General features: G+C 57.1%; 56 protein-coding genes, 2 pseudogenes and 1 riboswitch (1 of these 59 cut by a window edge). Of the genes and pseudogenes, 25 read left to right on the top strand and 33 right to left on the bottom strand.

The window, feature by feature from the left end:
* Positions 1-40 precede the first annotated feature (40 nt).
* A riboswitch (FMN riboswitch) is annotated at positions 41-211 on the top strand.
* Between the two features lie 102 nt (positions 212-313).
* On the top strand, positions 314-823 hold the full coding sequence (locus tag ACYZTU_RS08380; RefSeq protein WP_007943897.1) for a 6,7-dimethyl-8-ribityllumazine synthase: 510 nt from the start codon (positions 314-316) through the stop codon (positions 821-823).
* 140 nt (positions 824-963) lie between these two features.
* Here ACYZTU_RS08380 and astE read toward each other — a convergent pair whose 3' ends face one another.
* The 7 genes from astE to ACYZTU_RS08345 all read right to left on the bottom strand — a co-directional run bounded on the left by astE (position 964) and on the right by ACYZTU_RS08345 (position 8,795).
* Positions 964-1,974 carry a succinylglutamate desuccinylase gene (gene astE / locus ACYZTU_RS08375; RefSeq protein WP_449643408.1) on the bottom strand — a complete coding sequence of 337 codons (1,011 nt, stop codon included), beginning with the start codon at positions 1,972-1,974 and terminating at the stop codon, positions 964-966.
* Positions 1,975-1,986: 12 nt separating this feature from the next.
* Complete coding sequence (locus ACYZTU_RS08370) at positions 1,987-2,274, bottom strand: hypothetical protein (RefSeq protein WP_033056735.1); 288 nt, start codon at positions 2,272-2,274, stop codon at positions 1,987-1,989.
* Between the two features lie 18 nt (positions 2,275-2,292).
* A complete protein-coding gene (astB, locus tag ACYZTU_RS08365) occupies positions 2,293-3,639 on the bottom strand; it encodes an N-succinylarginine dihydrolase (RefSeq protein ID WP_449643409.1) in 1,347 nt (448 codons plus the stop codon).
* A 139-nt stretch (positions 3,640-3,778) separates the two neighbouring features.
* The gene (astD, locus tag ACYZTU_RS08360; protein WP_461970988.1) at positions 3,779-5,248 is read right to left on the bottom strand and encodes a succinylglutamate-semialdehyde dehydrogenase; all 1,470 of its coding nucleotides are present in this window, start codon (positions 5,246-5,248) and stop codon (positions 3,779-3,781) included.
* Positions 5,245-6,270, bottom strand: a complete 1,026-nt coding sequence (gene astA / locus ACYZTU_RS08355) for an arginine N-succinyltransferase (protein ID WP_461969345.1) — start codon at positions 6,268-6,270, stop codon at positions 5,245-5,247. Before astA ends, astD begins: the two co-directional genes overlap by 4 nt.
* Positions 6,271-6,354: 84 nt before the next feature.
* The gene (gene aruF / locus ACYZTU_RS08350) at positions 6,355-7,374 is read right to left on the bottom strand and encodes an arginine/ornithine succinyltransferase subunit alpha (RefSeq protein ID WP_461969343.1); all 1,020 of its coding nucleotides are present in this window, start codon (positions 7,372-7,374) and stop codon (positions 6,355-6,357) included.
* A gap of 200 nt (positions 7,375-7,574) precedes the next feature.
* The gene (locus tag ACYZTU_RS08345; RefSeq protein WP_449643411.1) at positions 7,575-8,795 is read right to left on the bottom strand and encodes an aspartate aminotransferase family protein; all 1,221 of its coding nucleotides are present in this window, start codon (positions 8,793-8,795) and stop codon (positions 7,575-7,577) included.
* A gap of 285 nt (positions 8,796-9,080) precedes the next feature.
* Here ACYZTU_RS08345 and ACYZTU_RS08340 point away from each other — a divergent pair, with 285 nt between their 5' ends.
* A complete protein-coding gene (locus ACYZTU_RS08340; RefSeq protein ID WP_461969341.1) occupies positions 9,081-13,796 on the top strand; it encodes a dermonecrotic toxin domain-containing protein in 4,716 nt (1,571 codons plus the stop codon).
* Between the two features lie 17 nt (positions 13,797-13,813).
* Here the strand turns inward: ACYZTU_RS08340 and ACYZTU_RS08335 are convergent, their stop codons facing one another.
* The 7 genes from ACYZTU_RS08335 to acs form a co-directional block, all read right to left on the bottom strand.
* Entirely contained in the window at positions 13,814-14,794 is a 981-nt protein-coding gene (locus ACYZTU_RS08335; protein ID WP_449643413.1) for a GlxA family transcriptional regulator, read from the bottom strand.
* Between the two features lie 113 nt (positions 14,795-14,907).
* Positions 14,908-15,672, bottom strand: coding sequence for an ABC transporter ATP-binding protein (locus tag ACYZTU_RS08330; RefSeq protein WP_008154324.1), 765 nt, complete (start codon positions 15,670-15,672; stop codon positions 14,908-14,910).
* Between the two features lie 27 nt (positions 15,673-15,699).
* Positions 15,700-16,812 carry a M14 family metallopeptidase gene (locus ACYZTU_RS08325; RefSeq protein WP_461969339.1) on the bottom strand — a complete coding sequence of 371 codons (1,113 nt, stop codon included), beginning with the start codon at positions 16,810-16,812 and terminating at the stop codon, positions 15,700-15,702.
* A gap of 1 nt (position 16,813) precedes the next feature.
* Positions 16,814-17,512 carry an ABC transporter permease gene (locus ACYZTU_RS08320; protein WP_131059696.1) on the bottom strand — a complete coding sequence of 233 codons (699 nt, stop codon included), beginning with the start codon at positions 17,510-17,512 and terminating at the stop codon, positions 16,814-16,816.
* Positions 17,509-18,198, bottom strand: a complete 690-nt coding sequence (locus tag ACYZTU_RS08315) for an ABC transporter permease (RefSeq protein WP_458511080.1) — start codon at positions 18,196-18,198, stop codon at positions 17,509-17,511. Before ACYZTU_RS08315 ends, ACYZTU_RS08320 begins: the two co-directional genes overlap by 4 nt.
* Positions 18,199-18,289: 91 nt before the next feature.
* Positions 18,290-19,063 (bottom strand): ABC transporter substrate-binding protein, encoded by a 774-nt coding sequence (locus ACYZTU_RS08310; RefSeq protein WP_461969337.1) that lies wholly within the window; start codon positions 19,061-19,063, stop codon positions 18,290-18,292.
* 557 nt (positions 19,064-19,620) lie between these two features.
* On the bottom strand, positions 19,621-21,576 hold the full coding sequence (acs, locus tag ACYZTU_RS08305) for an acetate--CoA ligase (protein WP_461969335.1): 1,956 nt from the start codon (positions 21,574-21,576) through the stop codon (positions 19,621-19,623).
* 472 nt (positions 21,577-22,048) lie between these two features.
* Here acs and ACYZTU_RS08300 point away from each other — a divergent pair, with 472 nt between their 5' ends.
* From ACYZTU_RS08300 to ACYZTU_RS08260, 9 genes are all read left to right on the top strand, one after another.
* Entirely contained in the window at positions 22,049-22,312 is a 264-nt protein-coding gene (locus ACYZTU_RS08300) for a DUF2790 domain-containing protein (protein ID WP_461969333.1), read from the top strand.
* A 189-nt stretch (positions 22,313-22,501) separates the two neighbouring features.
* Entirely contained in the window at positions 22,502-22,738 is a 237-nt protein-coding gene (locus tag ACYZTU_RS08295) for a hypothetical protein (protein WP_461969331.1), read from the top strand.
* Positions 22,739-23,265: 527 nt separating this feature from the next.
* The gene (locus ACYZTU_RS08290; RefSeq protein WP_008034875.1) at positions 23,266-24,516 is read left to right on the top strand and encodes a ribonucleotide-diphosphate reductase subunit beta; all 1,251 of its coding nucleotides are present in this window, start codon (positions 23,266-23,268) and stop codon (positions 24,514-24,516) included.
* Positions 24,517-24,666: 150 nt separating this feature from the next.
* Positions 24,667-25,803 (top strand): DNA cytosine methyltransferase, encoded by a 1,137-nt coding sequence (locus ACYZTU_RS08285; protein WP_461969330.1) that lies wholly within the window; start codon positions 24,667-24,669, stop codon positions 25,801-25,803.
* A 13-nt stretch (positions 25,804-25,816) separates the two neighbouring features.
* Complete coding sequence (locus ACYZTU_RS08280; RefSeq protein WP_461969328.1) at positions 25,817-27,553, top strand: ATP-binding protein; 1,737 nt, start codon at positions 25,817-25,819, stop codon at positions 27,551-27,553.
* Between the two features lie 317 nt (positions 27,554-27,870).
* Positions 27,871-28,404, top strand: coding sequence for a BRO-N domain-containing protein (locus ACYZTU_RS08275; RefSeq protein ID WP_461969326.1), 534 nt, complete (start codon positions 27,871-27,873; stop codon positions 28,402-28,404).
* Positions 28,405-28,524: 120 nt separating this feature from the next.
* Positions 28,525-29,238, top strand: a complete 714-nt coding sequence (locus ACYZTU_RS08270) for an HNH endonuclease (RefSeq protein ID WP_461969324.1) — start codon at positions 28,525-28,527, stop codon at positions 29,236-29,238.
* Between the two features lie 191 nt (positions 29,239-29,429).
* Positions 29,430-30,620 carry an S-type pyocin domain-containing protein gene (locus ACYZTU_RS08265; protein ID WP_461969322.1) on the top strand — a complete coding sequence of 397 codons (1,191 nt, stop codon included), beginning with the start codon at positions 29,430-29,432 and terminating at the stop codon, positions 30,618-30,620.
* 10 nt (positions 30,621-30,630) lie between these two features.
* A complete protein-coding gene (locus ACYZTU_RS08260; RefSeq protein ID WP_461969320.1) occupies positions 30,631-30,882 on the top strand; it encodes a pyocin S6 family toxin immunity protein in 252 nt (83 codons plus the stop codon).
* A gap of 64 nt (positions 30,883-30,946) precedes the next feature.
* On the opposite strand, the gene ACYZTU_RS08255 is transcribed toward ACYZTU_RS08260, so the two are convergent.
* A complete protein-coding gene (locus ACYZTU_RS08255; protein ID WP_461969318.1) occupies positions 30,947-31,318 on the bottom strand; it encodes a type II toxin-antitoxin system VapC family toxin in 372 nt (123 codons plus the stop codon).
* Positions 31,319-31,329: 11 nt separating this feature from the next.
* Entirely contained in the window at positions 31,330-31,575 is a 246-nt protein-coding gene (locus ACYZTU_RS08250) for a type II toxin-antitoxin system Phd/YefM family antitoxin (protein WP_149417353.1), read from the bottom strand.
* Between the two features lie 278 nt (positions 31,576-31,853).
* Between ACYZTU_RS08250 and ACYZTU_RS08245 the strand changes: the two genes are divergently transcribed.
* Positions 31,854-32,846: a hypothetical protein gene (locus ACYZTU_RS08245; RefSeq protein ID WP_461969316.1), complete on the top strand. Its 993-nt coding sequence runs from the start codon at positions 31,854-31,856 to the stop codon at positions 32,844-32,846.
* 14 nt (positions 32,847-32,860) lie between these two features.
* Here the strand turns inward: ACYZTU_RS08245 and ACYZTU_RS08240 are convergent, their stop codons facing one another.
* The 3 genes from ACYZTU_RS08240 to ACYZTU_RS08230 form a co-directional block, all read right to left on the bottom strand.
* Complete coding sequence (locus ACYZTU_RS08240; protein ID WP_461969315.1) at positions 32,861-33,565, bottom strand: DUF6933 domain-containing protein; 705 nt, start codon at positions 33,563-33,565, stop codon at positions 32,861-32,863.
* Positions 33,566-33,599: 34 nt separating this feature from the next.
* Positions 33,600-33,722 carry a hypothetical protein gene (locus tag ACYZTU_RS08235; RefSeq protein WP_461971216.1) on the bottom strand — a complete coding sequence of 41 codons (123 nt, stop codon included), beginning with the start codon at positions 33,720-33,722 and terminating at the stop codon, positions 33,600-33,602.
* Between the two features lie 71 nt (positions 33,723-33,793).
* Complete coding sequence (locus ACYZTU_RS08230; RefSeq protein WP_461969313.1) at positions 33,794-34,609, bottom strand: sulfite exporter TauE/SafE family protein; 816 nt, start codon at positions 34,607-34,609, stop codon at positions 33,794-33,796.
* A gap of 111 nt (positions 34,610-34,720) precedes the next feature.
* Between ACYZTU_RS08230 and ACYZTU_RS08225 the strand changes: the two genes are divergently transcribed.
* The gene (locus tag ACYZTU_RS08225; RefSeq protein WP_461969311.1) at positions 34,721-35,488 is read left to right on the top strand and encodes an AraC family transcriptional regulator; all 768 of its coding nucleotides are present in this window, start codon (positions 34,721-34,723) and stop codon (positions 35,486-35,488) included.
* 110 nt (positions 35,489-35,598) lie between these two features.
* Here the strand turns inward: ACYZTU_RS08225 and bglX are convergent, their stop codons facing one another.
* On the bottom strand, positions 35,599-37,863 hold the full coding sequence (bglX, locus tag ACYZTU_RS08220) for a beta-glucosidase BglX (RefSeq protein ID WP_461969309.1): 2,265 nt from the start codon (positions 37,861-37,863) through the stop codon (positions 35,599-35,601).
* 277 nt (positions 37,864-38,140) lie between these two features.
* On the opposite strand from bglX, the gene ACYZTU_RS08215 reads away from it, so the two are divergent.
* Both ACYZTU_RS08215 and ACYZTU_RS08210 read left to right on the top strand, forming a co-directional pair.
* Positions 38,141-38,458: a helix-turn-helix domain-containing protein gene (locus ACYZTU_RS08215; RefSeq protein ID WP_461969307.1), complete on the top strand. Its 318-nt coding sequence runs from the start codon at positions 38,141-38,143 to the stop codon at positions 38,456-38,458.
* 11 nt (positions 38,459-38,469) lie between these two features.
* Positions 38,470-38,730 (top strand): XRE family transcriptional regulator, encoded by a 261-nt coding sequence (locus ACYZTU_RS08210; RefSeq protein WP_461969305.1) that lies wholly within the window; start codon positions 38,470-38,472, stop codon positions 38,728-38,730.
* A 50-nt stretch (positions 38,731-38,780) separates the two neighbouring features.
* Here the strand turns inward: ACYZTU_RS08210 and ACYZTU_RS08205 are convergent, their stop codons facing one another.
* The gene (locus ACYZTU_RS08205; RefSeq protein WP_461969304.1) at positions 38,781-39,839 is read right to left on the bottom strand and encodes an MBL fold metallo-hydrolase; all 1,059 of its coding nucleotides are present in this window, start codon (positions 39,837-39,839) and stop codon (positions 38,781-38,783) included.
* 212 nt (positions 39,840-40,051) lie between these two features.
* Between ACYZTU_RS08205 and ACYZTU_RS08200 the strand changes: the two genes are divergently transcribed.
* Positions 40,052-40,660, top strand: a complete 609-nt coding sequence (locus tag ACYZTU_RS08200; protein ID WP_461969302.1) for a TetR/AcrR family transcriptional regulator — start codon at positions 40,052-40,054, stop codon at positions 40,658-40,660.
* 97 nt (positions 40,661-40,757) lie between these two features.
* Here ACYZTU_RS08200 and ACYZTU_RS08195 read toward each other — a convergent pair whose 3' ends face one another.
* Positions 40,758-41,699 (bottom strand): LysR family transcriptional regulator, encoded by a 942-nt coding sequence (locus ACYZTU_RS08195; RefSeq protein WP_461970986.1) that lies wholly within the window; start codon positions 41,697-41,699, stop codon positions 40,758-40,760.
* Between the two features lie 15 nt (positions 41,700-41,714).
* Between ACYZTU_RS08195 and ACYZTU_RS08190 the strand changes: the two genes are divergently transcribed.
* Together ACYZTU_RS08190 and ACYZTU_RS08185 are read left to right on the top strand one after the other, a co-directional pair.
* Positions 41,715-42,419, top strand: coding sequence for a CTP synthase C-terminal region-related (seleno)protein (locus tag ACYZTU_RS08190; RefSeq protein WP_461969300.1), 705 nt, complete (start codon positions 41,715-41,717; stop codon positions 42,417-42,419).
* On the top strand, positions 42,419-42,742 hold the full coding sequence (locus ACYZTU_RS08185; RefSeq protein ID WP_461969298.1) for an antibiotic biosynthesis monooxygenase family protein: 324 nt from the start codon (positions 42,419-42,421) through the stop codon (positions 42,740-42,742). The genes ACYZTU_RS08190 and ACYZTU_RS08185 overlap by 1 nt, the downstream gene beginning before the upstream one ends.
* Before the next feature lie 126 nt (positions 42,743-42,868).
* On the opposite strand, the gene ACYZTU_RS08180 is transcribed toward ACYZTU_RS08185, so the two are convergent.
* Positions 42,869-43,195, bottom strand: a complete 327-nt coding sequence (locus ACYZTU_RS08180; RefSeq protein ID WP_449643437.1) for a DUF2025 family protein — start codon at positions 43,193-43,195, stop codon at positions 42,869-42,871.
* 232 nt (positions 43,196-43,427) lie between these two features.
* Here ACYZTU_RS08180 and ACYZTU_RS08175 point away from each other — a divergent pair, with 232 nt between their 5' ends.
* Both ACYZTU_RS08175 and ACYZTU_RS08170 read left to right on the top strand, forming a co-directional pair.
* Positions 43,428-44,555 carry a glycerophosphodiester phosphodiesterase gene (locus tag ACYZTU_RS08175; protein ID WP_461969296.1) on the top strand — a complete coding sequence of 376 codons (1,128 nt, stop codon included), beginning with the start codon at positions 43,428-43,430 and terminating at the stop codon, positions 44,553-44,555.
* Between the two features lie 95 nt (positions 44,556-44,650).
* Positions 44,651-44,956 carry a PepSY domain-containing protein gene (locus tag ACYZTU_RS08170; RefSeq protein WP_010457288.1) on the top strand — a complete coding sequence of 102 codons (306 nt, stop codon included), beginning with the start codon at positions 44,651-44,653 and terminating at the stop codon, positions 44,954-44,956.
* A gap of 108 nt (positions 44,957-45,064) precedes the next feature.
* Here the strand turns inward: ACYZTU_RS08170 and ACYZTU_RS08165 are convergent, their stop codons facing one another.
* On the bottom strand, positions 45,065-46,690 hold the full coding sequence (locus tag ACYZTU_RS08165; protein ID WP_461969294.1) for a methyl-accepting chemotaxis protein: 1,626 nt from the start codon (positions 46,688-46,690) through the stop codon (positions 45,065-45,067).
* A gap of 268 nt (positions 46,691-46,958) precedes the next feature.
* Here ACYZTU_RS08165 and ACYZTU_RS08160 point away from each other — a divergent pair.
* Positions 46,959-47,316, top strand: a pseudogene (locus ACYZTU_RS08160) (magnesium transporter CorA); the annotation flags it as partial.
* A gap of 7 nt (positions 47,317-47,323) precedes the next feature.
* Positions 47,324-47,428, top strand: a pseudogene (locus tag ACYZTU_RS08155) (short-chain dehydrogenase); the annotation flags it as partial.
* Here ACYZTU_RS08155 and ACYZTU_RS08150 read toward each other — a convergent pair.
* Entirely contained in the window at positions 47,385-47,840 is a 456-nt protein-coding gene (locus ACYZTU_RS08150) for a multidrug/biocide efflux PACE transporter (RefSeq protein WP_461969292.1), read from the bottom strand. The pseudogene ACYZTU_RS08155 and the gene ACYZTU_RS08150 overlap by 44 nt on opposite strands.
* A 90-nt stretch (positions 47,841-47,930) precedes the next feature.
* Here ACYZTU_RS08150 and ACYZTU_RS08145 point away from each other — a divergent pair, with 90 nt between their 5' ends.
* Positions 47,931-48,785: a LysR family transcriptional regulator gene (locus ACYZTU_RS08145; RefSeq protein WP_449643441.1), complete on the top strand. Its 855-nt coding sequence runs from the start codon at positions 47,931-47,933 to the stop codon at positions 48,783-48,785.
* A gap of 28 nt (positions 48,786-48,813) precedes the next feature.
* Here the strand turns inward: ACYZTU_RS08145 and ACYZTU_RS08140 are convergent, their stop codons facing one another.
* The 3 genes from ACYZTU_RS08140 to ACYZTU_RS08130 form a co-directional block, all read right to left on the bottom strand.
* The gene (locus ACYZTU_RS08140; RefSeq protein ID WP_461969290.1) at positions 48,814-50,049 is read right to left on the bottom strand and encodes an RNA polymerase sigma factor; all 1,236 of its coding nucleotides are present in this window, start codon (positions 50,047-50,049) and stop codon (positions 48,814-48,816) included.
* Positions 50,049-50,405 carry a YciI family protein gene (locus ACYZTU_RS08135; protein ID WP_449643443.1) on the bottom strand — a complete coding sequence of 119 codons (357 nt, stop codon included), beginning with the start codon at positions 50,403-50,405 and terminating at the stop codon, positions 50,049-50,051. Before ACYZTU_RS08135 ends, ACYZTU_RS08140 begins: the two co-directional genes overlap by 1 nt.
* Before the next feature lie 93 nt (positions 50,406-50,498).
* On the bottom strand, positions 50,499-50,924 hold the full coding sequence (locus ACYZTU_RS08130) for a YybH family protein (RefSeq protein WP_461969288.1): 426 nt from the start codon (positions 50,922-50,924) through the stop codon (positions 50,499-50,501).
* Between the two features lie 141 nt (positions 50,925-51,065).
* Between ACYZTU_RS08130 and ACYZTU_RS08125 the strand changes: the two genes are divergently transcribed.
* Together ACYZTU_RS08125 and ACYZTU_RS08120 are read left to right on the top strand one after the other, a co-directional pair.
* Positions 51,066-51,551, top strand: a complete 486-nt coding sequence (locus ACYZTU_RS08125) for a GNAT family N-acetyltransferase (RefSeq protein WP_461969286.1) — start codon at positions 51,066-51,068, stop codon at positions 51,549-51,551.
* A gap of 7 nt (positions 51,552-51,558) precedes the next feature.
* The gene (locus tag ACYZTU_RS08120) at positions 51,559-52,164 is read left to right on the top strand and encodes a pyridoxamine 5'-phosphate oxidase family protein (RefSeq protein ID WP_461969284.1); all 606 of its coding nucleotides are present in this window, start codon (positions 51,559-51,561) and stop codon (positions 52,162-52,164) included.
* A gap of 54 nt (positions 52,165-52,218) precedes the next feature.
* Here ACYZTU_RS08120 and ACYZTU_RS08115 read toward each other — a convergent pair whose 3' ends face one another.
* From ACYZTU_RS08115 to ACYZTU_RS08095, 5 genes are all read right to left on the bottom strand, one after another.
* The gene (locus ACYZTU_RS08115; RefSeq protein WP_449643447.1) at positions 52,219-52,560 is read right to left on the bottom strand and encodes a type II toxin-antitoxin system RelE/ParE family toxin; all 342 of its coding nucleotides are present in this window, start codon (positions 52,558-52,560) and stop codon (positions 52,219-52,221) included.
* Complete coding sequence (locus tag ACYZTU_RS08110; protein WP_046049521.1) at positions 52,553-52,819, bottom strand: prevent-host-death protein; 267 nt, start codon at positions 52,817-52,819, stop codon at positions 52,553-52,555. Before ACYZTU_RS08110 ends, ACYZTU_RS08115 begins: the two co-directional genes overlap by 8 nt.
* A gap of 78 nt (positions 52,820-52,897) precedes the next feature.
* On the bottom strand, positions 52,898-53,416 hold the full coding sequence (locus ACYZTU_RS08105; RefSeq protein ID WP_461969282.1) for a GNAT family N-acetyltransferase: 519 nt from the start codon (positions 53,414-53,416) through the stop codon (positions 52,898-52,900).
* Between the two features lie 407 nt (positions 53,417-53,823).
* Positions 53,824-54,516, bottom strand: a complete 693-nt coding sequence (locus ACYZTU_RS08100; RefSeq protein WP_282377242.1) for a response regulator — start codon at positions 54,514-54,516, stop codon at positions 53,824-53,826.
* Positions 54,513-55,822, bottom strand: the 3' portion of a protein-coding gene (locus tag ACYZTU_RS08095) for a DUF4118 domain-containing protein (RefSeq protein ID WP_461969280.1). 1,384 nt of this gene lie beyond the right edge of the window; only the last 1,310 of its 2,694 coding nucleotides appear in the window; its start codon lies off the right edge, out of view; its stop codon occupies positions 54,513-54,515. Before ACYZTU_RS08095 ends, ACYZTU_RS08100 begins: the two co-directional genes overlap by 4 nt.

Genomic DNA, 55,822 nt, shown 5'->3' with positions numbered 1-55,822 from the left:
TGTGTTAAAAACGCTTTGCCGCCAGACAGTCTGGCGGCAAAAACGTTCTCAGGGCGGGGTGCAACTCCCCACCGGCGGTAATTGCGCGCAATGCGCATAGCCCGCGAGCGCTTGGCGACAGGCACGGCAATGGCTGTGATGGCGGCAAGGTCAGCAGACCCGGTGTGATCCCGGGGCCGACGGTCATAGTCCGGATGAAGAGAGAACGGGATTGGCGCCAAAGGGCCGTCCGCAGGCATTCGTGCGAGCGTGCGTACCCTTAAATCCCATTCGATTCATTTGCCCTGTTTTTTACATAAACAGGAGTCAGAACATGCAACCCACCGCAATCGATAGCAAAAGCAAAAACCATCAGGGCGAGCGCGTTGCGTTCATCCAGGCCTGCTGGCACAAAGAAATCGTCGATCAGAGCCGTAAGGGCTTTGTGGCCGAAATGATTGCTCAGGGTTATCAGGAGTCAGAGATCGACTTCTTCGAAGTCGGCGGCGCCTTTGAAATTCCGCTGCACGCCAAGCTGCTGGCCAAGTCCGGTCGTTATGCCGGCATCGTCGCGGCAGGCCTGGTGGTCGACGGCGGGATCTATCGCCACGAATTCGTCGCCCAATCGGTGATCAGCGGCCTGATGCAGGTCCAGCTGGAAACCGAAGTGCCGGTGTTCTCGGTGGTTTTGACCCCGCACCACTTCCATGCGGGTGAAGAACATCAGAAGTTCTTCTTTGAGCATTTCGTGCATAAAGGCCAGGAAGCGGCGAAGACGTGCGCGGATACGCTGCATAAGATGCGTGCTTTGCGTCGCAGTGAACCGCGCGCGGTAGCCGTCTAGGTTGATGATCGTTCCCACGCTCTGCGTGGGAATGCAGCCCGGGACGCTCCGCGTCCCCAACAGCGGACGCAGAGCGTCCATTGAGGCATTCCCACGCGGACGGTTCGACGCCTCGACGTGGGAACGATCATTGCGCGAAGTTATGCGAGGTTTTCGTCGGTAGTCGGCACAATCAGGATCCCGGCGCGCAGGCCGTTCTTGACCTTGGGGTTCGGGAAGATGATCCGGGCCCCCTCCTCCTCTATGATCCACCGTGTTTGGGCGATGTCTTCGGCCAGCAAATAGCCCACTTCCAACTCCGAAAAGTTCTCGATGTCTACTGGCAGGTTCAGACGGAAGCTATCGCTGTGCTTGATGATTTCTCGCGCCACGCTAAACAGCTGCAATCCGTCCAGCGCCTCTTCGGTCTGGGCCGGCTCGCTGCCTTCGATAATCTGTTTGAGGCGGGTTTCCAGCAGATCGACGTTGACCCCGTCGTTCTGCCCGAAGGGCCGCGCCTTACCCAGCTCGAGGGTGAAAGACTCCGCACCGAGCTTGTCGTAGGTGTAGGAGCTGAAAACAATGGACGGCTTGTTCTGCAGCAGCACCGCTTCCATGCCGGCTGCACGCAGTCGCGCCAGTTCCAGGCGTGAATGCTGACGGCCTTCTTTCCAGGGATACAGTGCGAACTGCTCGATTTTCGAACCGCGAATTGCCGTGTGCAGGTCGTAGTGCAGACGATTACGGTCCGGCAAGCTGAAGAAGCTCGCCGCCAGCCGCTCCAGCTCACAAGCGCGCAGGGCTTCGGAGCCGCTGCTTTGTTCGTGACGGCCGTTGAACAGCCGGTTGACGTCCTGCTCGATGAAACGCTCGCCTTTGCGAATCGCTTCCGGGTTGCCAAACAGGAACAGAATACGTGCGCGCGGTTTCAAATCGCCACGGGCGAGGTCATGCAAGAGGCGATCGAGCAACTCGATCGGCGCTGTTTCGTTGCCGTGGATGCCGGCTGATAGCAGCAGGTCCAGGCCGTTGTCGCGCGCTTCAGGTGGCCGGACTTCCAGCGCACCTTCGCTCAACCAGCGCATCCGCACGCCTTCGACAGTCAGTTGAGTCTTCTCCGCCGGTTCGCGGCCGGCGAGGGTCAGTTCAAGCAGTTTGCCGAGGGCGAGCATAGAGCGGTTTCCTTAGTGGTCGTGCGCGCAATCCGGGCCGTGCACGTGGTCTTCGTCACCGACTTCAGCCGGCTCCATTTCCAGTTGCAGACTTACCAGATTAGTTGCCAATGGGCGCAGCAGCAGGTTTGCGTATTCGGCGTCACCTTCTTCGACGTCCACGCCGATCAGCAGCTGGCCGCGGCCGTCCTGCTGAATCCACAGCTCTTTGCCTTGCCACATGACCGCGACGCGGGTGCAGGAGGTTTCCAGTTGCGTGCCGTCGGTGTCTTCAAGGATCAGCTGCAGGGTATCGCTCATGTTTTACGCTCTCGACTTTCAATTAATCTGGAATGGATAAACCGCACCCAGTTTAAGGATTTGCGTCAGTTCATCCAGTGCCGTCCGGCACTCAAGCAGCAATTGCGGGTCCGCGAGATCGTTTTCGGTCATGCGGTCGCGGTAGTGCTTGTCGACCCATTCGGTCAGCGTGCCGTACAACGGTGCCGTCATGATAACCCCTGGGTTGACGGCCGCCAGTTCGGTTTCGTTGAGCGCGACGCGCAGTCGCAGGCAAGCGGGGCCACCACCGTTCTGCATGCTCTGCTTCAAATCGAACACTTTCACTTCGCGAATCAGGCCACCGGAGCTGGTCAAACCTTGCAGGTACTGCCAGACACGCGCGTTGCCACGGCATTCTTCCGGCACGATCAACAGCATCGAGCCGTCAGGACGCGACAGCAGTTGGCTATTGAACAGGTAGGAACGAACGGCGTCTTCGACAGTTACTGCGGAGCGCGGTACGCAGATCGACTGAAATTTCCCACCGACTTTGGCGAGTTTGCTTTGCAATTCAGCGAGCATCTGCTCGGTGTCGAGGAACGCATCCTCGTGATAGAACAGCACCTCGCCATTACCCACCGCGATCACATCGTTGTGGAACACGCCCTGATCGATCACCGAAGGGTTCTGCTGGGCGTAGACCACGCCGTCATCGCTCAAGCCGTGCAGGCGGGCAACCGCCTGGGAGGCTTCGAGGGTCTGGCGGGCCGGGTATTTCTGCGGCGCCGGGTAACGGGTGTCGAACGCACTGCGACCGAACACGAAGAACTCGACGCCAGCTTTGCCGTACTCACGGCAGAAACGGGTGTGGTTGGCTGCACCTTCGTCCCCGAACTGCGCCACGGCTGGCAATGCGGCGTGGTGTGCGAAGTGCTTCTGGTCAGCGAACATAGCCCCCAGCACGCGACTGGTGGTCGGGTGTTCGATGCTGCGGTGATATTTGCAGTTCAGGTTAGCCGCAGTGAAATGCACCCGGCCATCCGCGGTGTCGGCGCTCGGGCTGACGGTGGCGGCGTTGGCCACCCACATGCTCGATGCAGAGCAACTGGCAACCAGCAGCGGCATGGCTTCTTTGGCAGCTTGCTCGATCACCTGAGCGTCGGTGCCGCTGAAACCCAAGCGACGCAGGGCTGCCACGTCCGGGCGCTCCTGTGGTGCCAGCACGCCCTGCTGAAAGCCCATTTCCATCAGCGATTTCATTTTCGCCAGGCCTTGCAGCGCGGCTTCCTTCGGGTTCGAAGACTGCTGGCTGTTGCTCTGGGACGCGACATTACCGTAGGACAGGCCGCCGTAGTTATGGGTCGGCCCCACTAGACCGTCAAAATTGACTTCATAGGATTTCATCAGCGAGGCTCCACGAGAATCTGTTGTTATAGGCATCTGGTAACTGTTCTTTGAGACCAAGTCGCGGCTATCGCGAGCAAGCTCGCTCCCACAGGTTTTGCGCAATCCTTGTGGGAGCGGGCTTGCCCGCGATTGGGCCTTACGACATGCGCACGCCCGGGGTTAGCGCGGTAGGCAAGGTCAGGCTCGGCGTTTCCAGCGAAGCAACCGGGTACGCGCAGTAATCTGCCGCGTAGTAGGCGCTGGCGCGGTGGTTGCCCGAGGCGCCGACACCGCCGAATGGCGCGCTGCTCGCCGCACCGGTCAGCTGCTTGTTCCAGTTGACGATGCCAGCACGGCTTTCCAGCCAGAACTGCTGATAACGTGCTTCGGAATCCGACAGCAGACCGGCCGCCAAGCCATAGTCGGTGTCGTTGGCTTCAGCGATCGCCGCTTCAAAATCAGCGTAGCGGATCACTTGCAGCAGCGGGCCGAACAGCTCTTCATCAGGACGATCAGCCACGGCCGTCACGTCCAGAATGCCTGGGGTCAGCAAGGCGGCTTGAGCGTGTGGTTGAGTCATTTCCAGCAGCGCCACGGCGCCGTTGCCCAGCAGATGCTCCTGCGCATCCATCAGGGTTTTCGCAGCACCAAGGGAAATCACCGAGCCCATGAACGGCGCCGGTTGCTGATCAAACGCGCCGACTTCAATCGTCGAGCTGACCGCCACCAGACGCGCCAGCAGTGTGTCGCCCCAGGCGCCCTGCGGCACCAGCAAGCGGCGGGCACAGGTGCAACGCTGACCGGCAGAAATGAACGCCGACTGGATGATGGTGTAAACGGCGGCATCGAGGTCTGCGACCTGATCAACGACCAGCGGGTTGTTACCGCCCATTTCCAGCGCGAGAATCTTGTCCGGACGACCGGCAAACTGCTGGTGCAGATGATTGCCGGTGCGGCTGGAACCGGTGAAGAACAAACCGTCGATGCCCGGGTTCGCCGCCAAGGCGATACCGGTCTCGCGAGCGCCTTGCAGCAGGTTCAACACGCCTGCCGGCAGACCGGCTTCGATCCAGCACTTGACCGTCAGCTCAGCGACTTTCGGCGTCAGTTCGCTTGGTTTGAACAGCACACTGTTACCGGCTAGCAGCGCCGGCACGATGTGACCGTTTGGCAAATGGCCAGGGAAGTTGTAAGGCCCGAACACCGCAACCACACCGTGTGGTTTGTGGCGCAACACGGCGGTGGCGTCGCCCAGCGGGCCGCTCTTCTCGCCGGTACGTTCACGGTAGCTCTGCACCGAGATGGCAATCTTGTTGACCATGCTGGTGACTTCAGTCGCCGCTTCCCACAGAGGTTTGCCAGTCTCCTCACCGATGGTGCGAGCCAATTCGTCAGCGTTGTTCTTCAACGCGGCGGCAAACGCCTCCAGCACTGTAATGCGTTCTTCCAGGGTACGTCGGGCCCAGCCCGGGAATGCCTGGCGCGCGGCTTGCACGGCCGATTCAACCTGAGCGGCAGTAGCGCCCTCGCCCGTCCACAACATTTGCTGAGTGACCGGGTTCAGTGACTGAAAGGCTTCACCCTGACCGGCCAGCCATTCACCTGCGATGTATAGCGAATTCATTATTTCGACTCCCTGGCAGCGGACAACGGAACGGCGCGCACTTGATCGCCGGCGTTGAGTTGAAGACGTTTGGCAGTCAGCGGATCGACCACCAGCGTGCCGGCGGCGAAACGTGCAGGAGCAGCAGTGATCCGGCAGTCATCGCGCTTGCGGTTATGAATGAGGAACGGTGTGGCGTCGTCACCCGGCGTGCCGATGGCCAGCACCAGCGCCTGGCTGTCGCGAATTGCGCGGATCTTGCCGGTTTCGCACTCCACAGCAGGACCGGCGTCGAAGATGTCGACGTAGCCCTGATAGCTGAAGCCTTCGCTCTTGAGCATGGCCAGGGCCGGCTCGGTGTCCGGATGAACCTGTCCGATCACGTTGCGCGCATCCGGCGACAGGAAGCAGGTGTACAACGGAAATTTCGGCATCAATTCAGCGATGAACGCCTTGTTGCCCACACCGGTCAGGTAATCGGCCTGGCTGAATTCCATCTTGAAGAAGTGTCGGCCCAGGCTTTCCCAGAACGGCGAACGCCCCGCTTCGTCAGACATGCCGCGCATCTCGGCGATGATCTTGTTGCCAAACAGCTGCGGGAACTCGGCGATGAACAGCATCCGCGCCTTGGCCAGCATGCGACCGTTGAGGCCAGTGCGGTAGTCGGCGTGCAGGAACAGCGAGCACAGCTCGGAGTTACCGGTCAGGTCGTTGGCCAGGAACAGCGTCGGGATTTCGCGGTAGATGTTCAGTTCCTGGGAAGCGCTGACGGTCAGGCCAACCCGGAAGTTGTACCAAGGCTCACGCAGGCCAACGGCGCCGGCGATGGCGGAAATGCCCACCACGCGACCGTCATCGTCTTCGAGTACGAACAGGTAGTCCGCATCGCCCCGCCCGGCTTCGCCGCGAAAGGTCTTCTCGGCCCAGCCGACCCGATGGGCCAGACGTTCTTCGTTGGCCGGCAACGTGGTCAGGCCAGTGCCAGTGCTGCGGGCCAGGTCGATCAGAGCGGGTAAATCGCTGCTGCGTACGGGACGAACGATCATGCTATCTCCTCAAACGGGCCGCTTGCGCCACCCGTGAAACTTCGCTGCTTTCTAAGCATTCTTTTCCAGGCGTGGCAGCAGTCGTCAAACCGCCACCAGGCGCACGCTGGCACCTTCACCGACGCCCAGGGCTTCGGCCGCGTCAAGATCCAGGGTCACGGGTTTGCCCGGCGCGTAATCGAGCTCGAGCAATACCGCGCGGTAATCCTGCAACTGCGCGTTGGCCACCAGGTACTGACGACCGGCGCCTTTGACCGGCTCGCCGATTTTCACCGGGACCACACGGCTCTGGGCGATCGAACGGATGCCCGAAACGCGGGCGTGCAGGGTCGGGCCACCATCGAAAATATCGATGTAGTGATCGGTCTCGAAGCCTTCGCGCATCAGGATGTCGAAGGTGATCTGCGCCCGTGGGTGCACCTGGCCCATCGCTTCTTGAGCGGTGTCCGGCAGCAGCGGCACATAGATCGGGTAATGCGGCATCAGCTCAGCCAAGAACGTCCGGCTCTTCAGACCGCACAGACGCTCGGCAGCGGCGTAGTTGAGGTCGAAGAAGTTGCGGCCGATGGCATCCCAGAACGGCGAATCGCCATTTTCATCGCTGTAACCGACGATCTCGGTCACCACGGAATCGGCAAAGCGTTCCGGATGGCTGGCCACGAACAACAAGCGACCACGGGAGTTGAGCTCCGACCAGGCCGAACCCACCAGCTCAGGCTGCACGTAAAAACTGGTCAGCAAGCTGTTGCCGGTCAGGTCGTGGCACTGGGAGAGCACGTGAATCTTGTTATGAATCTTCAGCTCGCGGGAGGCGTGCACAAAGGTTTCATTACGAAAACTGTAGAACGGCTCGGAATAACCGGCCGACGCAACAATGGCCGAACAGCCCACCAGTTTGCCGGTGGCGGTGTCTTCGAGGACGAAGAAATAGCTCTCTTCACCGTTGAAGCTGACTTCGGCGGCGAACGAGGCTTCGCTTGCCGCGATCTTGTCGCTCAGGCGTTCAACGTCATCCGGCAAGGAAGTGACACCAATCGGGCTGTCCGCAGCCAGACGCTGTACCTCGCCCAGATCAGCCATTTGCGCGGGGCGCATCACCAGCATGGTGTCACTCCTTTTCAAAACTCTTTTGAGGGAAATAAGCCGAACCCTTGTAGGAGCGAAGCTTGCTCGCGAAGGCGGTGTGTCAGCCGTTGATGACGGTGGCTGACACGACCCCTTCGCGAGCAAGCTTCGCTCCTACAGAGAGCGGGTCCGGCATAAAAATGGGTTCGACGCCTGAAATGTCAGGCGTCGACGGTCTATCAGGCTTGAGTCAGTTTGGCCGCAGCGCGTTCAAAACGGTCCAGACCGGCATCGATATCAGCGTCTTCAACCACCAGGCTTGGCGCGAAACGAACCACGTCGGGGCCGGCTTGCAGAATCATCAGGCCTTCTTTTTCAGCGGCGTTGAAGATGTCCTTGGCCTTGCCTTTCCAGGCATCGTTCAGCACGCAACCAATCAACAGGCCCATGCCACGGACCTGGGTGAACAGGCCGTACTTCTCGCCGATCTGTTCCAGGCGAGCCTTGAACTTGTCGTGCTTGGCGTTGACGCCGGCCAGCACTTCAGGGGTATTAACCACGTCGATCACGGCTTCAGCGACAGCGCACGCCAGCGGGTTGCCGCCATATGTGGTGCCGTGGGTGCCGACGACCAGGTGTTTGGCCAGGTCTTCGGTGGTCAGCATCGCCGCGATCGGGAAACCACCGCCCAGGCTCTTGGCGCTGGTCAGGATGTCCGGCGTCACGCCGTACTGCTGGTAGGCGAACAGCTTGCCGCTGCGGCCCATACCGGTTTGCACTTCGTCGAAAATCAGCAGCGCGTTGTGCGCGGTGCAGAGTTCGCGGGCACCTTGCAGGTACTCGAGCTCAGCCGGGATGACGCCGCTCTCGCCCTGGATTGGTTCTAGGACCACGGCGCAAGTCTTGTCGGAGATGGCGGCTTTCAGCGCGGCCAGATCGTTGTACGGCACGTGGGTGATACCGGTGATCTTCGGACCGAAGCCATCGGAATACTTCGACTGACCACCGACGTTCACGGTGAACAGCGTACGGCCGTGGAAGCTGTTGAGCGCGGCGATGATTTCGTACTTCTCGCTGCCGAAACGATCGAAGCCGACGCGACGGGCCAGCTTGAAGGCGGCCTCGTTGGCTTCGGCGCCGGAATTGCAGAAGAACGCACGCTCGGCAAATGTAGCGTCGATCAGCTTATGCGCCAGGCGCAAGGCCGGCTCATTGGTGAAGACGTTGGAGACGTGCCACAGCTTGTTCGCCTGCTCGGTCAAGGCACTGACCAGCGCCGGGTGCGCATGGCCCAATACGTTAACGGCAATCCCGCCGGCGAAGTCGATCAGCTCGCGGCCAGACTGGTCCCAGACGCGGGAACCGGCACCACGCACAGGGATGAAAGCGGCAGGCGCGTAGTTGGGAACCATTACCTGGTCGAAATCGGCGCGTTGTACCGCAGCGTGCTCAACGGACATCGGAGTCTCCTGATGAGGAACACTCGCCTGAAACTGGCGAGCTTGGTGAGGATTGTAAGGACAGTTTTCAGCCCGGCCTTGCCGCCAAGCGACAACTTCTTATAACGCAAACCCCGGTTTCAGCCGGGTTTACGGCAATGCGACATATAGCGTCGCAAAGGCGCAGTTTAAACCGGCGACACAGGTTATAGGCAGGCTTGTAAACCGGTGCGTTAAATATGTACCGCACACAGCCCTTCTTCGTCTGTTTTCCTTGGATTCCATCCAAACGCTAAAGGACTAGCGATGAATCACCACGAATTTGAGCTTGCCGCTCAACCGGACGCGCACTATCACCATGCGTTCAAAAATCTGCCCGACTGGGTATTGAAAGCATCGCCTGAGACGCTCAGCGCGCTAAAGAGCGCCTCGCTGGAATTCCCTGACTGGCATACCACTGCAACCCGTCAGCAACATCAATCGCTGAAATTGGCCAACGGGGAACACTTGACCCTGCGCAATCGCCTGGAGGCGATGCTGAATAAACTGAAAAACGCCCGGGACTTCGCCGAACCGCTTCTGAGCGACGCATTGAGAACCCGCTTCGGCCTCAACCTGGACGTCAAGGCCACTTTCCTGCGTCTGTACGTTCCTCAGAACATCCCGTGGTTCCCGATAAAATCCGGCGCCGCGCGCACCTGGACGGTATCGCTGCTCGATGCAGCCCTGCACAATTTTCAGCCTTCAGAAACCGAGCCGGACGCTTACGAGCCCGCTTCGACGTTTATCACCGAGCCCTCGCCGACCGGTCACTTCAATACGTTGCCGACGATTAAACGCCAACTTTCTATACAGAGCTTTACCCGGTTATGCCGGGAACTGGATATCGGTGGTCAGTACGAGGCGTACCTCAACGATAATCTGGGGTTGACCAATCCGGTGGCCGGCGCGATGGTGAAATCGAAGATCATCAAGACGCACAAAGCTGCCCTGCAAACAGCCTTGCAACTGGCTCACATTCGGGAAGACCTGCCGATCGACGCTTACCGTTCGATTCTCGGTATCGCGCAAGGCCGCGCGGGTATGCGGCTGGATGGCCAGCCAATGGAGTGTCATTACCTGACGATGATGTCTTCATTGTTGACTGGCATCGTCATTTTTGCGCCGAGACTTGAGCGCTCACAGCAAGCAAGGCGGATCATTGTCTATATCCCCGACGACCCGCAGCATCCGCTCCAACAGTACCCTGACGCACAGGCATTCTTGACAGAGCTGACCCGCAAGCTGCACTCCCCCGCTTACCAGGCGTTCTTCAGCCGATTCGTCGGTCATCAAGAAAGAGCTTACTTTTTCGCCGATCTCAACCGGCGTCTCAGCACCGTTACCTGGCATCAGCGCGAGCACGGTGATCCCCTGCCCAGTTGGCGAGACACACCAGTCAACGAGCCCAAATTGCAGTTTTCGGTGAGCCCGATCAAAACAGGCCTGTGGACTCACCTGTATCAACAGCAAATGAACAAGATCCTCAATGATGCGCGAATCCTTGCCGTCTCCACCGCCAGCGCTGATCGAAACGCGCGATGGGCGTTATGGGACGCCTTCAGCAAAATCGCCACCGCGATTCTTGAAGTGGCAGCGTTCATTGCCCTGCCATTTGTTCCTTTGATGGGTGAGTTGATGCTGGCCTACATGGCCTATCAGGTATTGGACGACACCTTCGAAGGCATTGTCGACTGGGCAAAAAGCCTGAAAACCGAAGCTTTCGGGCATTTGATGAGCATCGTAGAGACGGTGACTCAGCTTGGAACATTTGCGGTGGGCGGCGCCATGGCTGCCGGTGCGTTCAACCGCCTGTTGTCTCGCGAAGCAGTAGCGCTGATTTCGCCGCTCCAAACCGTCAAAACTGCCGGGGGCCGAACCCGGTACTGGAAGCCGGATCTCGCGCCTTACGAGCAATCAGTCACGTTGCCAACCGAAGCCAAACCCGATCAGCAAGGCCTGTATCAGCATGAGGGCAAAGCACTGCTGCGCCTCGAAGACAAACTCTATGGCGTACAACCGGATAGCGAGACTGGCCGGTTTCAAATCCAGCATCCGCACCGGGCCGATGCTTATCAGCCACCCCTGCGTCACAACAATCATGGCGCCTGGCAGACAGTGCTGGACCAACCCCTGACGTGGGACCGGGAAACCGTGATGCGTCGCCTCGGCCACAGCGTCGAGTCGTTCAGCAGTGCCGAGCGCGAACAGATCCTGCGCATCAGTGGCTTCCACGACAATGTAGTGCGCGAGATTCACGTCGAGAACCATCGCCCGCCTTCGCTGCTGACCGACACGATCAAGCGCTTCAAAATCGATCGTGATATTCAGGCGTTGATTGAACAGGCCGATAGTGACCATCCCGAACGCTATCAGGCACTGAACCATCGCCTGTCGCTGTTCGAATCTCGCTACCGCGAACTTGAAAAAACCGATGACCGTCAGGTCCGGCTACTGCTTGGCGAAATTCAGGGACTACCGACAGATATTGCACAAGAACTGGTGAGCAACGCATCCGGCACCGAGCTGATGCAGCTGCACAACGGTCGAATCCCTCAACGCCTCAAGGATGTGGCAGTCAAAGCCATGGAGGCGGTGCGTGTGGCCAGAGCCTATGAAGGGTTTTATCTGAAAGACATGGAAACGACGGACACTCATCGACTGGCGTTGCATAGCCTTGAATCGTTGCCCGGCTGGCCTCCTGGTCTGCGCATCGAAGTCAGGGATTTCACTTATGACGGCTCACTGCGCGACAGCATTGGCCAGCCCGACACGCCAATCCCCAAAACATTGGTTCGGGCAGACGACGGCACTTATCAGGCCCATGAAAACAATGAGCAACCCGGCGATTTTTATCACGCCCTTCTGCAGGCGTTGCCGGAGGCCGAGCGTGCTGCGCTGGGTCTTGGCGCCGAAGACAGCCAAGTGCTCAAGCAACGCATTGCCGAACACGCGGTGAATAGACCGCAGTTGCGCACGCTGTTCGCAAAAAACCCGCGTCGAAAACCCTTCTATGACCCGACGACCATGCGCCTGCCCGGTGGCACGCAGGGTTACGGTCGCAGCAACCGATCTACACCAACGCTTGATGACAGGGTTCGCGAGGTTTATCCCAGCCTGACTCAGGAACAGCTGCGCTCCGTCGTCTCCCAGCTACAACGTCACCCCGACGGCCCTCGCATGGAGCTTTCACGCCTGGCCAGTGAACTCCACGTACTGCATGGGGATCTTCAGCGCTGGACAAGTGACGCCCCCACCGTCCACCGTGAAACCGGGCTCCCGCTGAGCGATCTGGAGCAACAGGCAGTGCGCCACAATCGGCAGTTGTTGGCCCAGGAAATCCAGCGCAGCTGGCGACGACAGTCCGAGCGCGACCTCGATGCGCCGGATGGCACCGAGCGGTATGTGCTGCGATTCGCTGAAGCGATCCCGGGCGACCTGCCGAACCTGACGGCCGATTTCAGCCACGTGTCGTCGCTTGTCCTCGACGGCAGTCATGCCGTGCATGGGGTGCCTGGCTTTTTGCAGCACTTCACCGGTCTTCGCCGATTGGAATTACGCCGTTTTACCCTGGGTACGCTTCCCGATGCCATCGGGCAAATGGTGAACCTGGAAACATTGATCCTCAGCGATTGCGGAATCAATTTCGATGCCGTCGCCTGGTCAAAACTGTCCTCAATGAAAAAAATGGTCATGCTGGATCTCTACCGAAATCCGGTGGAAGGCGTACCCAGTGTTGAATCAATGCCCGACCTCGTTCATCTGGATCTGAGCGATACCGGGCTGACGGAAATACCCACCAGTACCTTGCAACATGCCAGGCTCAACACCCTCATGTTGATGAACAACAACATCAGTGAGTTGCCTACCGGATTGTTCGACAGCCCGGTGTATGAGCAACGCGGCGTGCACCTTTCGCAGAACCCGCTCAGCGACCAGGCACGGGAACTGATCAAGCAGCAGTACTTCGAGACCTCCTACGATCTGGGCGTTAGCGCACCCGATGCAGATATAGCGCGAGCCAGGGCGCTTTTTCCAAGCCTGGAAGACGAAGAGGCGAGCGGCTATGTGTACGAGCTGCCGGGAACATTGGCAGAAGGCCGGATAGAGCTGACAAGGCTGGAAGCGGAGCTCGCCCAACTGAGCATCGATCTGGCTGCGTGGACAGCCGACTTGCCGCCTCTGCACCCACAAACCGGTGAACCGTTCAGTGAACAGCAACGGCTTATCGAGCACGCCAACCGTGACGAATTCAAACAGTTATTGGAGCGATGCTGGCGTATTGAGACGGACCAGGATGATTTCGGCGACGCACTTGAGCCAACCTTCGAACTGATCATCAGCCCGCGGATCAACGGGGAGCTTCCCACCCTCAATGCTGACTTCAAGCATGTGTCGGCGCTGGAACTGGAAAGTTCCGATGGCGTGACGCGCATTGGACAATTCCTGAAGTCGTTCCCCAATCTGAAAAGTCTGCGGCTGCGCGAGTGTGACCTGGGCGGCATTCCTGATGCCGTGTTTACGATGGGCCGCTTGCGTTCGCTGATGCTGCACGATTGCCGCATCAGTTTGTCTGCGGAGTCGGCAAACGCGTTGGCAGGAATGGAGCACCTCGATTACCTCAACTTGAGCTCCAACCCGCTGGGGCAGACACCTGATCTGAGCCAGATGCCGGACCTCGCTACAGTCCTGTTGCATGACACCGGAATCAGGGACATACCCAACGGCTTGCTGAAGTTCACCGAGCTGGATTGGGCAGACCTGAGCGCCAACGCAATCACCGACGTGCCGAGTGACATCATGGAATTACCGGTGGACGTGGCGGAGAACATTAGCCTTCGAGGCAATCCGTTTACCGAGCAAGCCCTGCTACGACTGATCGACTACTACCAGAATACGGGGGTGGATTTCGGCGTGGAAGACGTGATCAATCGCGGCGAAATGCAAATTTCGTCTTCGCAGGGGTCTGAAGTCGACGAGTAAGGCGCGCCTGTGAGGAATCACCCACGCTCGGACGGCACCGACGACAATTCGAACGGGCTGCTGCTGCGCCGCTGGTTGCGATCTTCCCGCGGCGTGGCGCCGAAGAAGTTGCGGTAGGCGCTGGAGAAATGCGGCCCCGAAGAGAAGCCACACGACAGGCCGATCTGGATGATCGATTTGCTGGTTTGCATCAACATCTGCCGGGCCTTGTTCAAGCGCAGTTCCAGGTAATACTGGCTCGGCACGCGGTTGAGGTATTGCTTGAAGATCCGCTCCAGCTGCCGACGGGACACGCACACATGTTGGGCGATTTCGTCGGTGGTCAGCGGCTCTTCGATGTTGGCTTCCATCAGCAACACGGCTTGCGTGAGCTTCGGATGACTGGAGCCCAAGCGGTTTTGTAACGGAATACGCTGGCGCTCGCCGCCTTCGCGGATGCGCTCGACCACCAGTTCTTCGGATACCGCACCCGCCAGTTCGGCGCCGTGATCACGGGCCAGCACGGCCAGCAGCAAGTCGAGTACCGACAGGCCGCCGCACGCAGTCAGACGGTCGCGATCCCAGTCGAACAGATGACTGGTGGCGATGACTTTCGGGAAACGTTCGGTGAAATCGTCCTGCCAGCGCCAATGCACGGCAGCACGATAACCGTCGAGCAAACCCAGTTGAGCCAACGGGTAAACACCGGCAGACAAACCACCGATCACACAGCCAGCACGCACCAGTTGTTTCAGCGAACTGCTGAGCGCCGGCGCGAGTGAGGTCAGTGGCTCGTCGGCGAGCAGGAACAGTTTCTGGAAGTTTTCGAGCTTGCCGGCCCACGGCTCACCCGGCAATTGCCAGGCACCTTCGGTCGGCGGTTCGGCCTGCAAAAACGACAGTTCGTAGACAACGTCCGGATGCACACGCTGGGCAACACGCAAGGCTTCCTCAGCCAGCGCAAGCGTCAGTGCTTTAGTGCTGGGCCAAATCAGGAAACCAATTCGATGGGCAGTCATGGCGGGCAATCCGAAACGAAAACAGTGTTAGAAGCCGAAAGCGGCTGCAACCAAATTAGACCATTTGGCGCGCGGTGCGCAGCATGACCTAATTTGGTGCGTAACGGGAGCGATTACTTCAGGCTGCCCGAGAGGAATTGTTGCAAGCGTTCAGACTGTGGATTGACCAGCACCTCACGCGGGTTGCCGCTTTCTTCGACGACACCTTTGTGCAGGAACACCAGCTGGTTCGACACTTCACGGGCGAAGCCCATTTCGTGCGTGACCACCACCATGGTCCGGCCTTCCAGCGCCAGGGCCTGCATGACTTTCAGCACGTCGCCGACCAGTTCCGGGTCGAGCGCCGAGGTCGGCTCGTCGAACAGCATCACCTCAGGTTCCATCGCCAGCGCACGGGCAATCGCGACACGCTGTTGTTCGCCGCCGGACATGTGGCCCGGGTAAGCATCTTTACGATGAGCCACGCCGACCTTGTTCAGGTAGTGCTCGGCCTTCTCGCGGGCTTCGGCCTTGGACATGCCGAGTACGTGGACCGGCGCTTCCATGATGTTTTCCAGCGCGGTCATGTGCGACCACAGGTTGAAATGCTGGAACACCATCGACAGCCGCGAACGCATGCGTTGCAGCTGTTTCGGGTCGGCCGCCTTCAGCGCGCCGTCCTTGTTGGCGACCAGCTTCAACTCTTCGTTGTTGAGCAAAATTTTGCCCGCGTGTGGCTGCTCCAGCAGGTTGATGCAGCGCAGGAAAGTACTTTTGCCGGAGCCACTGGAGCCGATGATGCTGATCACATCGCCAGCCGCCGCTTTCAGGGACACGCCCTTGAGCACTTCGTGACTGCCATAGCGTTTATGCAGGTCTTGGACTTCAAGTTTGTACATGCGGTCGGTTCTCACAAAAACAGTCAGTCAGTCGTTGAGCAAGCGCCCGTGACGTAGCGCTTCGCGCCCCGCCACCTTGGCCAGCCAGAAACCGGGTTGGGCATAACGCAGCCGTTCAATGGCAAACAGCACCCCGGACGTACCAGCACACACCGTGCTGACCCGATCCGATAACGGATCGATCACTTCGAAAATCTCGTCGCCGGCTTCGATCCATTCACCGGGTTTACGCAAATAACTGATCACGCCAGGGTGCGGCGCGAACAGCAATTCGGTGCCTTCGAATGGCAGGCCTTCGCACGCGTCCTGCGCAGGTTTTGGCCATTCGCCGCTGATCAAGCCTTGTTCGGCGAGGAACGCCAGAATGCCTTCGGCGTAAGCACAGGCTTCGGCGCGACCGGTATCGGCCTGACCACCCAGTTCTATGGTCGTCGCCAGGCAGGCCAAGGGAATCTGCGCATCAGGAAACTGACGCGACAGACGCAACCACGGCAGCGAACAGGCTTCGTCAAAGGAGCTGCCGCCGGAATCTTCCGCCAGCAGACCCACTTTCACATTCAGGTGCGCGGCGAGCGAACGCCACTGCGGCCAGTGCTGCGGCAAGGCGTACATGTGCAGCGCCGCTTCGCAATCGCAGTGCAGATCCAGCACGACATCAGCGGTGCAGGCATGGCTGAGCAAAATTCGCTGCATGCCTTGCAACTGACTCGCAGCCGGCGGCAATGCCGCCAATGCGTCGCTCATAGCCTGACGGATCAAGCGAATGTTGGCGTGCGGATCATCGCCCAGATGCCCTTCCAGCGCAGCGGCCACTGGCTCGCTCAGCTCGACGAAATCCCGGTTGAAGTTCTTGCCGCTGCCCGCCTCAAAACGCCCTTGATGATTGCCCTGAAGCAGTTGGCCGAGGCCCAGTGGATTGGCCACCGGCACCAGTTCGATCACACCGTTCAGCAAGCCTTGAGCTTCGAGTTCGGTCAGGCGCTTTTTCAGCTCCCAGGCCGTGCGCATGCCCGGCAACTCATCGGCGTGGAGGCTGGCCTGGATGTAAGCCTTGCGTTCGCCTCTGCCGAAGCGGAACACCGAAATCTGGCGTTCGCTGCCCAGGTGACTCCACGGCAATGAATGATCGATGCGTTCCATATCAGTGCTTCCGCGGGGCCAGATAGCCCAGCCAGCGGCGCTCGGCCAGTTTGAACAGCTTCACCAGAATGAAGGTCAGGCACAGGTAGAACACACCCGCCGTGATGTACGCCTCGAACGGCAAGTAGAACTGAGCGTTGACCGTACGCGCGGCACCGGTAATGTCGATCAGGGTCACGATCGAGGCCAGACTGGTGGTCTGCAGCATCATGATCACTTCGTTGCTGTACTGCGGCAGCGCCCGGCGCAGGGCCGACGGCAGCAGGATGCGCTGGTACATTTTGTAGCGCGACATGCCCATCGCCTTGGCGGCTTCGATCTCGCCGTTCGGCGTGGCCCGCAGGCTGCCAGCGATGATTTCCGCAGTGTAGGCGCTGGTGTTGATGGCGAAGGCCAGGCACGCACAGAACGTCGCGCTGGACAGCCACGGCCAAAAGACGCTTTCACGCACCGCTTCGAACTGCGCCAGACCGTAGTAGATCAAAAACAGCTGCACCAGCATCGGCGTGCCGCGGATCACGTAGGTGAAAAGCCAAGCCGTCAAATTGACGACTGCATTCTTGGAGACGCGCATCAAACCCAGCGGCAAGGCGCACAGCAGGCCGAAAAACAGCGACAGCGCGAGCAATTTGAGGGTGGTCAGCAAACCGCCGAAGTACAGCGGCAAGGCCTCCCAAATGACGTTGTAGTCGAAGATCATAGATCAGCCGCCCTTACGCCTACCGAGTAGCGCTTCTCAAGGTGACGCAATGCCAGCAACGAGACACTGGTGATCACCAGGTACATCGCCGCCACTGCGAGGAAGAAGGTGAAAGGCTCGCGGGTAGCATCTGCCGCCTGCTTGGCCTTGAACATCATGTCTTGCAGACCCACCACCGAAATCAGCGCGGTGGCCTTGGTCAGTACCAGCCAATTGTTGGTGAAACCCGGAATCGCCAGGCGAATCATCTGCGGCACCAACACCCGGAAGAACACCTGAAAACTGCTCATGCCGTACGCCATGCCGGCTTCTGCCTGACCTTTCGGGATTGCCATGAAGGCGCCACGGAAGGTTTCCGACAGGTACGCACCGAAGATGAAGCCCAAGGTGCCGATACCGGCGGCCAACGGGTTCAGGTCGATGTAGTCGTCAAAACCGAGCAGCGGCGCGACACGGTTGAGCAGGTCCTGACCGCCGTAGAAAATCAGCAGAATCAGCACCAGGTCGGGAATACCGCGGATAACTGTGGAATACAGGTCGCCCAGCCAGGCCAGCCAGCGAATCGGGGACAGACGCAGCGCAACGCCGATCAGACCCAGAACAACGGCCAAGACCATGGACGACAAGGCGAGCTGAAGCGTCAGCCATGCGCCATCGAGGATGACAGCCCCGTAGCCTTTCAACATGATTCAGGTCCTCGAAAGTTGGGATGAAAAAATGGCGCAAACCTCAGAGATCCTGTTGCTTGCGCCATTTCGGACTTGTCGCCGGGACGTATTACTTGCCGTAGATATCGAAGGCGAAGTACTTGTCCTGGATTTGCTTGTACTTGCCGTTCTCACGAATGGCAGTGATCGCGGTGTTGATCTTGTCTTTCAGCGCGTCACCCTTGCGAACGGCGATACCCACGCCATCGCCAAAATATTTGACGTCGGTGAAGGCCGGGCCGACGAAGGCGAAACCTTTGCCGGCGTCGGTTTTCAGGAAACCGTCATCTAGCAGCGTAGCGTCTGCCACGGTGCCGTCGAGGCGGCCGGCAGCGACGTCGAGATAAATTTCGTTCTGCGAGCCGTAAGGCTTGATCTCGGCACCCAGCGGGGCCAGGACTTCACGGGCGAAACGCTCGTGGATCGAACCACGTTGCACGCCGATGTTTTTGCCCTTGAGCTCAGCCAGGCTGTCGCTGACTGGAGTGCTGGCCTTCATGACCAGGCGAGCCGGGGTGTTGTAGTACTTGTTGGTGAAGTCCACGGACTTCTTGCGGTCTTCAGTGATCGACATGGACGACAGGATCGCGTCGATCTTGCGCACTTTGAGTGCCGGGATCAGACCGTCGAACTCTTGCTCGACCCATACGCACTTGACCTTCATCTCTTCGCACAGAGCGTTGCCGATGTCGTAGTCGAAACCAACGATGCTGCCATCCGGCGCTTTGGAAGCGAACGGAGGGTAGGCCGCTTCGATACCAATTTTCAGAGGCTTTTCATCGGCGAAAGTCGGCAGGGACAGCACGGACAGTGCCAGGGCGCCAAGCAGCACGAGTTTCTTCATCTTGGGACTCCATCGGTAAAGGGCTAAAACGGCAGAGTGAGCGACAGCCCAATATGCGAGTGAGTAAAACCGCAAAGCGATGCTGCGTCGTAGGAATCGCGTGTTTTTTTCAACGCGAGCAACAACGAGCGAGTGATCGGCATTCTAACGACAGGCCCGAAGCCGATATTTCTTCAATGCGACAACTAATTACACAAGCACCGAGAAAGTCGTTTGGGCGCGTTGACAGCCTTGCAATTTCATGCAGGAGAAAAAGACAGTTAACCGATCTATGCTGCAAATTGCGGGCCTATTATTGGCAAACCCTTCTAATCCGGCAAGTGTAGCGTTGGGTCTTCTTTTTTATGGCGGTTGGAGAGGCCTGATGTCGGGGCTTTGCGTTTCCCAATGCCCCGTATGGGAGCGAACGGTTACACATTCAGTTACTTGAAGAGTGGCGGGTAACAGTGGGAAATCGCCTACAGGTGAAGCCGATAATTATTGGCTCCCCGATCAGTACGAAAAAACCCCGCCGGGCGTAATTCCGGGCGGGGCTTCGATGACTCAGGAACGGCGGGTTAAGCGACGTTCATGATCTTGTGTTCATCAATCAAATGCTGCACCACGCCCGGATCCGCCAGGGTGGAGATATCCCCCAACCCATCGTATTCAGCCGTAGCAATCTTGCGCAGAATCCGGCGCATGATTTTGCCCGAACGCGTTTTCGGCAGGCCCGGTGCCCACTGGATGACATCCGGCGAGGCAATCGGACCGATCTCTTTACGTACCCAGTTTTTCAGCTCCAGGCGCAGTTTTTCGCTCGGCTCTTCGCCACCGATCAACGTGACATAGACATAGATGCCCTGCCCTTTGATGTCGTGCGGCACACCGACCACCGCCGCTTCGGCGACTTTCGGGTGGGCGACCATCGCGCTTTCGATTTCGGCGGTGCCCATGCGGTGACCGGACACGTTGAGCACGTCATCCACGCGGCCGGTGATCCAGTAGTAACCGTCTTCGTCACGACGCGCACCGTCACCGGTGAAATACATGCCACGGAAGGTCTTGAAGTAGGTATCGACGAAGCGGTCATGGTCGCCATACAGCGTGCGCGCCTGGCCTGGCCAAGAATCGAGAATCACCAGGTTGCCCTCGGCCACGCCTTCGAGGATGTTACCCAAGTTATCCACCAACGCGGGCACCACGCCGAAGAACGGGCGTGCAGCAGAACCCGGCTTGAGCGCGTGCGCGCCCGGCAGCGGGCTCATCAGGGTCGCGCCAGTTTCGGTCTGCCACCAAGTGTCGACGATCGGGCAACGAGACTGACCGACGTTCTTGTAGTACCAGTCCCACGCTTCCGGGTTGATTGGCTCACCGACCGAACCCAACAAACGCAAGCTGCTGCCATCGGCGCCTTCAACGGCAGCCTTGCCCGACGCCATCATCGCGCGGATTGCGGTAGGGGCGGTGTAGAGAATGTTGACCTTATGCTTGTCGACGATTTTCGCCACCCGGGTGATGTCCGGGTAGTTCGGCACGCCTTCGAACAGCAAGGTGGTCGCGCCATTGGCCAAGGGGCCATAGACGATATAGGTGTGGCCAGTGACCCAACCGACGTCGGCGGTGCACCAGTAGACTTCGCCCGGACGGTAGTCGAAAACGCGCTCGTGGGTCATCGCCGCGTACAACAAGTAACCGCCGGTGGTGTGCTGCACACCTTTAGGTTTGCCGGTGGAGCCGGAGGTATAAAGGATGAACAGCGCTTCTTCAGCACCCATTTCTTTCGGCGCGCACACAGTGCCTGCCACTTTCATCAGGTCTTCGTACCAGATGTCGCGATGCTGGTTCCACTTGATGTCGCCACCGGTGCGCTTGCACACGATGACCTTCTGAATGCTGCTGGTTTCCGGATTGGTCAGCGCGTCGTCGACGTTGGTCTTGAGCGGGATCTTCTTGCCGGCACGAATACCTTCGTCGGCAGTGATCACTACTTTGGATTTGCAGTCGATAATCCGGCCGGCCAGGGCTTCCGGCGAGAAACCACCGAACACCACCGAGTGAATCGCGCCGATCCGGGTACACGCCAGCATGGCGACCACGGCTTCGGGGATCATCGGCATATAGATAGTCACCACGTCGCCGCGATGCACATCCTGGCCGCGCAGGGCGTTGGCGAACTTGCAGACTTCCTCATGCAGCTCGCGGTAGGTGATGTTGCGGCTTTCGGCAGGGTCATCCCCTTCCCAAATAATCGCGATTTGATCACCGCGCTCGGCCAGATGACGGTCGAGGCAATTGTAGGAAACGTTCAGGGTGCCGTCGGCGAACCATTTGATGTCGACATGGTGATCGTCGAAGGAAGTCTGTTTCACCGTGGTGAAAGGCTTGATCCAGTCGAGGCGCTTGGCTTGCTCGCGCCAAAAGCCGTCCGGGTTGACGACGGACTGCTGGTACATGGCCTTGTAGGTCGCCTCATCAGTCAACGTGTTGGCCGCAACCTCGGGACGAACGGGATACAGAGAAGCCGCACTCATCTTTCTTACCTCGGTGGAATAGTTGTTTTTGTATGACCCAGTTGTAGCCGGGCTGGGCCTATAGAACCATTCGACGATGGTAGTAACAAGCCCCTACAAATTATCGTGATAACCACAAAATAAGGCTGGAACGAACTCCCTGAATATCACGCAACCCCTGTGGGAGCGTGGCTTGCCCGCGAAGAACGATAACGCGGTCTACCTGAAAAACCACGTCACCAACATCACCAGCAAGCCTGCTCCTACAAAAGGTATCCGGGGATTGTTACGAAATCTGTCAAAGGTGTTTATCAAAAGCCCACCTATATGAATGCAGCCCCCCCGCCTAAAATCAGCCTCGCCAACAAGGCAACGTGATTAACCCAGTTGCAGCCCCCACGAAGGCAGTTAATCCAAAACCAGTACTTAAGTTCCACACGCAACCCCAAAAAGGTTGCGTGACCCCACTCGACCTCTCAAAGGTAAATTTGAAATGAAAGCTTTATTAGTTCTGGCCCTCAGCAGCCTATGCGCAACCGCCATGGCAGACGAGGTCCCGACTGATGTCGCGCAGCAACAACCCGCCATCGAGGAATACACTTACTCCACCCATCTGGATATCGCCAAAGTTATCTCCATGAGCGAAATCCCGAACGTCTGCGAAGTTGTTCCGGCGAAAATGGAATACAACGATTCCAAAGGTCAACGCCACATTCTGCGCTACAGCCTCATGGGTAACGGCTGCTCTAAAGGCTAATCACCCGCTCCCACACCCCCAAGGTTCGACCCACCGGCCCGCTACTTAAGGCAGATGAAGCGCCGAACCCTACATATCGATTTATACGATTGTTTTAAGCGTTTATTTGCGCTTTTTAATCAAATTATATGGCGTAGTATGAATTCCACACCCAAGGCACAAAACGCCAACGAACCTGGAGCCACTACCATGAAAACCAAATTGATCCTCGCCCTGACCCTGTCTGTCCTGGCCGCTAACACCTTCGCCGCTGACGGCTACGACCGCACTGGCTCGGGTACTTACACCGCGCAAGCGGTTGTCGCTTCTGACGGTTTTGATCGCACCGGTGCTGCCAAAGTCGCTGCCGACGGCTTCGATCGCACCGGTGCTGCCAAGGTAGCTGCGGATGGTGCAGATCACGTTGGTGCGGCTCGTTTCAGCTAATAAATGAGCACGACTTCACAGCCCGACGTTGGCCGGGCTTAGTTGTGTCTGGAGCTGCCGAAAAGCGACTAAAAACACAACATGTAGTGGAAAAGGCGGTTTTTGATTGTTTTTTGAACAAAAATAATTGTGAGCCAAATTTTATAAAAAATAAATCTGCACCTGCGATAGCAGCCAAAGCCCTGTAAACCCTCACTCCGGCCTAAAAACGCCCCCTACCTCCCCTTCTCAGTGCCACTTCGTCGCACCACGCGGCCGAAAATTTCCCTATAATGCGGCGTAAATCGGGCCTGCAATATTCCCTTACAGGGAAACAAGCCAGTCTGAAGCCCACGCAGAAGCTGTTCACATTTTCTGCGCCCGTCAGTGGCCTCAGAACGCCCGTACAAAATTCTGTTTATTGCCTGCGTTGTACTGCTGCAAAAAACGATTTCCTTTAGATCCAATGCGGCCAGTACGGTCGTGTGAAAAACCAACCTATCAGTTTTCACACGGGCATCTGGCCCTCACGCAGGAGACGACACGTCATGCTGAGCTGGGACGAATTCGACAAAGAAGACAGCGGCGAAACCGTGGTAAAAGGCGCCAACGCCGGCCACGCAACTGAAGCCAACATGGACCGCCTCGACACCGCTGGCGGTGTCGCTGCTCAAGAAGCCCGCGCTGTAACCGCGTCCGACTCCGCCGCCATCGCCCGTGCCAAAGCTGCCCTGGACAACCTCGACATCGCCGAAGGCCTCGCCGAACTTGAAGGCGCCTCCGCCCGTGTGGCTGTCGACGAAAAGCGCATGATCAATTGCCGCGCCGACCTCAACCAGCTCGTCCCGTTCAAGTACGACTGGGCCTGGCAGAAGTACCTGGACGGCTGCGCAAACCATTGGATGCCGCAAGAAGTCAACATGACCGCCGACATCGCCCTCTGGAAAGACCCGGAAGGCCTGACCGACGACGAGCGCCGCATTGTCATGCGCAACCTCGGCTTCTTCTCCACCGCCGACTCCCTGGTTGCCAACAACCTGGTGCTGGCCGTGTACCGTCTGATCACCAACCCGGAATGCCGCCAGTACATCCTGCGCCAGGCGTTCGAAGAGGCGATCCACACCCACGCCTACCAGTACTGCATCGAATCGTTGGCCATGGATGAAGGCGAGATCTTCAACATGTACCACGAGATCCCATCGGTCGCGAAAAAAGCCACCTGGGGCCTGAAATACACCCGTTCGATCTCCGATCCGAAGTTCGAAACCGGCACCGTCGAAACCGACAAAGAACTGCTGCGCAACCTGATCGCCTACTACTGCGTTCTGGAAGGCATCTTCTTCTACTGCGGCTTCACCCAGATCCTCTCCATGGGCCGCCGCAACAAAATGACCGGCGTCGCCGAGCAGTTCCAATACATCCTGCGCGACGAATCCATGCACCTGAACTTCGGCATCGACGTGATCAACCAGATCAAAATCGAAAACCCACACCTGTGGGATGCTGAAATGAAGGAAGAAGCGAGCCAGATGATTCTGCAGGGGACTCAGCTGGAGATTGAATACGCTCGGGATACCATGCCTCGTGGGGTGCTGGGGATGAATGCGGCGATGATGGAGGACTACCTGAAGTTCATTGCTAACCGTCGTCTGTCGCAGATTGGGTTGAAGGAAGAGTATCCGGGGACTACGAATCCGTTTCCTTGGATGAGCGAGATTATGGACTTGAAGAAAGAGAAGAATTTCTTTGAGACGCGGGTTATTGAGTATCAAACCGGTGGTGCACTTAGCTGGGATTGATAAAAAATTTAATATGCTCTTATACAGAGCCAAGTCAAGTACACACAAAGCCTCGCATCTGCGGGGCTTTGTGGTTTTTATAAAACACATTAATTTCAGACTTTTAACGTCATCTAAAATAGATACCCAGAATTAGAACTAGGGAAACACATGCTTTCGACCAAACCTACGATAATTGATCTTTTCTGTGGATGTGGCGGGCTGGGGCTAGGTGCTGAGTTAGCAGGCTTCCACTCTCTTGCTGCAGTGGATATTGATGCTGACTTACAGTCAGCGTACCGGCTAAATTTCCCTAGCACTAAAGTCATTCAAGCTGATATTGGTTTATTAGACTCTTCTGCCTGGAAGAGTATTATTGGTGATAATCGCCCTGATGGAATTATCGGAGGTCCACCTTGCCAAGGTTTTAGCAGAATTGGCCGAAGACAACCTAACGACCCTCGCAACAATTTAGTAGGCCACTTTTTCCGTCAAATTATCGAGCTACGACCATATTTTTTTCTAATGGAAAATGTCGAAGGCATACTTGATAGTGGCAACAGAGAAATACTTAACGAAGGGCTTTCAACAGTACCAAACAACTATAAAATTATAGGTCCAGTGCGTATCAATGCACTAGACTGCGGAGCGGCAACTTCACGAAAAAGAATTGTGATAATAGGCTTCGACCCATGCTTTATCGATGATATCGAACTTAGCTCTCTTTTAGATGAAATTAAACGCCCCCCATCATCAGTTGCGGATGCCATCCTCGACCTCCCTGCTCCTCTTTTCACGAAGCCCAACTCCAAGAAAGACTTCACCTGGGTCAAATACCCCAACAAAATAGCAGTATCCGAATACGCGAAGACTTTGCGAATGCTTCCTCCACCAGGACTCGGCGACAAAACGTCACTTCAGTATCTTTCTGAAGGAGAAGTCTCAGGATTAATGGGCACGAACCACACCCAAGCCGTAATAGAACGATTCTCAGGCATTATCCAGGGAAGAACTGAGCCTATTAGCCGCTATCCTAGACTTGATCTAACTGGATACTGCCCTACGCTAAGAGCTGGTACTGGTAGCGATAAAGGAAGCTATCAAGCCATGAGACCAATACATCCTACCGAGCCACGAGTAATTACAGTAAGGGAAGCGGCTCGCCTACAAGGTTTTCCCGACTGGTTCTTATTTCACCCTACCATTTGGCACTCTTTTAGGATGATCGGAAATAGCGTCTCGCCTACAATGTCAACTCAAATACTGACTGCGATTCGTAAAAAAATCAAAAACAAGTTAGCCGCCTAATTGGAATTAGACCATGCCGACTAAAGACAATGATGTCAATGTAAGCTTTTCTACAGATCCTGACCATGTAATAAAAGGACTAACTTCAGACGTAACAACTATTGAATGCATATATGACCTGATAGATAACTCAATTGATGCAGCACGGAACACTCTTCTAGCGCTAGACCCTACAAAGGATCGGTTCGGTTTACCTACATCCTATGATGGCTACAGCGTGGATGTGTTCATAAGCAACAAAGAAGTTAGAATTCATGATAACTGCTCAGGAATAGACGAGCAGACTCTATCTAAAAAAACTTTCACGATAGGTAGTAAATCTCAGCATCCGTTCGGAATTGGACACTATGGCGTAGGGTTAAACAGAGCAATATTCAAGCTTGGTGGAAAAGTAAATCTAAATACAGACAACGGCAATGCTCAATTTTCGCTTGAGTTTTCAGAATTGGAAGTCAGAAAAGCGATCAAAGGCACCTTAACAATTAAAGCAAAGCGTCTTCTTTCAACAAAAGAAAGATTCAACACGCTGAGAATAACTCAGATACAGAAAGAGGTTTACTCTGATCTGGGTTCTGATATCTGGCTAAAATCTACAACCGATGAAATAAGAATGAGATACGGAATATTCACGAGAAAAGGGTTAAAAATCTCGATCAATGGTATTCCTATCGGTTCTTTTGGCCCAGAAATCAGAAACCCAAAATTCCTAGAAAAGAAGAAAAAAGAAGTCTTTTTCGAAGGTGTCAACATCTACATGGAAGCAGGTTTACATCAAGACTACAGAATCAAAAAAATAGATAAAGACTATGACGCACTAAAGTCCGGAATAGTCGATATAACAAAAGAGTATGGCTGGTACATTGTCTGCAATGACCGAATAATACTTGTAGCAGACAAATCAAAAACAACGGGCTGGACTACTAGCTGGCACAATGAATACCACGGCTTCTTGGGATGGGCTTATTATATAAGCGAGGATCCATCGCGCCTCCCGTGGGACAGTAAGAAAACCGGAATAAATACGAATAACTTGGCGTATGTCGCGAGCTCTACTCTTTTGAAAGAACTCGCCGACGACTACCGCACAAGTAATCGTAAGCTCCGCAAGGTACAAGCTCCGAGTTCACCATCCACTTCTACAAACAATAACAACCTCGCTAAACCTGAGCCAACAAAAACCAAAGCTAGCGGTTCGCTCTCGAAAGTAAATCTGAAATCCGGCGACAAAAAGCCCACTCACCCCGAAAACATAAATAATACAATCCACACTAATGAAATGGATTATTTAGTCTATGAGATAAATACCATTTCAATGTCCCCCCGGACAACATCACTTTTAAAAGAAGCGAAAGAAATATCCATTCAGGAGCACTCTTATACTGCCATAATCTTACTACGCGTTCTGTTCGAATGCGCATTACGTGAATTCTCAATAAGACATAAATTTTATAACAACATAAAAGAAAGCTATTTTGCGGAGCAAGAAGCCGTAGATAGAACCTTTACAAAAAACCAAAAAACTCATTACTCGCCGAACTTACTTACAATGATTACGTGGTTGCTTAAAAATCCTGAAAAGCTTCCAGACGATCACCGAAGGGCTGCAACTCTATCATTGGGTAAATTCAAAAAGGATCTACCAACGATAAATGGCATAATACACGAAGATGGCATTCTAACTAGCCATTTCGAAGTTAATCAAATTAGAAACAATGCTTACAAGGCGCTACAAACACTTCTCGAGAATTGAAAGAACAGAGAATATAAACACCTAAAATCAGGACTTTTCCTACAAGGAATTGTCCTATTTCTAAATTGACTCAACATCCTTATTTGAATATGTTGTTTGCAGGTGCCTAAGAAACGCCCAACGTAAAAGCTGACTTATTCACACAGAACTGCATGTTGTCTCGAAGACATATGCGCGACTTTGTGTGAAAGAGACTGCCTGTTGGGATTTCTTACATCCTCTACGTTGGGTTCTGGCTCTATCCAATTCATTCGTAGAGGTAATGGATATGCCCGCACAACAACCAATCCGCTCTCCCGCTTTTTGGGAGTTCGGTCATGTCTGATCCCTTCATCCCCACCGTCTTCATCCGCCAAAACCTAGACCTTCACGCCCTGCTACTGGAAAACCAGCCATGGTTCTGCGCGCGAGATCTGGGTCGCTTGATGGGTTTCCACCTGAATGATCGTGTGGTCAGCAAACTGGACGAGGATCAGCGGCACACATTGCTGATCGACTACCACGGCCAACCGGAGAAGCGGCTGATGCTCAGCGAATCCGGTGTATACGCGCTGCTGGTCTATCACTACGCGCCAGGGCACCGATTGTTACGTGAATGGTTGACCCATCAAGTGGTGCCAGCCTTACGCGACGCAGGACAGTCGAATAACACGGATCGCCCGATGTTGAGTTTGTTGGACTGGCCGGAGATGTCGTTGAGTCTGTTGCATTGGCAGGATGAAGGCTGGATTCGGCTGCGGGACATGCCTTATCTGTTGCTCAATCGCACGCGGCGGCGGGTGCCGGTGGTTAAGCCTTGGTGGCGGAAGGTTGTGGAGGTGTTTCATTCGTCGAAGCGGTCGGTGAGTTAGTGCGGCGGTGTCTTTGTAGGATCGATTGAGTGATGCGTCGGTCTTTTCTGTAGGAATTTTCGTAGACAGTCGTAATGGCCACTCAGTATCGTCCGAGGGTTTTCAACCCTCGGCGATTGTATGGATACGGAAAAGAGCAAAGGTGATTGGAGTGACGCGGAGATTCAGGCTGCGGTCGATTCTTATCTCAGCATGTGGTCCCGTGAGCAGAACGGTCAGCCATTCAATAAGGCCCATGAAAATCGTGTTCTACGCGAAGGTTTCTTAGCAGGCCGCACCAAGAGCTCAGTAGAGTTTCGAATGCAGAACATTTCTACGATCATGACCGAGTTGGGTCGAGAGCCTATCAAGGGTTACAAACCAGCCAAGAATGTCGGCGCGAATGTTGCGCGAAGCATTCGAAAAGCGCTCAACGCTCCAAATACTTTGACACCTGAGGATTTTGTCCCGACAGCGGACGAGACAACGCTGGAACAGCGATCTGCCAAACTTGAGAAACATCCGATTAAAGACGTGCCGAAAGGGATTGAGAAACCAGAACAGACTCAGTCCAGCGGAAAATCTTATGTTCGCGATCCTGAGGTAAGAGCTTGGGTTCGCCAACAGGCTAACGGTAGATGCGAAGGCTGTGGCGAGCCAGCTCCGTTTGAAAAGGACGGCAGGCCGTTTCTTGAGGTTCATCACGTTAAGCATTTGGCGCAGGAAGGTTCGGATCGCCCGAGCAATGCCGTGGCGCTGTGTCCGAACTGTCATCGGCGTTGTCACCATTCGGGTGACCGAGATGAGTTCACTGCTTCACTGTTTCAGAAGGTGGAACGGTTGAAGTTTGAGTGATTGGGCCTGTAAAACTTCATAGGCACATGTGCACGAAGGCGGCGAGTCGTAAGGATTGCGCTGCCGTCCTGATAAAAAGAGAAAACGCTTAGAGTCATCAAGGATTCGTCCTACAGCCACGATTAGCCACGTTCGTTAACGTCGCGCAGCCCCTTTCCGGGGCTGCCGATGGATGAACGAAAGGATGATCAGTGGCTGGCAACAAGGACATTCCGCGGATTAAAAATCCGCCCTCCGGTGATGGGCATCACGTCACCTACCGTTACATGACGGCTACCGAATTGGCCGAGCGGGACGCAAGGCAAAAAGCCTACGAGGCCATGCTGGCCAGGCAAGACGCCTTCGAACGCAGCCGTCAGGTCATAGCGGAAAGGCAAAGGCCCACTCAAGCCGGATGTGTCTTCGCCAAGTCCTGCAAGCTGCCGGACGCCATCATCGATTACTCGAATCCCTCAGGGATGGTGCCGACCGATAGCCTGAAAGACTACGGTGACCTGATTCTGCTGGGTGCTCGCGAAGCGGATGAATCAGGCGTTGTGCCACTGAAGAAGATCAGTGGCACAGCGATTCCCATCGGTCTGGGTTCCCTCGCCTTGGCCGGCTCGGCATTCGCCGCTGCTCCCGTGGCCGCGGCGAGCGCCGTAACAGCAACGTTGATTGGCCTTGTTGCGCTGGTCACACAATCGAGTCTGGGCGACAGCTCGCTTTACACCGAAGACCAACTCCGTGCGCTCAAACAGGCCCGCACCCGCGTTCGCCTTCGGGTGGAGCAACAGACTGACGGCAGCCTCAAGGGATATGGTTTCTACACCGGCAAAAACCGCGATTGGGAAATGGTTGATGTCGTGCAGTTCACATTGCGTGGCAGCCAGCAGGTGGCTGACCTGGGTGACGGCATTGAACTGATCTGGACACCGGCTGTAGATGGTTCCGACATCCTGGGCATTCCGGCGCTGGAGGCTGCCCCGCAAGCACCGCATATCTGGGTTTACCCGCCGACGAAAGCGGCTGACAGCATCATCGTGAACCCGGTGTATCCGCCGGAGTACAAGGATTTCATTCTGGTGTTCCCGGCTGACTCAGGGATTAGGCCGGTTTACATTGTTCTCAGTCAAACCGGTGATCATTCGTATTATGACCACCCGAAAACGCTTCCCGCATTCCCAGATACAGCCCGCGTAAAGTCGAAGTCATCTGTTCAAGGGGGAGGAAGGAAACGCGCTCGTTGGGTTGACAGTAAGGGGCGAATTTATGAATGGGACTACAAAAGTAATGCTGTGGAAAAATACGACAAACTCGGGATTCATTTAGGCGAGTTCAACCACATCACAGGCGAACAAACAAAACCTGCAAAACCAGGCAGAAAAACTTCAAGAAATTAAGGATTACGACATGCGCTACCTTTCAATAACTGGCTTTTATCCGGATGACAAACAGGACGACTCTTTGCAGTTTGAGCTGGATATCGAAGGGAATGAACTCAATGAGAAAGTTGCCCATCTCATTGAATCGAAGCCACTTAACGAAGTGGAACCAGGAGAGTTACTTTTAAACGAGAGTCAGGTAATGGCGCTGTCAAGACTTCTTGGCATCAGTTTCCCAGAGGGTCTCGAGTACTTTATGGGGACTTGCTCCAAGCAATGAAACCCATCGTCACAATTAGGCAGGCATGCTCCCGGGGGATCCTCAACGGGTTTGGATTCCCCTCTCAGATCCGTGCGGAAACTACCCGCACGCCATACTTCGGAATAATCCCGTCCGCTGTGACCAACTCCAACCCTTCCGCCTGCGCCTGAGCAATCAACATCCGATCAAACGGATCGCGATGAATCTCCGGTAACTTGCCCGCCTGCTGTCCATGGAACAGCGAAATCGGCAGTTTGGTAAAACCCTCGTCCTCAACCAGCGCTTCAAGATCCTCTGGAGCCTCTAGCATCCCTTTAGCCTGCTTGATCGATATCTCCCAGATCGAAGCGGCGCTCACCAGGACCTGATTACGCGGCTCCCCCATCATCTGGCGAGCATCTGCGCCTAATGCAGGATCATCGGACAGCCACCAAAGAAACGCATGGGTATCCAATAACAAGCGCCTCATAGACTGCCCTCAAATCCATCGATGATGTCCTCGGGGGTTTTGTCAAAATCTGCAGACATCCGAATCTTCCCCTTTAACCGTCCAGGCTTGCGCGCCCGAGGTGTATCGACATGAGGCAGCAGATCGAGATAAGGCTTGCCGGCCTTGGCGATCACGACCTTGTCGCCATGCCAAACACGCTCAGCAAGTTGGGAGAGTTGGGATTTTGCTTCGTGCATGTTTACTTGCACCAGTTCATTCATATGGCACCTCCATAGGGTTAGCTAAGCTAGCCTAAGCTGGAGATTTCCAATAGGCAAGGTGACGAGCTGACCGCTTGTCAAAAAGCAAGCTGTCCGAGAAGACCGACAACGCGTTCTACCAGATGCCCCGTGGTGTTCTTGAGTTTTTCGCGAGCAAGCTCGCTCCCAAAGGTTTGGTGTGTTGCCGCAGATTTTGCGCTGTGATGAAAACAGTGAGTGCAACCCGTCCCACCTCCCGCTATTAATACCCTTCCCCCCCTCAAGGACCCGAGCCCGCCATGAAATTCGACCTCGCCTACTGCCTCAGCCTCGACGACAAGTTGTCGATCTATGACGTGCGCGATTTGAATTTCGACGAGACGATGGATTTCGATTCCGCCAAGGAGCATTTCCAGTGCCCCAACGATGCCTGCCGGGCGGCGTTTGATGCGGCGAATGTGTTGACGACGTTCAACGCCAAGAATGTGAATTACGTTCGCACCCCGCACTTCAAGAACACGCCCAGCACCCGGCATGTGGCGGATTGTCCTTATGTCAGTCTCAAGGCGTCGGCGTCAGGTGTGGACGCAGAGGGTGCGGAAACGGATGACAGTCGCGAGGAACATTTCCCATCGGAGTTGTTGCTGACTCGGCGTGAGTATGTGCGTAAGCCATCAAACCCGGCGGTGGCGGCGGATGTGATGCGGGACGATCCGAAACCCTCTTCAGCGGTCAGTGATGTCGAGCACCCGAGCCGCGAGTCGGCACCAGACAAAACCAGTGTCTTCGCCCACCCGGTGGAGTGTTTTGTTTCGAATTTCGAGGACAAGGAACTGCTCAAGCGCATGCCGCTGAAGATTGGTGAGCACACGGCGCCCTACAGTTCTTTCTTTAAGAAAATTGAGTTCCTGCAGGACAACAAAGGCCTGATTTACTGGGGCAAGATCAAGAAGATCGAGGATTACCACAGCGCTAGTTTTCGCATCGATTTCGAACAGAAAGTCTGGTTCAAGCAACTGGACGAGGCGAAGAAGAAGCCTTACTCGGTCAACGTTTACCTGAGCAAAAAGCTGATCGACAATTACCGCAAGCGCAAAGCGTTTCTGGAAGAGATCAAGCATGCTATCGAGAGCGAAAAAGAGTTGTTTTGCTTTTTCTATGGCGTGACGCCGGAGTTGAAGCAGGTACCGAGTAAGAAAAACCCCGAGCAGACGTTCGGGGTGTTCAGTGCGAATATCGAGAACCTGGATCACTTTATTATTCGTGAAGCGTCGGGATTGACGGACACGTAACTTGCTTCACAGCATTATTGCGGTGGCTGGCCCTGCTTCGCGTAGGCCGCTTCCAGCTCCCGTATTTCTCGTTTTACTTCATCACGTCGATTGCGTGCGGCCTGGATGCCAGGCTCGTCGAGTCCACAGTACTGACGCATCCAGTGAGCCATCATCTCCTCATCCGGCACTAAATAGCCTTTGACGTTTTTACTGCCTCTAATGAAGCGGTTCATCTTCGCGTCAAAGCGACCTGCCATGATCTCGTCTGGCGGTAAACAACCCCACTCTGCGGCGTAATCCTCAAAGATCCAGGCGATTTCGCCTATGTGGCCCTGAGCACTGCGATGGCCCCGCTTGTATAACCTGTACTGGCGGCAGCATTCATTGAGGCGCTCCAGCATTCCGTCGCAACCAACCCATTGCAGAACGTCATGATGCAACGCATCTTGCATCAGGCCATCAACCCAGCGCCTAGAAAAGCGTTGAACAAAACCTTCGACGTCGGCCTTTTTTGCATCGGCAAAAATCATGCAGTAACGGGTTTGAACATGGATGACAAACAGCACGTGCTTGCGTTGCACGGTGATGGCATGGACCAGCCACTGCTCGGCGAGCTCACCTTGCTCATCATCTTCGATAGTGGGCGATGGTGGTTTCTCCACCGAGGTAATTTTCTTGCCCTTGTGGACGCGGCTGAAAAATTTGCTCGCGGCTTCGGTGCAGTTGAAGATCAACATCCTTGGTCCCTTAATTCGATACGTTGTACGACTCTCAGTCCTGCCGCACGAGCTGGGCAATCGCTTTTGCATCGGCAAGAACGCCTTGGCAGAATCGATCGAGCGCAATCTTGCGCAGTTCCTTGAATGTCTTCCAGTCGCTTTCGAGGATCGACATGACATTCTCCCGAGTGAAATCTTGAACAATGCGAAGACGTATTCTTGCGACTAAAGCTAACGATTCCAACCCTACGTGGCGCACATGCTCAGCATCACCAGAACTAGCAAACCAATATACACCCGCGCATGGGTTCGATCCGGTATCCGCCCAATCCAAGGCGTGGCCAGCCGAATCCCCATCAGCGATCCCACCGTCAAAACCGCAAACGCCAGCACATCCACATAACCGATAAACCACGGCCCCAGATCAAACTCGGTTGACCCAGCCATCGCCATGTAAGTCAGCGTCCCGGCCAGCGCCACGGGCAAACTTAGCGGATTGGCCATGGACGTCGCCTGGGACATGCTCAACCCACAACGCCGCAACAGCGGCACGGTCATGACGCTGCCGCCCACGCCGAGAAAGGTAGCGATGGTGCCGATTCCTACACCACCGCCTGACATTTCTGCCCTTCCCAATCGCCGTGGGATTGCGGTGTCGGATGCTGTAAGAAAGCCGCGTCGTAACAGGCAATCTACGATGGTCACGCCCAGGTAAGCGATGAACGCATAGCGAATCACCTCGCCACTTGCCCACATCGCCGAAACGGCGCCGACGATCGCGCCCAGGCCGATAAACCCGCCCAACGGCCATAGGTAATGGCGAATGAGGTTTCCGGCGCGACGGTGTTTGCCGGTGGCGATCGTTGCGTTGACGATCATGACGCAGGTCGAGGTAGCCACAGCAATGTGCATTGCCGATTGGCCCACGGGGTCGTCTGTGCCGTGGCTGGCCATGAGCATTCGGTACAGCAATGGCACGACGACGAAGCCGCCGCCGAAGCCGAACAGCACCGCGGTGATGCCGGTCATGCAGCCGAAGAGTGCCAGCAGGAGATAAAGCATTGCGTGTCGTCCATTGGTTGAGGGCGGTCGACGATAGAACGATCCGCCTTGGCCTGCTTCAGCAATTCAGCCAATAATGTTTGCGTTTACGCCAACCGTTGGGGCTGTTCGATGCGCAATGTTTCGATTGATCTGCTGGACCACATGCCACGGCCAGTGGTGGCCATCGGTACGGATTATTCCCACGGGCATTCGTTACCTCGTCATACACATCGGCGGGCGCAATTGTTATACGGCGCCACCGGGGTGATGCAGGTCAGCACGCACGACGGCAGCTGGGTGGTGCCGCCGCAGCGGGCGGTGTGGATTCCGCCGGGGGTGGCGCATGAGGTGCTGATGCTGGGGGTGAGCACGCGCAGTGTGTATATCGAACCGGCGGTGGTGGATCTGGGGGATCGCTGCCAGGTGATCAGCGTTTCGCCGTTGATGCGGCATTTGCTAATGGAGGCGGTGGAAATCCCGCTGGTGTATGACGAGCGCGGGCGCGACGGTACGTTGATCAGCTTGCTGCTGCATGAACTTGGGCGCAGCACTCACCTGCCGTTGCACATTCCGCTGCCCGTCGATGCGCGGCTGCTCTCGTTGTGCCAGGGCTTTGTGCAGCAACCCGACGCTCATCAGTCGCCCCAGCAATGGGCCGATCAGTTGCATATAAGCCTGCGTACTTTCAATCGCCTGTTCCGCCAACAGACTGGCCTGAGTTTCAGCCAATGGCGGCAGCGGGCCTGCGTGGTGCTGGCTCTGGCGCGGCTGGTGGTGGGCGAACCGGTGACGCGGATTGCCCTGGATTTTGGCTATGACAGCCCGGCGGCGTTCTCAACGATGTTTCGTCGTGTGCTGGGGCAGGCACCGTCCGTTTGGTTGGAGGGGGCGAAATAGAGAGGGCACTTCCGCTAGTGCCAGTAGTTAAGCGTTCGGCTGTAGCAGCTGTCGAGCCCTAGCGAGGCTGCGTTCGATTGCGGAGCAGTCATCAGGCCATTGCCTCGGCCTTACAGCAACTCAAAACTCTGCGCCTTCACATCCTGAGAATCCAGGCCGATCTGCACCTGGAACTCGCCCGGCTCGGCGGCGTATTCCAACTGAGCGTTGAAGAACTTCAAGTCGTTCTCATCAATGCTGAAGTGGACCGCTGTCTCTTCTCCGGCCTTGAGCATGATTTTCTTAAAGTTCTTCAGTTCTTTGACCGGACGGCTGAGGGAGCCAACGACATCGCGGATGTACAGCTGAACCACTGTTTCGCCGTCGCGCTGGCCGATATTCTTCACCATGACGCTGGCGACGAGCTTGTCGGTCTTGTTCAGTGTGGTCGAAGACAGGGCCATGTCGGTCAGGCTGAAATCGGTATAACTCAGCCCATAGCCGAAGGGATAAAGCGGACCATGGGATTGATCGAAATATTGAGACGTGTAGTTGCGAGGCCCACCCGGCAAGTAGGGGCGGCCGGTGTTCAAATGGCTGTAGTAATTCGGGATCTGCCCCACGGAGCGTGGAAAGGTGATGGGTAACTTGCCGGAGGGGTTGTAGTCACCGAACAATACATCGGCAACGGCGTTGCCTCCCTCAGAGCCGCTGTACCAGGTTTCCAGAATCGCATCGGCCTGCTCCTGCTCCTTGCCGATGGAAAGTGGCCGACCGTTCATCAATACCAGTACCAGCGGCTTGCCGGTGGCTTTCAGGGCGGTGATCAATTCACTCTGGCGTCCTGGCAGATCGAGGCTGGTTCGACTGGCCGCTTCATGAGACATACTGCGGGGCTCACCCACTACTGCAATCACAACATCGGCTTGTTGTGCAGCCTTCACCGCTTCGTCAATCATCTCTGCTGCCGGACGAGCGTCGTTCTCGATTTCGGACGCGCCCAGGTATTTAATAACCTCTTGATCCTCCGTGAGATTGACGCCTCGGGCATAGATCAGCGAGCCCTTATCCATAGCGCTTTTCAGCCCGTCGTAGATCGTCACCGATTGCGAGGGCACGCCGCTTGCGGACCAACTGCCCATGATGTCGACGGTACTTTTTGCCAACGGGCCTATGAGCGCGATCACACCCTCTTTTTTTAGCGGCAAGAGCTCGTTTTCATTCTTCAGCAGCACCAATGTCTTGCGTGCCACCTCACGGGCCGGCGCTCTGTGCAGACGGTTTTCGGCATTGTTATCAGCGGGGTCTTCACTGGCAACGCCGATGCGCCGGTAAGGGTCTTCGAACAGCCCCATGTCATATTTGGCCCCCAGGACTTCCCGCACTGCGTTATCGATATTGCTCTGGGAAACAGCACCAGACTCAAGCAGCCCGGGTAGCTCCGGACCATAGGAGAAGTCGTTCATGCTCATATCAACACCGGCCCTGATCGCGAGCCTGGCCGCTTCGCGGTGATTCTTCGCAACACCATGCTGAACCAGATCGTTTATCCCATTGTGGTCGCTGATGACCAGCCCTTTGAAGCCCCATGCTTTGCGAAGCAGGTCTTGCATCAACCATGCATTGGAAGCGGCTGGCACGCCATTTATCGAGTTAAGCGCCACCATCATTGCTCCCGCGCCACCCTCAATCGCCGAACGATAAGGTGGCAGGTAATCCTGGTGCATTCTGGCCAGGCCCATGTCGACGCTGTTGTAGTCGCGTCCACCCTCGACAGCACCATACAACGCGAAGTGTTTGGCGCTGGCCATGATGCTGTCGGGTGCATTCAGGCTTTTGCCCTGGTAGGCCTGAACCATCACTTTGGCAATGCGCGAAACCAGATAGGTGTCTTCACCGAAGCCTTCGGACGTACGCCCCCAGCGAGGATCACGGGCGATATCTATCATCGGTGCAAAGGTCAAATCGATACCGTCCGCACTGGCTTCTTTCGCCGCCGTTCGACCGCTCAACTCAATGGCGTCCATATCCCAGCTGGAGGCCAGCGCCAGACCAATGGGAAAAATGGTTCGATGGCCGTGTATCACGTCCCAGCCGAAAAACATCGGTATTTTCAGGCGGCTTTGTTGAGCCGCGTCCTGCATGGGTCGGTTTACGTGACGGCTCACAGAGCCGTACGTACCCCCGATTCGCCCGGCGGTGATCTCTTGGCGCATCCTTTCGGGAGTCATCTTTTCATCAATAGCGATCAGCCGCAGTTGGCCGATCTTTTCCTCCTGAGTCATCTGATTTATCAGGTGGGTGACAAAGGCATCTTTGTTTGACGATTCCATATCGGCCAGGACCGGCAGACTTGTAAAACCAATCAGGGCACACAGCAGACGTAATCTTTTCATGATTGCCTTCCCTGTGACGCATACCACCTGCTTGCCTTTGAAATGCCACCTTTCCATGTGTTGGAAATCAGAAAGCTGACGTTCAAATATTGCTGCTGACGGGGGTTGAAAGCCACTGAGCTTTCAGGATCCCGCATAGAAATAGCGTAGTCGCTCCGACGCTCCTGCCTGAGAGAAAAAATAGAACCGATCAAAAAATGAGTTTGATCCGGGCTCAAAACAACTGTACAAAAACACAGTATATTTTGGATCAACACTTTCGAGCCCGGAGAACACCATGGCCTCTCTTGCGATGAAAATCACCTTGGAACGTATCGCGCTTTTCCAATTTACCGCCGCGCATTGCGCTCAGGCCCGAGCAATGCTGGGTTGGAGTGTGGAGGAGCTGTCTCGGGAATCCGGGGTTTCGGTTGACGCTGTTCAGCGTTTCGAGGCGGAGCGTGATGTGCTGGATGTCACCCGACTTGCGTTGGCTTATCGGTTTGAATCAGAGGGGTTGGTGTTCTTCCCGGGGTTCGCGCCGGGGAGAGGGATGAATGTGAGAGGGTCTACGCCGAATCCGGTGGGCCGTGGGGATTATGCGATGGTTGAGTGAGGTGTCAGCGAATGAGTGAAGTCGATGGAAGCGACAGCTGTGTTTATAAGGCGTTGAGCTATCCCGATGCGGGTCAGAGGCGGGCCAAATCTGAGTACGTTATGAAGATTGGCATACTCCTCGAAACCGATCGGCTGAGTAAGACGGAGGCGGCGCAAAAGCTCGGGCTGTCTCAGGAGGAGTTGAATGAAATGCTCCGTGGAAAATTTCACGATTTGACCGTGGCAAAGATCTCGGAGTATCTAAACCTGCTCCGGGATGAACGCAGGTAGTTGTTTGTGAAACTCGGGCCGCTCACGTGAGTCGGCCCGGCAACACATCATCAAGCGTTCTGAGCCGCGACCTGATCGCCTTCATTTTCCAACCCCAACCACCAGACACTACCCCGCTGCGGATACATCACATTAAACGGCTCCCCCATCTGCGGCGTGGTAATTGAAACATTCCGCTCCCAGGCCAACGCCAGAATCCGGTCGAAGGGCTCGTACCAGGCATGCATCGACAAATCGAAGGTGCCGTTGTGAATCGGCAGTAACCAGCGACCTTTGAGGTCAATGTGCGCCTGCAGGGTTTGCTCCGGCTGCATATGAACATGCGGCCACTCGACGTTGTAGGTACCGGTTTCCATGAGCGTCAGGTCGAATGGGCCGTACTGTTCGCCTATGCGTTTGAAACCGTCGAAGTAGCCGCTGTCGCCGCTGAAGAAGATCCGCGTGTCGCCGTCGATCATCACCCACGAGGCCCACAATGTGCTGTTGCCATCGAACAGACCGCGACCGGAAAAGTGTTGCGATGGCGTGGCGATGAACTGGATGCCGTCAACTTCTGTGCCCTGCCACCAATCCAGTTGGCGTACTTTGCTGGCGTCGACGCCCCACTTGATCAACGTGTCGCCCACGCCCAGCGGCGTCAGAAAGTACTTGGCCTTGTCCGCCAGTTTGAGCACGGCCTGATAATCGAGGTGGTCGTAGTGATCGTGGGACAGGATCACCGCTTCGATAGGCGGCAACTCTTCGAGGCTGATCGGCGGCTGGTGGAAGCGCTTGGGGCCGGCCCATTGCACCGGCGAGGCGCGCTCGGCGAAGACCGGGTCGGTGATCCAGAATTTGTCCCGCAGTTTCAGCAGTACGGTGGAATGACCGAGTCGGTAAACGCTGTGGTTAGGTGCGGCGATCAACGCTGCCTGAGTCAGGGTTTGCACCGGGACGGGTGCGGTCGGGCGAGTGTTACGCGGTTTGTGGAAGATCATGCTCCACATGATGCGCAGGGTTTTGCGAAAGCCTTCGCGCTTTACCTGCGCATGGTTTCGAAAGAGCCCTTCTACCTGACGGGAAGCTTTAGGCGTAGAGGCGTTATCCGATGGGGAAGTTGATGCGGCCATGACTGAATGACTCCAGGAAAACCACATGATTCGCGGTTCTCCGTTTGGGACGATAAATAGCCGAGGCACGCACGCATCAGCCGGAGATTCTATTGTTCACTGTGCAGGATTAACAAAACATTACACTGCACAGTGTAGTTTCAAGGTTGCATCAAAGCCGATCACAAAAAAACTACCAGTGTAATTCTCACTTTTCTTGCCGAAGCGTACTTATGAAAGCTCCACAGCGCCTCACCGACCGAAAACGCGAAGCCATCATTCAGGCGGCGATTGCCGAATTCCGTGCCAACGGGTTCGACATCACCAGCATGGACAAGATCGCTGCTACCGCCGGTGTGTCGAAACGCACGGTGTACAACCACTTCCCCAGCAAGGAAGAGTTATTCGCCGAAATCCTCAATCAATTGTGGGCGCGGGTGACGGCAGAAAAGGAAACGCCCTACCACCCTGACCTGCCGCTGCGCGACCAGATGCGCCGGATGCTAATGGCGAAAATGCAGATGCTGGGCGATGACAACTTTCTCGACCTGGCGCGAGTGGCCATCGCCGCCACGATCCATTCCCCCGAGCGCGCGCAGAACATGGTTGCCCGAATGGGCGAACGTGAAGAAGGCGTGACCGTATGGATCCGCGCCGCCCAGGCCGATGGTCGTTTGAAACCGGTCGCTCCCGAATTCGCCGCTCAACAGATTCAGGGAATGCTCAAATCCTTTGCGTTCTGGCCGCAGATTTCCATGGGTTTGCCTGGCCTGTCAGCCGAAATGCAGAGCACTGTTGTCGAGTCGGCGCTGGACATGTTCCTGGCCTGCTATCAGCTCTGAATCGAGCACCATGACCACCAAGACTTGCGACTAAACCCGGCGCCTGGAAATGCATCAGCACTTCGTGGGCAAGGATCAGCCCAAGGCCTGATGCCCATTAAGGCAATTTCAACGCCCGCCCCAACTCATCGAACAACGTCACCACCGAGCGCAAGGCGCGGCAGTCCGGGCGGGTCAGCAACCAGAGCGCCGTGTCGTAACCGTGTAGCGGCTCGCTCAACGGTTGCAGTCCATCACCGATGAGGAAGTCCGGTAATGCCGCGACACCGAGCCCGGCCCGCACCAGCTCAGTCACCGACAACATGCTGTTGCAGCGATAACCCGGCGTGACGCCGGGCAACTGCTGGCGGCGCCACGCGACGGTGGGGTGATCGGGCAGGAAGTCGTCCGGGGCGATCCAGGTCAGCGAGGCCAGGTCTTCGCAATTGACCGATTTCAGGTACGCCGCGCTGGCACAGACTCGATACGACACCGCAGCCAATCGCCGGCCAACCAAGTGCTCGGGCGGTGTGCGGGTCAGGCGCAAGGCGATATCCGCATCCCGGCGGCTGAGGTTGGCGAAGTCGTTGGAGGTACTCAACTCGATGGTCAGCGCCGGGTAGGAGGGCATGAACCGCGCCAACGCCGGCAACAGCAAGCCTTGCAGGACCGAATCGGTGCAGGTCAGGCGCACGGTGCCGCTGATGACTTCACCGCCCTGCTCCACGCCAATGCGCGCCGCCTCCAGCGCTTGTTCGGCCCGCTCAGCCTGCTCGGCCAGGGTCTGCGCCAAGGTGGTGGGCAAGTAGCCGGCTCGGCTCTTTTCGAACAATTGCTGGCCCAGCGCGGCTTCCAGTCGACGCACGGCGCGAAACACCGTCGAGACGTCGACCTTCAACAGCGTCGACGCCCGCGCCAGAGAGCCGCCGCGCACCAGCGCGAGGATCAGGGACAGGTCGGGGTAATCCAGTCGATAGTGCATCGGTGCATTGATCAATTGGGATAACGCCAATATTGAGTGCGTGAACGCCAATCTATAGTGGGTGCCAAGAATCAACAAGCGTGGAGCGCACACATGGAAACCCGCCCAATCCGCATCGCCCTGATCGGCGATTACGACCCGCACGTCACCGCTCACCAAGCCATTCCCGTCGCCCTCGGCATGGCCGCCGAACACGCAGGGCGAGACGTGCAGTGCCAGTGGTTGGCCACCGACCGCATCAGCGCCGATACGCCGTTGGCTGAATTCGACGGTTTCTGGTGCGTGCCCGCCAGCCCTTACCGCGATAGGGACGGTGCATTGCGGGCGATTCGTTTTGCCCGCGAACAGCAGCGACCATTCCTTGGCACCTGTGGCGGTTTTCAACACGCCGTACTCGAATACGCCCGACATGTTCTGGGCTGGGACGATGCTGAACATGGCGAGACATCGCCCGATGCGGCGCGAGCACTGCTCACGCCACTGACCTGTTCGCTGGTGGAGGCCGTCGACCGCATTCATCTGGTTGAAGGCTCGTTGATCGCCCAGGCGTACGAAAGCGCCGAGATTGTCGAAGGATATCGCTGCCGCTACGGCGTTAACCCTGAGTTCGAACGTGAGTTGTTGACCCAACAGCTATGCGCCGTTGGACACGATTCTTCGGGCGACTTGCGGGCGGTGGAATTACGAGGGCATCCGTTCTTCGTCGCGACGCTGTTCCAACCTGAACGCGCAGCGCTCAAGGGCAAACTGCCGCCGCTGGTCCACGCGTTGATCGCAGCCTGCAAAAGGCAGAAATAATGATCGCCAAGACGCCGCCAACGCCTTACTACGCGGTGATTTTTACCTCCCTGCGCACCGACGATGATCACGGTTACGAGCAGGCCGCCAGGCGCATGGTCGAACTGGCCCGCGAGCAACCCGGTTTCCTGGGTGTGGAATCGGCTCGGGGTGAAGATGGACTCGGGATTACGGTGTCCTACTGGGCCAGCGAAGCGGCGATTCTGGCGTGGAAACATCCTCCCGAGCACAGTGAGATTCGCGAGCGTGGGCGGTCGACCTGGTATTCGGCGTGTCATACGCGGGTGTGCAAGGTTGAGCGGGATTATCGGTTTCAGCAGTAACCGGTTGCAGCATTCTTGAGATCGCGGGCAAGCCTCGCTCCTACGAGGGTTCATTACATCCTGTAGGAGCGAGCGGTGCGGCGATCCGACTTGCCCGCGAAGAGACCACTGCGACCACCGCAAAACTCAGCTCTGCACCAGACTGCGAACCGCCGAAATCTCCGGCACTTCCCGCCGATTCATGTACACCCGCAACGGTTCGGTGATGTTGATCCGGTCATCGATGTTCTGATCCAGCAACAACTGAATCAACTCACGTTTGAGCGTCATGGCCTGCCCGGAACCCGAGGTCCAGACGAATTCACTGGTGGGAATAATGCCGTCATCCGCCACGTCCATACCGAACGAGTCTTCGCTGAAACGAACGATGTAGTGGCCAGTCTTGCGATTGAGGCCGACGAAGCCTTTGAGTTGGTCGGCGGCCTGGCAGATGAGCTCGGAAGTGATGCGCATGATAAACCTCACAAAAGGTCGTTAAGGACCGGTGATCGATGGTTTACACGCAGGGCAAGCGAATGGATTTCCCTCTGCCGGGGAAATTGCCGGGGCCAAGAGTACTGCAAAGAACCGCACAAAACGCGGAAAAAATCAGCTTTAAACACGTTTATGTCGGCCTGGCGATAGCGCAAGCGGCGCTCAGTTGTTAAAAGAGACGTCTTTGTAAATCTGCGAAAGGACCTCGACCATGCCTGATACCTTCACCAAGAGTGCCCTGTTGATGAGTCTGATGCTGGGACTCGGCCAGGCACAGGCCGCCAGCGAGCCAAGCCCCACTGCACTGGCAACCCGCACGGGCATCCCGCATCCGGCAGTGATCGCCCACCGTGGCGCGTCTTTCGATGCACCGGAATCCACCGCCGCCGCCTACAAACTGGCCCGTGATCTGGGTGTCGACTACCTGGAAATGGACGTGCAACGCAGCAAGGATGGCGTGCTCTTCGTCCTGCACGACGACAACTTGCAACGCACCACCGACGTCGCCAGCAAATTCCCTGAGCGCAAGGACCGCCCGGCCAACGAGTTCACCCTCGCCGAGCTGAAAACCCTGGATGCCGGCAGCTGGTTCAACACCGCCTACCCGGATCGCGCCCGTCCTTCCTACGCCGGTCTGAAAATCCTGACCCTTGATGAAATCATCGATATCGCCCAAGGCAACCCGCTGCACAAACCCGGCCTGTACATCGAAACCAAAGAGCCGAAGCAATTTCCCGGGATCGAGCGCGACCTCAAGGAGAAACTCCACGATCGCGGCTGGCTGAGCCCGGCCGGTTCGAAATTGGCGAAGAGCGAGTTGGCTGTCGGCCAGGGCAAAGGCAAGGTCGTGCTGCAAACCTTCGAGAAGAGCAGCCTCGAACTGCTCGAGAAGGAAATGCCGAAAGTGCCGAAAATCCTCCTGCTGTGGGTCGGCGAAGGTAGCATCGAGCCGAAGTCCAAGGTGACGTTTGCTGAGTCCGGCGACAAAGACAAAGCCAGTTATTACGCCAAACAACAACCGAAAGACAAAGCCGAATTCCAGCAATGGGTCGAGTACGCCAAAGCCCAGGGCGCGATCGGCACCGGCCCTTCTGCGGCGCTAACCAAGGGTGGCGATCAGAGCTACTCGGACCTGGTGCAACCGTGGATGAACCAGTACACCCACGACCAAGGTTTGCTGGTGCACGTCTACACTATCGACGATGCCGTGGATTACCAGAAAGTCACGGACGCCGGCGTCGACGGCATCTTCACCAACCGCGCCAGCGAACTGCTCAAGTTCTACAAACGCCCGGCGGCTGCCAGTGTTGCGCAGTTGTTGCAGAACAACGGTTATTGAACAATCAGAAAAGCTCTCGAAGGAATTAAGGGTGAATTAAGTTGCGCAAGCTAACCTGATCCCACTTAAACAGATCACCCCAAGGAAAGAATCTCATGAAAACCCTGACTGCCCTGTTCACCGCTGCTGCCCTGACCCTCACCGCTGGCCTGGCCCAGGCTGATGTTCGCGTCGACCAGATCCCTGAGCTGGTCAAGAGCGGCAAGATCAAGCCTTTGGAAGAGATGAACCAGGCCGCATTGAAATTGCACCCGGGTGCGACCATCACCGACACGGACTTGGACAACCACTTCAATAACTATGAGTACGAAGTGGAACTGAAAACCGCTGACGGCAAAGAATTTGACGTGGACTTCGATGCCACCACCGGCAAAGTTCTGAGCGACAAACAAGACACCTGATGCACAAAGACCAAGCCGCATGATCTTCGGATCGTGCGGCTTTTCAGTTCATCGCCGTGCTCGACTGTGTACCGACTCGGTAAGCAAACCGGTACACAGCCCTTCCCGTTACGCGCTTAAACGCGCCGTCACTTCATTCAACTGCCCCGACAACCCATGCAGGTTGTGGCTGGCCGCTTCGGTGCGCTGCACGTTGTCCAGATTGGTACTGGCGATGCTGGTGATTTCGGTGAGGTTGCGCGAGATGTCTTCGGCCACCGAGGTCTGCTCTTCGGCGGCGGTGGCGATCTGGCGGTTCATGTCGCGGATGGCTTCCACGGCATGGGTGATGCGCTCCAGCATGGCGCCGGCCTGGGTCACTTGCTCGACACTTTCTTCACTGCGCGACTGACCGCTTTCAATCGCCTGGGCCGCATCCACCGCACCGGTTTGCACGGTTTGGATGATCTGGTTGATCTCGATGATCGACGCCGCCGTGCGCTGGGCCAGGCTGCGGACTTCATCGGCCACCACGGCGAAACCGCGCCCTGCTTCACCGGCACGGGCCGCTTCGATGGCTGCGTTGAGCGCCAGCAGATTGGTCTGCTCGGCGATGCCGCGAATCACTTCCAATACCTTGCCGATGCGCCCGCTGTCGGTTTCCAGACGACGGATGACCATGGCGGTGTTGGCGATTTCGCCACGCATTTGGGTGATGGTGTGGATGGTGCCTTGCATGACTTTTTCGCCCTGCTGAGCGGACTGGTCGGCGTCGTCGGCTGCACGCGCGGCATCGGCTGCGTGACGCGCGACTTCTTGCGCGGTGGCGGACATTTCGTTCATCGCCGTGGCCACCTGATCGGTTCTGTTGAACTGCTCGTTGGTGCCGCTGGCCATCAGGGTGGCGATGGAATTCAGTTCACCGCTGGCGCTGTCCAGATCCGAGGCACTGCGCTGCAAACGGCTGAAGGTTTCGGCGAGGAAATCGCGCAGGGTGTTGGCCGCTACCGCCAACTTGCCCAACTCGTCCTGTCGGCTGCTGGCCACGCGTTCGGCAAACTTGCCCTGGCTGAGTTGCGCCACGTACTCGATCAGTTTGCGAATCGGTTCCACCAGGTTGCGGTTAACCAACCACAGGCTCAACAGGCCGATCAGCAGACCCGAGGCGAGCATCACAATGATCCCCAGCAACACGGTGCGATCGGCATCGGCTCTGATCAGCTTCGATTGCTCGGCACCCTGCTTGCGCATTTCGCTGACCAACTCGCTCATCTGATCGCTGGTCGCGCGGTCCACACCTTTGACCGCCGTGTCGCCAGCCGTTGGGTCGGCACCTGCCGCCACGTAGGCGTCACGGCCCTTTTGATAAGCCGTACCCAACAGGCGATGTTCGTCCCGCAGGCGCTCGATGCGAGTCTTGAGTTGCGGCTCAATGCCCTTCTGCCCGGCCAGTTCACCGAGGATGCCCTGCACATCGCGTTGACGGTCCCCGAATTGTTTCCAGTATTTGTCCAGGTCCGCAGGTTGCTTGCCGCGTAACAGAACGTTTTTCCACTCCTGAACCTGAACCTTGAATTGCAGGTTGGCTTCATCGATCAATTGCGAGGTGTGCAGCGGGCCTTCGATCAGATTCGCGTAGTTCTGAACACCGCTGGACAGAAAGTGAAAGCAGGCCAGGGCGATCAACAACATGGCCAACAGGCTGCCGCTCAACAAGGCAAGGATTTGTGCTCTCAGGGATTTTTGCAAAAACATCGAGTGCTCTCATGACAGGGATAAGGCACGCCGGCAGGCGTGTAAGGTGTCCGGACATCCCTGTCAGCGACGCTGGCCCAAGACCGCACCGCGAAATTCATTATCAACATCATCGGCGTGCCAGAGCCTTTCTTGAGCGCTTCCGACCACCGGTAGAGTGAATTTTCAGCGCCACGAGGCTGTCACGAAATTATCAAAAACCCTTGCGATGATGCGGCTCAAGTGAACCTGTAAAACCCGCGACAGGCGCCTCCCCTTGCGAGCCCTCATGAACCACAGCATCGACCAAAGCCATCGCGACCCGGACCTGTTCGGTCTGCTGTACGGTTTCAGTTTTTCGCCCCGGGGAGCGCGGCCGGGAGATCGATTCGGCCAAGGCATTGCAATGCCTGCAACAGCCCGGCGACAGCGACGAATTTCTCTGGTTGCACCTGAACCTCGCCCACGCCGCCTGCGAGCGCTGGATGAAAAGCCATCTGCAACCCCTGCACTCGGTAGACAAGCTGCGCTCGTCGGTGAAGGCCGGTGAGTGTTTTCGCTCGCCGCTGGAATTGCTGGTGCATTTGCTGCGCGATCAAGGTGAAGTACTGACCCAGATCGTGCGCAAGACCAGCCTCAGCGTCGACGGCTTTCGGTCAGCCGGACGACATCGGTGCCGCCATTGCGTTACTGCTGGCTCCGGGTAGCCAGTGGATCAACGGCCAGCGCGTCGAGGCATCGGGCGGGATGTTTTTGTAAGGACCCGCTCCCGCACCACGTCATACGTCCAGTGGTAGACGTAGGTGTACGGCAGGAAAAACAGCAATACACCGATCTCCAGCAGAAACGCTTGCCACAGGCTGATGCTCAGCCACCAGGCGATCAGTGGCACACCGACCGCAACCAAACCGCCTTCAAACAGCAGCGCATGGGCAACACGCACCCAGGCGTTGTGCACGATGGCAAAGCGTTTGAGCACTCGGTCGAACAGGCCGTTGAAGACCACGTTCCACGCCAGGGCAAGGGCGGCGATGACCAGGGTGACGACGCCCATCTCAAGCATCGGTTTGTCCATGATCCACGCCAGCAGCGGCGTACAGATCAAGATGGCCAAGACTTCGAAACCGATGGCCTGGAAAATACGTTCAGTGATGGATTTGTTGACGTTCATGACCAGAGTCTCCTGAGTGACTGTGGTTGCTATGATCCTTCCCCACACCGATACTTCATAACCAATAACCATCGATCAAGGCGATAGTTCATGGCGTCTCAAGAAGTGTTGCAGGCGTTTGTGCAAGCGGCGACTCAAGGTTCGTTTTCCGCGGCGGCACGCAAACTGGGCCGCAGTCAGTCGACCATCAGCGCTGCGGTGGCCAGTCTTGAAATCGACTTGAACCTGACACTCTTCGACCGCAGCAGCCGCAAGCCAAGCCTGACCCCGGCCGGGCACGTAATGCTGCGACGGGCCGAGGAAATTCTGGCCGCCACCAGCCGACTGGAAATGACCGCCAGCCAACTGTCTCAAGGGGTTGAGCCGAAGCTGACCGTGGCGATTTCCGACACCTATCAGTCCGACCGATTCGAAGCGGCGCTCAGCGCTTTCGAGCAGCGTTATCCGGACCTGGAACTCGAATGTTTGATCGCCGAATGCGATGACCTGGTGGCGCTGGTGCAACGCGGTCGAGCGCATGTCGCCTTCGCCGAAAAACAAGACAGTTACCCGCCAGACCTGGTCAGTTCGACCGTGGAGGAACGGACGGAGATTGCTCTGTTCGTGTCTCGTAAGCATCCGTTGGCGGCGCTGAGCCACATCGATCAAGACGTGTTGCAACACCATCGGGAACTGCGCCTGGCGACGATCGTCAATCCGTATGAAAGCCGTGCAAAGGGGCGCGTCTGGTCGGCACCGAGTTATCTGATGCTGCTGGAAATGGCCCAGGGCGGATTCGGCTGGGCGCCGTTGCCCCGGTGGCTGGTGGAGCGGTTTGGTGCAGGGACGCTGGAGGAACTGGACGTGCGCGGCTGGCCGAAACCGGTGTTCGTCGATGCGCTGTGGTCGCGGCTGCATCCGCCGGGGCCGGCGGGGAGTTGGTTGCTCGGCAAGATGTTGGAGTGAAGGTCCTTCGGCCCTTATCGCCGAATCATCACTTCAGCTCCCGCAACCGGGCCTCGATAAACCGCCGCTCCGGCATTTGCTGCGTCAACTCAAGCGCCCGCTCATAAGCCCCCCGAGCCTCCTCAACCCTTCCTAACTGCCGACAAAACTCCGCCCGCGCCGAGTGCGCCAAGTGATAATCCTGCAAATCACCCCGCGCCAGAATTCCTTCAACCAACGTCAGCCCCGCCAACGGCCCATCCCGTTTGGAAATCGCCGCCGCACGGTTCAATTCAATCACCGGCGAAGGCACCGCCCGCAACAGCACGTCATACAGACCCACAATCTCCAGCCAGTCCGTTTGCGCCGCCGTGGGCGCTTCGGCATGCACCGCCGCAATCGCCGCTTGCAGGCAATACGGCCCGAAACGCCGGGTCGTCAGCGCCCGCTCCACCAGTGCGCAACCTTCAGCAATCATCCCGGCGTCCCACAACGTACGATCCTGCTCATCCAGCACGATCAACTCCCCGCTCGCTGACGTCCGCGCCGGACGTCGGGACTCATGCAGCAGCATCAGCGCCAGCAGCCCCATCACCTCGGATTCGGGCAGCAGTTCCATCAACAAACGACCGAGCCGAATCGCTTCGCGGGTCAAATCCTCACGGGTCAGTACGGCGCCGACTGACGCGGAATAGCCTTCGTTGAACACCAGGTAAATGACCCGCAGCACACTGTCCAGGCGCTCGGGCAATTCCGCCAGGGTCGGCACCTGATAAGGAATTTTCGCGTCACGGATTTTGGCCTTGGCGCGCACGATGCGCTGGGCGATGGTCGCTGGCGCCGACAGAAAGGCCCGGGCGATTTCCTCCGTGGTCAGGTCGCAGACTTCCCTCAGCGTCAACGGCACCTGCGCGTCCGCCGCAAGTGCCGGATGGCAACAGGTAAAGATCAGGCGCAGGCGATCGTCTTCCACGTCTTCGTCACTCCAGTCGGCCTGCTCCAGCGCCTCCAGTTGAGCGATCAACATCGGTTGCGACGCGATGAAGCGCGCGCGCCGACGCAACACATCGATGGCCTTGAAGCGCCCCGTGGACACAAGCCAGGTACGTGGATTGTCCGGCACCCCGTCACGCTGCCAGCGCTCGACCGCGATGAAAAACGCTTCGTGCAAGGCCTCTTCGGCGAGGTCGAAATCGCCGAGTAAACGGATCAGGGTCGCCAGAATCCGCCGCGAGTCTTCGCGGTAAACCTGTTCGACTTGCGCGCGTACCGACTCGCCAGACATCAATCGGGCATGCCTTCGGTCAACTGGCGAACGGGACGCACCTCGACACACCCAACCCGGGCCGCCGGGATGTTGCCGGCGACCTGGATGGCTTCATTGAGGTCCTTGGCATCGATCAGGTAGAAGCCGGCCAACTGCTCCTTGGTTTCGGCGAACGGGCCGTCGGTGATCGACATTTTCCCATTGCGCATGCGCACGGTGGTCGCGGTCTGCACCGACTCCAGCGCCTCGGCGGCGACCATTCGGCCGCTGCCCTGGATCGACTCGGCATAGGCCATGCACTCGGCGTCTTTCGGGCTGTCGGGCAGCGAGTGCAACTCGAGCTCATTGCTGTAGACCAGGCATAGATATTTCATGTGGCACTCCCTAATCGAACTGATCAACTATGGCTGCTGATTGAGGGTTTAGCGCTGTTTGCCGACGATCAGCCCGACAAATCAGTCCGACGCTCACGGTTCCAGGTTGAACAGCGCGGTGCCGCTCATCATGTCGAACGGGGCCGACCAGTGTTCGTGGACGATGCGCCATTGCCCATCGTCGCGCCGATAGCAGGCGGTCACGCGCATCCAGCAGGCCTGGGTTTCGCCCTTATCGTTAGTGCCGCCGCAATGGGCCAGCCAATGGGCGAAGGCGATGTGCTCGTCCGCCACGATGTTCATATGGTCGAAGTCAAACTTGTGCGCGCCCTGGCACATTTCCATGCACTCCTGCCAATGCGCGCGGTAGGCTACTTTGCCCCGAAATTGCAGGGCCTTGACCGCGTCGTAGGAGACGATGTCGTCGGCATACAGGGGCATGAGTTTCTCGACATCCTTGGCGATGACCGCCTGACGATAGGTGTCGATCAGGGTCTGGATCTCGTGTGTAGCGTTCATGGTGGTTCTCCGTGGTTTTTATGGTGAAGACACCCCTAGTCGTCTGGCGAAAAGCCAAATCGACAGCCGAAATAAAAATAATCCGGGAACGCAAACTCGTTAGAATTCGAAACACATTTATGTTGGAAAAAGGACACTTCAGTGACAGCCCGACTCGTGCCTTACGAAAGCCTGAACGCGCGCCAGCGCCAGCAGGTCGAGGCCATTGAAGTTCACAAAGAACAAATCAAGTTCTCCGGCGACATCCACGGTGCATTGCACACCTTGCTGTCCAAACCCGGCCCCGGCGTCCAGGGATTTGCGCTGCTGGTCGAGGAGATCCCCGTGGCCTTCCTGCTGCTGAAACGCCCGCCCGTATTGCCGGCGTGGGCCGACGAACACAGCGCGACCTTGCATGCCTTGCAAGTCGATCACCGCGCTCAGGGCAAGGGGTATGGAAAAGCCTGCCTGCAAGCCCTGCCCGACGTGGCTCGGCAGGCGTTTCCTGATATCAAAGCGCTGGAGCTCTCGGTGGACGCGGACAACGAGGCAGCCATCGCGCTCTATGCGAAATTCGGCTGGGTCGACAGCGGCGAGGCGTACAAGGGCCGTATCGGGTATGAACGGCGCATGAGTCTGATTCTCTGAGGTGGTTATGCTCGACAGCATCGAAGCACTGGAAGCGATCTACGGCCAACCCCACGACCGCGCCGTGCGCAAGCAGATCCCCTTTCTGAACGAGGACTATCAGGCGATGGTCCGTGCATCGCCACTGGTGATCGTCAGCTCGGTGGGGCCTGACGGCATGGACGGTTCGCCACGGGGTGACACGCCGGGTTTCGTGCGAATCATTGATCAGCGCACCCTGGCGATCCCGGATCGACCAGGTAACAACCGCATCGACACCCTGCGCAACCTCGTGCTCGATTCGCGGGTGTCGCTGCTGTTCATCATTCCCGGGATTGGCGAAACGTTGCGGGTTAACGGCACGGCACAGATCAGCGCCGAACCTGCGTTGCTGGAGAGTTTTGCGGTCAGTGGCAAACCGGCGCGCACGGTGATGCTGGTGACGGTGGAAGCAGCGTTTTTTCATTGTTCGAAAGCGATTGTGCGCTCGGACTTGTGGAACCCTGAGAAACATCTGGAGCGCTCGGCGCTGCCGACGGCGGGGGCGTTTCACAAGCGTTTGAACGATGGGCAGTTCGATGCCGAGACGTATGACCGGGAAGCGCCGGCGAGAGTGCATGACAGCCTCTACTGATCGAACACGAAAAAGGGTTGCCTTGAGGCAACCCTTTTGGGATTTGACTAGTTGTCAGAGGAGAAGGCAGTAGTCGAGCAACTGCTTCTCGATACTTTGACGCTGACCGATTACCAACGCGACCACTACAAGGTTTTCACTCGGGAACACCTCATACAAAACCCGCTGCCCCATAGGCAAGTACTCACGAAAATGAGTGACGCCAAGCGACGCCGCTTCCTGGCAAACACCGTAAACATGGGCCTGACTGCTCAGAGCCGTAACGATCTGCATCACCAGCTGATCAACCGTCTCTGCCGCTTTTTTTTGACCGCATTGCTGCGTGAGATAGTGCTCCAGCGAAATAACCCCATGCTCCGCAGCAGTCGCAAACTCTACCCTGAAGGCCTCAGGCATCGTTATCGTCTTGCTGCAATTGGCGCCGCTGCGCCAGCCTGGCCAGCAAAGTGTCGCCAGAAATCAGCTTTCCCTGCTCCTTGTCGCGAGAGGAGAACGAAAGAAGCTTGATCAGCGCGATGGCCTCATCTCGCCGCTTACGCTCCTCGTAGGATTCAATCACATAAGCCGGAACGCCATTCTGAGTGACGAGCATCGGCTCGGAAAGATCCAGCGCGGCCGCATTCTTTTTAACAAAACTGATAGTTTCAACTCGCATCATTCATTCCTCTGCTCACCACCCGAACAGGATGGCCAACGCAACAAGGTCTGAATTTAGGCCATTAAAAAACTTATCTCAAGCACTCATTTGCTCTTGTCCCAGCTCCAACACCATCTCATGCCACGCCATGCCGCCGTGGTCCGAGGCGGAAGGCTTGATGTAGGCAAACCCGAACCCGGCATAGAGCGGAATGTGCCGCTCCTTGCACATCAGGTTGATGCTGGTCTTGCCCAACGCGCGCATCCGCTCGATGAATTCGCCCATCAAGCGTTTCGCCAAACCTTGACCCTGGTAATCCGGGTGCACCACCACCGACATGATCACCACATGCGGGCCGGCCGGGTCGTGGCCGATCAGTTCCTTGAACGCCTCGTCCGACATTTCCACCTGAAACGCCGCACCGGAATTGATGAAACCGGCGACCATGCCATCGACTTCGGCGACGATGAAACCCTCGGGCCAGGTGGCGATGCGGGTGGCAATTTTTTCGCGCGTAGCGGCTTCGTCGCCTTCGTAGGCCACGGTTTCGATGGCGTAGCAGCGGTCCAGATCAGCAGGCAGGACGTATCGGATAACAGGGTTCGTCGAGTTCATGGCGCTGCGCAGACCTTGGGGCAAAGTGAGATGACAGGATAACGCTCGCCGAGTCTAACAATACTTGCGGGCTCTCGAACGCCCAATACCCACCTCTCGTATGAAGTGCATAGGGTTCAAGGACGGCACCGTAAAGCTTTCATATAACCGCTACCCAAGGCCCTGGGTACGTATTATCTATTCAGTCCTCGACGATTGACGACACCCTGCCACGGCAGGTTGAGCGCTCCTCGTCCCACCCCCAGGACTTTGATCATGAGCTCGACTCAAATCGGCTTACTCGTGTTGTTCAGCATTACCTCGTTCGGTTTCATCACGCTGTACATCGATTTCCTGCACGAGCGCAGGATCAAGAAAGACAAGTGAGTGACACACGGCCAGGCGCTGCGACCAGCGTCCGCCGTGCTTTACAGCCCCACCAAGCGATATCCCACCTGCAATTCGGTGATGAAATGCTGCGGCTGGGCCGCATCGGCCTCCAGTTTTTGCCGCAAGTGCGCCATGTGCACCCGCAGATAGTGAGCACGATCGACGTAATCCAGGCCCCACACTTCCAGCAGTAGCTGGCGATGGGTCATGACCCGGCTTTGTCCGCGAATCAGCGCGCAAAGCAAGCGATACTCGATGGGCGTTAGATGGACCGGTTGGTCCTCGCGCCGGACCTCGTGCGTGGCCATGTCCACCTCGATCATGCCGAATGTCACCTTGCTGGTGACCGCGGTGGTCCCGTTTTGCACATGCCGACGCAACTGGGCGCGGATACGCGCGAGCAACTCGGGCACGCCGAAGGGTTTGACCAGATAGTCGTCCGCCCCCGCATCCAGTGCGGCCACTTTCTCCTCTTCACGATCTCGGGCCGACAGCACCAGAATCGGCACCGTCATCCAGCCCCGCAGCTCGCTGATCAATTGTTTGCCGTCACCGTCGGGCAAGCCCAGATCGACAATCACCAGATCCGGTTGACGACTGGCGGCGTGGATCAGGGCGCGTTTGACGTTGTCGGCCTCGAACACCTGAAAACCTTCGTCTTGCAGCGCGATACCGACGAAACGGCGGATGTTGGCCTCGTCCTCGACAATGAGGATGCGTGCACTGGTCATAGCGATTCCATGGAAGGCGGGTGACCCGCCGGTAGAGTGATCACAAAGCGGATGCCCGAGGAGGCCTGAGGCTGAGCCTCGATCGTTGCGCCATGGGCCTGGACAATACGTTTTGCCAACGCCAGCCCAAGGCCGATGCCGGCAACGGCCGACTCCTGCTGACCCCGAGTGAACGGTTCGAACAAGCTCTGAGGCGTGCTGCCTTGAGGACAACCGGGACCGGCGTCGATCACCTCCAGCACAATGCTGTCCTCCTCTTGCCGGGCCACAACCTGTATAAGCGTTCCGGCCGGGGTGTACTTGGCGGCGTTGTCCAGCAGGTTGACCAGAACACGCTCGATCAACAGCGCATCGACTTCCACCAACGGCAACCGCGGCGACAGCGCGGTGCGCACCACATGCCGCGCCAACGGCTCGCGCAGTTGACGCAAAGCGCTGCCGACGATTTCCTCCAGAGAGTGCCATTGCCGGTTGAGGCGCACACCGCGTTCCTGCATCCGGGCCATGTCCAACAGGTTTTCGATCAACCGCTGCATGGAGCTGGCCTGATCGCGGATACCGCCCAGCAACTGCGCCAGTGGTCCGGGCGGCGCATGGGGCGCCGCTGCATCTGCCGCGCCGATAATGGTGGTCAACGGCGTGCGCAGGTCATGAGAGATCGCGGCCAGCAGGGTATTGCGCATGCGCTCACCCTCCATCTGCACCAGGGTGCTTTGCGCCACCTCGACGAAATGCACCCGCTCCAGCGCGATTGCCAGTTGGCTCATGCAGGCCTCAAGCAGGCGCTGCTCTTCCGGCTCGTTCAATCGCTCGGGTTCAGCCAGCTCGAGCACCAACACTCCGCGCACACGCATTGGCGCCTTCAACGGCAAATAGCGACCCTGAGCGGCGGCCAGCGTATCGGTGCCCTGACCGGCAGGTTGGCCATGGTCGTAAACCCATTGGGCAATGCTTTCATCGATCGGGAATGCTCCGGCGCCACGAGCGTGGACACTGTCTGTGGCGTCCGGCAGTGTCAGCCCGACCCGCGCTTCAAACACGCCGCTGAAGGTGCGCAGTGCCACCTCCGTGATCTGTTCCACCGTCAGCGCCGCCGACAAGTCGCGCGCCAGCCTGGCCAACGACGTCGCGCGCCGCTCACGACCGGCGGCGGTGCGGGCTTCATGACGCAAGCGTGCCGTGAGCTGCCCGGTGATCAACGCAATACCCAGCATCAGGGCGAAGGTAAAGAAGTACTGGGTGTCGTTGACCGTGAACGACCAGCGTGGCTGGACGAAAAAGAAATCAAAACACAGCACCGCCAGCA

The sequence above is a fragment of the Pseudomonas sp. HLT2-19-2 genome (genome assembly GCF_054898005.1).
This window is presented reverse-complemented; position numbering and strand designations above follow the sequence as displayed.

Coding starts and splice junctions, on each gene's coding strand:
- ACYZTU_RS08380 (WP_007943897.1), top strand. CDS start 314: ATGCAACCCACCGCAATCGATAGCAAAAGCAAAAACCATCAGGGCGAG.
- astE (WP_449643408.1), bottom strand. CDS start 1,974: ATGCTCGCCCTCGGCAAACTGCTTGAACTGACCCTCGCCGGCCGCGAA.
- ACYZTU_RS08370 (WP_033056735.1), bottom strand. CDS start 2,274: ATGAGCGATACCCTGCAGCTGATCCTTGAAGACACCGACGGCACGCAA.
- astB (WP_449643409.1), bottom strand. CDS start 3,639: ATGAAATCCTATGAAGTCAATTTTGACGGTCTAGTGGGGCCGACCCAT.
- astA (WP_461969345.1), bottom strand. CDS start 6,270: ATGATCGTTCGTCCCGTACGCAGCAGCGATTTACCCGCTCTGATCGAC.
- aruF (WP_461969343.1), bottom strand. CDS start 7,374: ATGCTGGTGATGCGCCCCGCGCAAATGGCTGATCTGGGCGAGGTACAG.
- ACYZTU_RS08345 (WP_449643411.1), bottom strand. CDS start 8,795: ATGTCCGTTGAGCACGCTGCGGTACAACGCGCCGATTTCGACCAGGTA.
- ACYZTU_RS08340 (WP_461969341.1), top strand. CDS start 9,081: ATGAATCACCACGAATTTGAGCTTGCCGCTCAACCGGACGCGCACTAT.
- ACYZTU_RS08335 (WP_449643413.1), bottom strand. CDS start 14,794: ATGACTGCCCATCGAATTGGTTTCCTGATTTGGCCCAGCACTAAAGCA.
- ACYZTU_RS08330 (WP_008154324.1), bottom strand. CDS start 15,672: ATGTACAAACTTGAAGTCCAAGACCTGCATAAACGCTATGGCAGTCAC.
- ACYZTU_RS08325 (WP_461969339.1), bottom strand. CDS start 16,812: ATGGAACGCATCGATCATTCATTGCCGTGGAGTCACCTGGGCAGCGAA.
- ACYZTU_RS08320 (WP_131059696.1), bottom strand. CDS start 17,512: ATGATCTTCGACTACAACGTCATTTGGGAGGCCTTGCCGCTGTACTTC.
- ACYZTU_RS08315 (WP_458511080.1), bottom strand. CDS start 18,198: ATGTTGAAAGGCTACGGGGCTGTCATCCTCGATGGCGCATGGCTGACG.
- ACYZTU_RS08310 (WP_461969337.1), bottom strand. CDS start 19,063: ATGAAGAAACTCGTGCTGCTTGGCGCCCTGGCACTGTCCGTGCTGTCC.
- acs (WP_461969335.1), bottom strand. CDS start 21,576: ATGAGTGCGGCTTCTCTGTATCCCGTTCGTCCCGAGGTTGCGGCCAAC.
- ACYZTU_RS08300 (WP_461969333.1), top strand. CDS start 22,049: ATGAAAGCTTTATTAGTTCTGGCCCTCAGCAGCCTATGCGCAACCGCC.
- ACYZTU_RS08295 (WP_461969331.1), top strand. CDS start 22,502: ATGAAAACCAAATTGATCCTCGCCCTGACCCTGTCTGTCCTGGCCGCT.
- ACYZTU_RS08290 (WP_008034875.1), top strand. CDS start 23,266: ATGCTGAGCTGGGACGAATTCGACAAAGAAGACAGCGGCGAAACCGTG.
- ACYZTU_RS08285 (WP_461969330.1), top strand. CDS start 24,667: ATGCTTTCGACCAAACCTACGATAATTGATCTTTTCTGTGGATGTGGC.
- ACYZTU_RS08280 (WP_461969328.1), top strand. CDS start 25,817: ATGCCGACTAAAGACAATGATGTCAATGTAAGCTTTTCTACAGATCCT.
- ACYZTU_RS08275 (WP_461969326.1), top strand. CDS start 27,871: ATGTCTGATCCCTTCATCCCCACCGTCTTCATCCGCCAAAACCTAGAC.
- ACYZTU_RS08270 (WP_461969324.1), top strand. CDS start 28,525: ATGGATACGGAAAAGAGCAAAGGTGATTGGAGTGACGCGGAGATTCAG.
- ACYZTU_RS08260 (WP_461969320.1), top strand. CDS start 30,631: ATGCGCTACCTTTCAATAACTGGCTTTTATCCGGATGACAAACAGGAC.
- ACYZTU_RS08250 (WP_149417353.1), bottom strand. CDS start 31,575: ATGAATGAACTGGTGCAAGTAAACATGCACGAAGCAAAATCCCAACTC.
- ACYZTU_RS08245 (WP_461969316.1), top strand. CDS start 31,854: ATGAAATTCGACCTCGCCTACTGCCTCAGCCTCGACGACAAGTTGTCG.
- ACYZTU_RS08240 (WP_461969315.1), bottom strand. CDS start 33,565: ATGTTGATCTTCAACTGCACCGAAGCCGCGAGCAAATTTTTCAGCCGC.
- ACYZTU_RS08235 (WP_461971216.1), bottom strand. CDS start 33,722: ATGTCGATCCTCGAAAGCGACTGGAAGACATTCAAGGAACTGCGCAAG.
- ACYZTU_RS08230 (WP_461969313.1), bottom strand. CDS start 34,609: ATGCTTTATCTCCTGCTGGCACTCTTCGGCTGCATGACCGGCATCACC.
- ACYZTU_RS08225 (WP_461969311.1), top strand. CDS start 34,721: ATGCGCAATGTTTCGATTGATCTGCTGGACCACATGCCACGGCCAGTG.
- bglX (WP_461969309.1), bottom strand. CDS start 37,863: ATGAAAAGATTACGTCTGCTGTGTGCCCTGATTGGTTTTACAAGTCTG.
- ACYZTU_RS08215 (WP_461969307.1), top strand. CDS start 38,141: ATGGCCTCTCTTGCGATGAAAATCACCTTGGAACGTATCGCGCTTTTC.
- ACYZTU_RS08210 (WP_461969305.1), top strand. CDS start 38,470: ATGAGTGAAGTCGATGGAAGCGACAGCTGTGTTTATAAGGCGTTGAGC.
- ACYZTU_RS08205 (WP_461969304.1), bottom strand. CDS start 39,839: ATGGCCGCATCAACTTCCCCATCGGATAACGCCTCTACGCCTAAAGCT.
- ACYZTU_RS08200 (WP_461969302.1), top strand. CDS start 40,052: ATGAAAGCTCCACAGCGCCTCACCGACCGAAAACGCGAAGCCATCATT.
- ACYZTU_RS08190 (WP_461969300.1), top strand. CDS start 41,715: ATGGAAACCCGCCCAATCCGCATCGCCCTGATCGGCGATTACGACCCG.
- ACYZTU_RS08185 (WP_461969298.1), top strand. CDS start 42,419: ATGATCGCCAAGACGCCGCCAACGCCTTACTACGCGGTGATTTTTACC.
- ACYZTU_RS08180 (WP_449643437.1), bottom strand. CDS start 43,195: ATGCGCATCACTTCCGAGCTCATCTGCCAGGCCGCCGACCAACTCAAA.
- ACYZTU_RS08175 (WP_461969296.1), top strand. CDS start 43,428: ATGCCTGATACCTTCACCAAGAGTGCCCTGTTGATGAGTCTGATGCTG.
- ACYZTU_RS08170 (WP_010457288.1), top strand. CDS start 44,651: ATGAAAACCCTGACTGCCCTGTTCACCGCTGCTGCCCTGACCCTCACC.
- ACYZTU_RS08165 (WP_461969294.1), bottom strand. CDS start 46,690: ATGTTTTTGCAAAAATCCCTGAGAGCACAAATCCTTGCCTTGTTGAGC.
- ACYZTU_RS08150 (WP_461969292.1), bottom strand. CDS start 47,840: ATGAACGTCAACAAATCCATCACTGAACGTATTTTCCAGGCCATCGGT.
- ACYZTU_RS08145 (WP_449643441.1), top strand. CDS start 47,931: ATGGCGTCTCAAGAAGTGTTGCAGGCGTTTGTGCAAGCGGCGACTCAA.
- ACYZTU_RS08140 (WP_461969290.1), bottom strand. CDS start 50,049: ATGTCTGGCGAGTCGGTACGCGCGCAAGTCGAACAGGTTTACCGCGAA.
- ACYZTU_RS08135 (WP_449643443.1), bottom strand. CDS start 50,405: ATGAAATATCTATGCCTGGTCTACAGCAATGAGCTCGAGTTGCACTCG.
- ACYZTU_RS08130 (WP_461969288.1), bottom strand. CDS start 50,924: ATGAACGCTACACACGAGATCCAGACCCTGATCGACACCTATCGTCAG.
- ACYZTU_RS08120 (WP_461969284.1), top strand. CDS start 51,559: ATGCTCGACAGCATCGAAGCACTGGAAGCGATCTACGGCCAACCCCAC.
- ACYZTU_RS08115 (WP_449643447.1), bottom strand. CDS start 52,560: ATGCCTGAGGCCTTCAGGGTAGAGTTTGCGACTGCTGCGGAGCATGGG.
- ACYZTU_RS08110 (WP_046049521.1), bottom strand. CDS start 52,819: ATGCGAGTTGAAACTATCAGTTTTGTTAAAAAGAATGCGGCCGCGCTG.
- ACYZTU_RS08105 (WP_461969282.1), bottom strand. CDS start 53,416: ATGAACTCGACGAACCCTGTTATCCGATACGTCCTGCCTGCTGATCTG.
- ACYZTU_RS08100 (WP_282377242.1), bottom strand. CDS start 54,516: ATGACCAGTGCACGCATCCTCATTGTCGAGGACGAGGCCAACATCCGC.